Genomic DNA, 55,835 nt, shown 5'->3' with positions numbered 1-55,835 from the left:
CCATCGACCACTTTTATGGCCAGTACGGGGGCCAAATATTCGGCATACCAATCGCTCTCTTCGGCTGCTGCAGCCTGGGGCAACAGTGCCTGGGTTCGCTCGCAGCCACGCAGCTCTACATCATGTTCGGCATAAGCGCGGGCTAACTCAGGCAGTAGCAGATCCGCAATCGGGGCATCCACCAGCAGCGTTTCCATGGTATTGCAGGTGCCGTAGCGATGGGTTTTCGCATTGATAGCAATGGCTAACGCTTTGGCAGGGTCAGCGGTAGTATCGATGTACACATGGCATACGCCGTCGAGATGCTTAATGACCGGCACGCGGGCATCGCGACTGATACGCTCAATCAACGACTTGCCACCGCGAGGAATAATCACATCAACGTATTTCGGCATGCTGATCATCTCCCCCACCGCCGCGCGATCAGTGGTAGCAACGACCTGTACGCTACCGGCGGGCAGCCCCACATCAGCCAAACCCAACTGGATACAGGCGCTAATGGCAGCATTTGACTGACTGGCTTCCGAGCCGCCGCGCAAAATACAGGCGTTGCCTGATTTCAAACACAGACTTGCAGCTTCCAGGGTCACATTCGGGCGCGACTCGTAAATAATTCCAATAACGCCTAGGGGCACGCGCATTTTCCCCACTTGGATGCCGCTAGGCCGATAGCGCATATCGCCAATTTCGCCCACCGGGTCGGGTAAACCCGCTACCTGATGCAAGCCTTCAACCATGGCATCAATACGTGCGTCGTTCAGGGCTAAACGATCTAACAGCGCGCTCTCCAAACCACTCAGGCGGCCGCGCTGTAAATCCTCAGCGTTGGCATCCAGTATTTGGCCTCGCGCTTCAGTCAAGCGTTTCGCCATGGCCAACAGAGCACGGTTTTTTACCCCTGTATCCGCCCTGCGCAGTTCGCTAGCGGCACGCCGCGCCGCCTGCCCCAAGGCCTGCATATAGGCGGGCACATTTCCGGCAGATAAATGCTGAAGGGCCTCGTCTTGGAACGGTGTTGAAGCGCTCATAGTGTCTCCGTGCGGAAGGGTGCTGTAATTTTTTAATTAGCCGAATGCAGCTGTTTTATACGTTTTGCTTATGTTACGTCATTTCGCCGTTATACTGAGGACGATTAAGGCGCTAATGTGTGTCGGGCACCTTTATTATCCTACAATTACTTTACTTGATGAGATACATCTGGTTATTCAGGACGAATAGTAAGTCACCATGCAAAGCAAGTACAAAATCCGCCTGTTACGTGCCAATCTTCTAGCCGCGGCCGTAGCCCTGGCATTATGGACACCTGCAACGCCCCCCGCTGCGGCCCTAGTGCTGTGGCTATCCGTCGGATGGTTATTCATCACCGCGCTAATGCTTGATTTTAGCCACCGCCGCTCGCGGGGATTACCGTGGCAAATTGTGCCTGGCGCCCTGCTACTGGGTTTAATTGCTGCTGCCCCAGAGCGGCACGGCATTTTAATCTGGGCGTGGGCTGCAATGCTGATGCTGCCACAAAATAATTGGGTAGCTGCTTTCAATCTCAGCGCTGGGCTGATTAGTTCTGTAATGGTAGCACCGCTGCTGGATGGGCCTGCCTTTATTCTGCTGATTTGTTCTCTGCTGGTACTGGGCCTGCTTGCTCTTTCCAGGGCACAGCAGCTTATCGATATGAATGGCTCGATTCGTCAACGCCTGCGATTGATTCCCGGCCTTAACCTATGGGCTGGTGAGCAGTTGCTGCGCGATATTAGCCGGGAACAAATGCGCTGTGAGCGGGAAGGTGTCCATGCAGAACTGTTTATTTTACATGTAAAACGCCACCAGCTATGGCCAACGGCGCAAAAACTGTGCGAGCTAACCTACGATTTTGAAAACGTTTACCGCTTAAGCAGCACAACACTGGCAACATTGATTCTCGCCAGCTCACCTAAAGAAGCCTCGCAACGTCGCCGCCTACTACTCGCCGACTTACCCGACAATATCGCCAGCGAACACCTTGAGTTAATTGATATCGAACCGGCAACGCTTTCGGTGCATGAGATCAGTAAGCTACCGGCTGAACGGGTGCGAGAGACAATATGACCGAGCACTACATTCACATTCCCAAGCGATTAATGACGCTCGCCTACACCGCCAGTATCCCACTTATGGCCGGATACGCACTCTGGCTGTATGCCATGGGAGATTACCGCGACCTGTTGATCCCCACCTTTATGACCTTGCTGCTTATGTCGGCCCTGTTAATGCATATCGGGCATGGGGTAAAAAGCTACCTACCGCGCATTATCCTACTTTGCGCAATCAATTCGGTAGTGTTGGGTGCTTTCTATTATCAGCCTCAGGTATCGCCTATTTGGCTAGGCCTGCCGATTACTGCTGCTTTTTTACTGTTACCACTATGGGCCGCGTTACTGATCAATATCGGGGCTGGGCCATTGTGGTGGCTGTTCCCCTCGGTCTCCTCGGCGCCACCGGCCATTATCGTTGGCTATGCGGCCTTGACGCTGCTTCTCGCCCTCCCTCGCTGGGAGCATGCTCGTCGCCGGGCTCTCCTGCGGGCAACAGACCCCAATGACAGCGACTGCAGTGCCTACCATATTGACACGCTAAAAGAGCGCTTACACAGCGAGTTCCAACGCGCGGCAATGCTCAATCAGCAACTCGCGGTACTGGTGCTGCATTTACCGCAGTTGGATATGGCAGAAGAGCAGTTCGGCCACCGGGCAAAATCGGCACTGCTGGGGGCGCTGTGCGGCGAAGTGAATAGCCGTTGCCGCGACCATGACGTGCTTGGGCGCGCCGACAGTGCCACTTTTTGGCTCGTGCTACCTGACACGAGCGAAAGCGGTGCGCTGCTAGTCCGCGAACGCTTGCAAAGAGCACTTTCACAGTGCGTATTAGTAGAAACCGGCCAATTGGAAGCACGCATTGCGGCCTGTCTACCTAGCCGTACAGAATACTTCGAGCACTATGTAAAGCGCCTGGAAGCACGCGGCGCCGCCCTAGCCAACGTCTAGCCTGGTTTTTTCAATTCAATTTTCTGACGCTGGAGTGCTCTGTGCCGCTAGCTGATATGCTCCAATCATTAACGCCATCACCGCCGATTATCATCTGCCTGGTGTTGGTCATTTCATTAGTCGAGTCACTTGCCCTAGTGGGGCTGCTGGTGCCAGGAGTGGTGTTGATCACCACCGCAGCTTCCCTGGCGGGCCACCAGGATATCGGCCTTGCCTGGTTAATCGGTGCCGCCTTTATTGGCGCTGTTTTAGGCGATGGAATCAGTTTTTCGTTAGGTTTCAAGCATCGAGAACAGGTCACACAGAGATGGCCACTGTCTCAGCATCCCGAATGGTTAGGTCGCGGGGCGCGCTTCTTTGAGCGCTATGGCATATGGTCGGTGTTTATTGGCCGTTTTGTCGGCCCGGTGAGGCCAATTATTCCACTGGTGGCAGGCATGATGCAGATGTCACCAAGGACGTTTGTTTGGGCCAACCTAACCTCTGCGGCGCTGTGGGCGCCAGCCTATGTACTGCCCGGGTACTTGCTGGGGCGCACCTGGCAGCACCATCTAAATCTACCACCAGGCTTAGAGACGGCACTGCTCATATTCGCTGCGATAGTTGTCGCGCTTGCCGTGATTTTCTCATGGGGCCGACATCAAGCGACAAGACATGGGCGGCTTTACCGGGCGATTGCCGGAAGCATTCGCCGTTTACCGCTGCTGCGTCGACCATGGCTGGCGATGAGCCAAACCGGTGATGTGCCCTTGGCCTCGCTACTACTACTGGTAATAGCGTTGGGTAGCCTGTCTGGCTGGACATTACTGATCATTGCCCACCGTGGCCCGCTGGAAATGGATCTGATGGTTCAGCAATTGTTTACCATGTTGCAGAGTGATTTTTCTTACCTAGCAGGGAATATATTTGCCCGAATTGGCGACACCCTGGGCATTATCGCTTTGATGCTGCCTTGGATGGCGTGGATGCTGGTGAGTAAGAGATGGGAGGCTCTGCTGCACTGGTGTGGCGCTTTTGCCGGTGTCGCCCTGCTGAACACAGTGGGCAAAGGGCTATTTGGACGTGCTCGTCCAGAGACCCCGGACTACTTGATGGGCTCTTACTCCTATCCGAGTGCCCACACGTCAACTGCCGTGGTGCTCGTTGGCCTTGCAGCAGCCTTCGTGGCGGCCGAGATGCCTCGTCAAAAACGCTTTTGGGTATATTGGATAGCACTCGCCCTGGCGCTGCCCATGGCGCTATCAAGACTGGCAGTAGGCGTACACTGGTTCAGTGACCTGGTGGGCGGCGCCCTACTCGGTTTGGTCGTCTGCGCGCTCACACTGCTGCATTGGCAACAGCAGCCACGCCCGTCTATGCGGCCCTGCCCTTGGCTACTGCTCAGCGCGGCATCGCTGGTGCTTATCAGCGCTCGAGTAGGGCTGTTGCCACCCGTTTAAAGGCTATCTACCTACCCCAGTGCCAACCATAAACCAACGCCAATCATCAGCGTTCCGGCGATGCGGTTAAGCAAACGCACATTGCCGCTTTTACCCAACACATTGCGCAACGTTTTACCGCCAGTGGCATAGACCAGCATGCTGGCAAACTCAATGCTCAAAATGACCGCGATCAGCAGGCTAAGCTGGCCTGGCAGCGGGCGGCTGCTATCCAAAAAAGGCGGCAGCAGCACCATAAAAAACGCCCACCCTTTGGGGTTTGCGACCGCGGTGACAAACCCTTGCATGGCTAACTGCAGGGGGCTTGCGGGAGGCCCCGCATCCAGCTCACTGGGAATCGCCATGCGCCCACGTGAGCGCCACATCATGATGCCCAAATAACCCAGGTAGGCGCCGCCCACCCACTTGAACAGCACGAACAGCTCTGGCTGTCGCAGCATTAACGCAGCCACCCCTGCGCCAGCGGCGGCGGCCACTAAGCCTACGCCCAGTAACTCACCAATCATCATCCACAGCGTACGTTTAACGCCTTGGGTCATGCCCAGCACCATGGCGAGGGTCATGCACATGCCGGGGGTTAGCGAAACGAACAGAAACGTTGGCACAAAAACCGAAAGCGTGGCCCACGACATCATAGATCAGTCATCCTTATTTACGACCTCACCCCAGCGAGGAACCAGCGAGTGCTCGATGCCTAGCTGGTTGAGAACACGCGCGACAATAAAATCAATCAGATCATCAATACTTTGTGGGCGGTGATAAAATCCTGGGGCTGCCGGCAAGATGACCACACCCAAACGACTCAACGCCAGCATGTGCTCTAAATGGATCGGCGAAAACGGGCTTTCCCGCGGTACCAGCACCAACGTGCGACGCTCTTTAATCGCCACATCCGCTGCCCGCTCAATCAGGTTATTGCTGGCCCCCGTTGCCACGGCAGAAAGCGTACCGGTGGAACACGGACACACCACCATGGCAGAGGGCGCACCAGAGCCTGACGCCACCGGCGCCATCCAGTCCTCGCGGCCGAAGCAGCGAATCTGACCTGGCCGCGCCCCACTGCGCTTGCTCAGCGCCTCGACTAAACGCTGAGGCTGCGCGGGTAGCTCAATATCTGTTTCCGTGGCGATGACCATGTGCGCGGCTTTGGAAATCATTACCCACACTTCATGACCTGCGGCGACTAATACATCGATCAAGCGCAAACCGTATTGAGCCCCTGACGCGCCGGTGAGAGCCACGGTAATCGGCTTTTTTAATGCGGTGTCAGCTCTAGCTATCACGCTTCCCCTCCTTGGCTGCTTCCAATGCGGCGAGCAGGCGTTCATGCACCCCCTCAAAGCCGCCGTTGGACATCACCACAATGCGATCCAAAGGTGACGCTTGAGTGACCACAGCTGCCACCAGCGTATCAATATCGCTAAACAGCTGGCCACGCGCGCCTTGAGTGGCGACCAGCTCGTCCATCGACCAGTCAAGCCCCGCGGGCTGAAACCAAAACACGCCATCAGCGTCAGCCACGCTTTCAATTAACCGCTCGCGCAGCGCACCTAAACGCATCGTGTTAGAACGCGGCTCAACCACCGCCAGCAGGCGCCCTTTTGTAGTTGCCGCACGTAGCCCTTTGAGCGTGGCGACAATCGCCGTGGGATGATGGGCGAAATCATCGATAACCTGAATGCCATTGATTTCACCGCGCACCTCTTGGCGCCTTCTGGGTGTTTCAAAGCGCGCCAATGCTGCACAGCCGCGGGCTAAATCAACCCCACATAAATGCGCCGCTGCTAGTGCTGCCAATGCATTGCGGGCGTTATGCTCGCCGGTGAGCTGCCACTCAACAACCCCGTCTTGCTCTTGGCCACCTCCCGACTGGCTATGTTTGTCCCCGCTATAAATCACCTGGAAGCGGCTAGCATCGGCGCGCTCTAGAACCAGTTGCCATTCACTCGCAACCTGATCGCCAAAATGGGTAACCGGTGACCAAGCGCCCTGGTTCAGCACACGCTCAAGGGCAGGCTGCTCATCGGCAACCAATAGGTGGCCCTGGCTTGGCACAGTACGCACCAGGTGGTGGAACTGCCGCTCGATAGCGGCCAGATCGGGAAAGATGTCGGCGTGGTCAAACTCAAGATTGTTGAGGATGGCGATATGCGGACGGTAGTGAACGAACTTGGAGCGTTTATCGAAGAAGGCGGTGTCGTACTCATCAGCCTCCACTACAAACGGCGCTTTAGGATCACCCAAACGTGCCGAGACGCCAAAATTACGCGGCACCCCGCCAATTAAAAACCCCGGCGTTAAGCCAGCGCTCTCCAACAGCCAAGCCAATACACTCGCGGTGGTGGTTTTTCCGTGGGTACCTGCTACAGCGATGACTCGCCGACCGGGCAACACGTGCTCCGCCAACCACTGCGCACCCGAGGTATACGGCAAGCCGCTGTTAAGTAGCGCTTCAACCTCGTCATTGCCACGTGACAGAGCATTGCCCACCACGACAAGATCCGGCGATGGCGACAGGTGCTCTGCGTGATAGCCCTGCATTAAGGTGATGCCCGCATCAGCCAATTGGGTGCTCATCGGTGGGTATACGTTCTGATCGGAGCCACTCACCTGGTGCCCCATTTCACGCGCCAGCAGCGCCAGGCTCCCCATAAAGGTGCCACAGATACCCATAATATGCAGATGCATGGCTCTCGCCCCGTTAATCGCCAGTAAACTAATTCAATAAAAGCCAAAAAAATGGCGTAAAAATAGCTAGCTAGCCTAGCATGTTGACACTATTTGCTCATCTCCTCATCGCTAAAACGGCGGCAATGCACCTCTCAAGTGACAAATCCCTCTAGTTGTTGCAGGATGCGGCCACTGTTTACTAATGATGACCATCACTTTCTTACCACTCGTCACACTGATGTGAGCCAGCATCAGCAAAGGAGTCTTTCAATGCGCATTTTAATTCGCTATTTTTTCCGTGGCCTTCGCTTGGTGCTTGCCCCGGTCATGCTGATTTCCGAGAAACTATCTACACCTAAGTCAGTGGAGCGCACCCCTGAAGAGCAAGCTAAAGTGGATCAAGCGTGCCAGAACCTCGCACTGTACCAATTCCGCACCTGCCCTTTTTGCATCAAGGTGCGCAAAGAGATAGCACGCCTGGGTTTAAATATTGAAGTACGTGATGCGCAACTTGATCCGGCCCATAAGCAGGCGCTACTGGAAGGGGGCGGCAAGGTCAAAGTGCCCTGCTTGAGAATCAACCACGACGATGGGCGTGAAGAGTGGATGTACGAATCTGACACTATTAACGCTTGGTTACATCAGCGCTTTGGCTAAACCCCCTCTATTTGAAATGGGTGCCAACCGAGGCCTCTTCACTAGGTCGGCGTAAGTCGACCTGGCGGGTTAAAACTCTATTTTTTGTGCCTCCACCTCGAATGCCACGTCAATCTCAATGCCCTCTTCAAGGCTTGGTGGTTCACCCAACGCGACTTGCAGCGCCATTACCCCCTCTATTTTTCCAGCCACGTGAACCGCTTGGCTGGTACGTTCATAGTGAGTCAGTGTGACTGCCACATCGCCTCCTTCCGAGGTGAATAGTGGTGGGGAAATAGAGCTTCCAATGGAGTAGATAACCACTGCATTGGTCAGTTGCTCTTCAGCTACGGTCAGGCTAATCGAGATCGCCTCATCACTTTCCCATGCCTCACTGTCAACAGAGCCAGTGATATCAATGTTGATATCGTCGCCTAATTCCACGAAGGAGGCATTTGAGTCACTGCCATGGCTTAAAACGAACCACTCGTGTAATTCATCATCTAGCACTCCTGCTATTTCTGGTACTGCGCGCCCAGCTTCCCCTTGATCAGAGGTACGTTGCTCCACAGTCTCAGTGGCAAAACCATTCATAGGTAGCCATGAAGCGATCAACACTATCCCGATTTTTTTCCACATATGGTTTTTCCGTCCTGTAATGTGTCGCTTTTCACTTACTACTTTCGTCTTAAATCAAGCCATCAGCACACCGCTATTAGCCCCATCATTCAGTAGACGAATGATGCCTGTCATTATTTCGATTGTATGACGCAATAGGCACTCTCTATGTTGTAAGCCTAGGCTGTACGCCTGTGTTGTAAACAGGTATACGAACTGACCGTGTCTGTTTTGCCGGTGCTTTCTGGCTGAAGGAGTGCTTCCAGCCTCGGAAATGGCGGCAAGACGAACAATAAACAATGACCTAAGGGAACGATAATGACGCTCAAGAAAACCTTACTGGCTTCCGTAATTGGTGCAGTGGTAGCGGGTACGACATTGCTGCCGATGACTGCAAGCGCTGAAACCCTGCGCATTGGCTACTCTGCTGACCCCGAAACACTTGATCTTCACGAGCAGCTTTCTGGCGGCGTACTGCGTTTTTCTCATATGGCATTTGACCCGCTGGTACGCTGGACAAAGGACTTTGAGTTTGAGCCGCGCTTAGCCACCGAGTGGGAGCAGGTTGACGAAACCACCATGCGCATGACCTTGCGCGAAGGCGTTACCTTCCACTCAGGTAACGAATTTACCGCCAAAGACGTGGTATGGACCATTGAGCGTCTAAAAGAGAGCCCTGACTACCGCGCTATTTTTGAGCCGGTTGCCAGCGCTGAAGCCGTTGACGACTACACCGTTGAGATTGTCACCACCGAACCTTACCCGCTGCTACTTAACCTGGCTACCTACATCTTCCCGATGGATAGCGAGTTCTATAGTGGTGAAACCGACGGCGGCAACGACAAAGCTGAGATCGTTAAAGCAGGCAACTCCTTTGCTTCGCGTAATGTTTCTGGCACTGGCCCCTTCATGGTCACTGACCGCCGCCAGGGTGTACGGGTAGATTTTGAACGCTTTGAAGATTACTGGGATACCGAAAGCAAAGGCAATGTGACCAGCATTGTTATGACCCCGATCGCTGAGAACGCCTCACGGGTTGCCGCCCTGCTCTCCGGCGGTGTCGACTTTATTGATGCCGTACCACCCAATGATCTGGATCGCGTACGCGAGGCCGATGGCGTTAATCTGGTAGAAGTAGACGGTACACGCATTATTGGCTTCCAAATGAACGAAGAGCGCGTTGAAGCCTTCCAGGATGCCCGTGTTCGCCAGGCGGTTGATTTGGCTATTAACCAGGAAGGCATCGCCGATCGCTTGATGCGTGGTTTCGCCATACCGGCGGGGCAGTTCTCACCCAAGGGCTACTCCGGTCACAACCCGGATTTAACACCGCGCTACGATATCGAGCGCGCCAAGGAGCTGATGGCCGAAGCGGGCTACGAAGAGGGCTTCAGCGTTGAAATGATCGCCCCCAATAACCGTTACGTGAACGATGCCCAGATTGCCCAAGCGGTCGCCAACATGCTGGCACAAATCAACATTGACGTTGACCTGCGCACCATGCCACTAGCGCAGTACTGGCCTGAGTACGATACCCGCCAATCCGATATGGCGATGATCGGCTGGCACGCGGATACCGAAGACACCGCTAACTTCTTCCAGTACCTCTCCTTCTGCATCGATGAAGAGACCGGCGCTGGCCAGTACAACTACGGCAGCTATTGCAACGAAGAGATCGACGCGCTGGTCACCGAAGCCGATAGCGAAACCGATTTGGAAAAACGCAACGAAATGCTGCGTGAAGCCGAAGCCATGCTTTACGAAGACGTCGGCTACATCACGCTGCACTGGCAGAATCTTGCCTACGCTGCCGCCGACGGCGTTGAGATTGAGCCAGTGGTGAATGCCCTGGATTTCCCCTACCTGGGTGACCTGGTGATCAACCGTAGTGACGACTAAGCATTAAACCAAACGAGTCACTGCAGCCTTAACTGCCTAATAGTTAACGGCAAGTGAGTTAACCGCAAGGATACTTCGCTCCCTGAATGTTAGGGGGCGAAGCCTTTTTTGTGACGGTTAGCGGTAGTGAACACTCCGTATAGCATGCCCCTACTCTTTTTGATGAACCCTTCACATAGGTGGCGTACGCCATGATTGCCTTTTTAATCAAGCGGCTGATGCACGCGATTTTGGTGATGTTTGTCATCAGCGTGCTGGCCTTCGCCATTCAGGACAACCTGGGTGACCCCGTACAGCAGATGGTCGGCCAGTCAGTGCCGGAAAGTGAGCGCGCAGAAATTCGCGAGCGTTTAGGCCTCAATGACCCCTTCCTGGTGCAGTACGCCCGTTTTGCTAAAAACGCCGTTCAAGGTGATTTTGGCTACTCGTACTTCTACCGCGAACCAGCGTTAGAAGTGATTGCTCGCCACTTACCCGCCACTCTGGAGCTGGTATTTGCGGCAACGCTGATTATTGTGCTGTTTTCAGTCCCCATAGGGGTGTATAGCGCCATTAAACCGCGCTCGCCAATTTCACGCTTGTTTATGGGCGTGTCGATCATCGGCATTTCGATCCCGGTGTTTTTGACCGCCATTGTGCTTATTCAGATTTTCGCCATTGGCGTTACCGTCACACTGTTCCCCGAGAGCACTGGCTGGGGCGCTTGGCTAAATGACTTCTTCTCGACGGAAGGCAATATGCCCTCCTTCGGCCGGGGCTACGACCTCGTCAACGTGGTGGGCAACTGGGACACCAACCTGGCCACCTGGAACGGTTTACAGCACTTGGTGCTACCGGCGGTCTCTCTGGCGTCCATTATGCTACCGCTGTTTATCCGCCTGATTCGTGCCGAAATGATGGAAGTCCTGCAGTCGGAGTACGTGAAGTACGCCCGCGCCAAAGGGATCTCCATGCGCCGGGTCTATTTCGTCCATGCCCTTAAGAACACCATGCTGCCGGTGATTACCGTAGGGGGCGTACAGATCGGCACCATGGTGGCTTACACCATCTTGACCGAAACCGTTTTCCAATGGCCCGGCATGGGGCTGATGTTCCTGGACGCGATCAACCGCGCCGATATTCCACTGATTGTGACCTACCTGATGATTGTCGGCGTGATTTTTGTTGTCACCAACACCATCGTGGATCTCATCTACGGCATGGTTAACCCCACCGTTAAACTGACTGGGAAGCCCGCATGAGTATGACACCTAATTCCTCCCCAGCGAGCGCTCCACCCAGCCGCTGGGCACGCCTACGCGACTCTTATATGTGGTATAGCTTTAAACGTGACCGCACAGCCCAGCTCTGCTTGGCCGTGTTTATTTGCATGGTCATCGCCGCTTTTGCCTCACCGTTTTTGGCTCCTACGAACCCTTACGACCTCGCGCAGATCGACATTATGTCATCTGAGCTGCCGCCCTTCTGGATCGACGGCGCCGATGAGCGTTACACCCTGGGCACCGACGCCCAAGGGCGTGATCTGTGGTCAATCGTGCTGTATGGCACCCGTGTTTCGCTGCTAATCGGTTTCGGCGCAGTCATTTTGCAGGCGTTGTTAGGGGTTACCTTCGGCCTCATGGCAGGCTACCTGGGCGGACGCGTTGACTCTATCTTGATGCGCCTGGCGGATATTCAGCTGTCATTTTCGACGCTAATGGTCGCCATCGTAGTGGGCGCCCTGGTCAAAGCGACCATGGGTAGCGCCTTCTACAGCCAGTACGCGGTGATGATGCTGATCCTGATTATCGGCCTTGCGGAATGGCCACAGTATGCGCGTACCGTTCGCGCCTCGGTGCTGGCAGAGAAAAACAAAGAGTACGTAGATGCCGCCCGGGTGATGGGGCTACGCAGCAAACGGATCATGTTCCGCCACGTGCTGCCTAACACCATGTCGCCGATCTTTGTTATCTCCACCGTGCAGATTGCCAACGCGATTATCTCAGAAGCGGCGCTATCGTTTTTGGGACTGGGTATGCCAGAGACGCACCCGTCGCTGGGCTCACTGATCAAATCAGGCTTTGACTATATTCAGTCGGGCTCCTGGTGGATCACCTTGATCCCAGGTGCCGTGTTGGTGGTGCTGGTGCTGTCGATCAATCTACTCGGCGATTGGCTACGTGATGTCATGAACCCACGACTCTACAAAGGCTGAGGACACCATGGCACTACTTGAAGTCAACAACCTCGATGTCCGTTTTGCGCTGCGCCAGGGCGAAGTTCACGCCCTACGTGATATTTGCTTTAGCCTTGAGCGTGGTGAGCGCCTGGGGATTGTCGGTGAGTCCGGCGCGGGCAAATCCGTCGCTGCGTTCTCGCTACTCAACCTGATTGCCAAACCGGGCTTTATCGCCGGCGGCACGGTGACCTTTGACGGTCAGGTGCTTAACCGCATGTCTGAACGCGGTCTGCGAAAAGTGCGCGGCAATCGCGTTTCAATGATTTTCCAAGACCCGATGATGACGCTCAACCCAGTGCTCTCCATTGGCGAACAGATGGTCGAGTGCTTAAAAGCGCACCGACGCATCTCTTCCAAAGAGGCTCGCGCCATTGCCCTGGACAAACTCCAGCAGGTGCAAATCCCCTCGCCGGAAACACGCTTGGATCAGTACCCCCACGAGCTTTCCGGTGGTATGCGCCAACGGATCATTATCGCCATTGCGCTGCTGCTCGACCCGGACATAATTATCGCCGACGAGCCTACCACGGCACTCGACGTAACGATCCAGGCCGAAATCATGGCGCTGCTACTAGATCTTTGCGAGCAGCATAACGTGGGACTGATTTTGATCACCCACGATCTAGGCGTGGTCAGCCAGGTCACCCAACGGATGCTGGTCATGTACGCTGGTCGGGTGATCGAGCAAGGGCCAACCCGGGAGATTATTAACGACCCGCAGCACCCTTACACCCAGGGGTTAATCAACGCCCTGCCACAGATGGCAACGCCCGGCGAGAAGCTCAATCAGATTCGTGGCAGCATGCCGTCTCTCTCTAACCTGCCGAGCGGCTGCGCGTTTCATCCTCGCTGCGATTTTATCAATCGTGCCGATGGTCAGCCCCGCCCCGCCTGCACCCAGCAGGTGCCAGAATTTGTCGAATCCGGCAATTGCCGTGTGGCGTGTCATATGGTGGCTGAAATGCTCGAAGACCGCCGTTTGAAGGAGGAAACCTCATGAGTGCGCACGCTGAGGCCATAACGGACAGCCCTAATCCTACTCCCCGTCAAAACGAAGAGAGCGCTGATTCGCTGCTGCAGATTCGCGACTTGAAAAAGCGCTTCTCGCTCTCCGGGGATTTCCTTGATCAGCTGCGCTTCAAGGGCGGCAAGCTGGTGCGTCACCAGGAGCACGTTCACGCTATTAACGGCGTCAACCTGGATATCAAACGCGGCGAAGCGCTATGTGTCGTTGGCGAATCGGGGTGCGGCAAGTCCACCGTGGCGCGCACCGTCATGGGGCTGCTTACCCCATCAGAAGGAGAGATCCGCTACGACGGCAAGCGCATCGACAATTTAAGCTCGCGCCAATTGCTGCCCTATCGCAAGCGCATGCAGATGATTTTCCAGAATCCTTATGCGTCGCTCAACCCACGCATGACCATTCAACAAACCCTGGAAGAGCCACTGCGCCTGCACCACCCTGATTGGAAACGCGCGCAGGTTCTTGACAAGGTTGAAGAGGTGATGCGCTCAGTGGGTATCGACCCGGACTGGGGTAAGCGCTTTGGCCACGAATTTTCCGGCGGTCAGCGTCAGCGTATCGCCATTGCCCGCGCTTTGGCCGTCGACCCGGAATTTATCGTTGCCGATGAGCCTATTTCAGCGCTGGACGTCTCGATTCAAGCCCAGGTGCTCAACCTGCTGATGGAAGCCCAGCAAGAGCGTAACCTGACCTATCTGTTCATTACCCACGACTTGGCAGTGGTGGAACATTTTGGCACCCGGGTGGCGGTGATGTACTTAGGCACGGTGTGCGAAATTGCCACCACGGCCACGCTGTTTGAAAAACCGCGCCACCCCTATACCCAGGCGCTGCTCTCGGCGATTCCGCGTTTGAAGGATGACCGCCCTCAGCATATTCGTCTTACAGGCGAAGTGCCGACCCCGGTTAATCTACCCAGCGGATGCGTTTTCCATGGACGCTGCCCCCATGCCAATGCGCGCTGTAAGCAAGAGATCCCCATGCTGCAAACCCAGGATGACGGAACCCGAGTGGCGTGCCACGCTGTTGAGGAGGGGCGCCTATGAAACGGGCGTCATATTTGATACAGCGAAACCAGGCGCTGAGAGGAAGAGCATGGAAATTCGCTGGCTAGAAGATTTTATCGCCCTGGCCAGAACGCGGCACTTCTCACGCGCCGCAGATGATCAAAACGTTACGCAACCCACCTTCTCCCGGCGGATTAAACTGCTCGAGGAGGAGATGGGCGTGACGCTAATTAATCGTCAAACGCTGCCGCTTTCGCTCACCCCGGCCGGGGAGGAGTTTTTGACCCTGTGTGAGCAGGTCACCGAGCGCGTGCGTCTGACCCGCGACCGTGTACGCGAAATTAATGCTGGCCAGCAGCGCCGTATCATGGTGGCAGCACCCCAGAGCCTGTTGCCACACTTTTTACCAGAATGGTTGACGGCAACAGGTTGGCAAGATCGCGTGCAGCCCTATTTGCGGGCGACCGGCTGGGTGGCCAATGACTACTTTCAAGCCTTAGCCCGGGCCGAGTGTGACCTGGCTATCTGTTACTGGCCGATTGGGCGCTGCGACCTGGATATCGACACCAGTGCCTGCAACTATCGAGTGATTGGTCATGAGCGACTCATTCCAGTGACGGGGTTAACCCCAGAGGGGGAACCCCGTGCGTTGCTGCCTGGGTCGCGCCACCAGCCACTGCCCTGGCTGGCCTATCCAAAACGCGGTTTGTTGGGGTCTGCGGTTAAAGCACATTTAGCCAGGCTTCCTCAAACAACGTATTTAACCGCACAAAGTGAAAACCTCTACGCGGCGGGCATTAAGGAACTGGTAGTGCTTGGCTACGGGATGAGTTGGCTGCCTGAACGTAATGTCGCTGCTGAGCTTACTCAAGGCTCACTGGTAAGAGCAGGCGATAGTCGCTGGGATGTGCCTATGGAGCTACGGCTATACCGTCATCAAAATCATCGCCACGCGGAGCTGGATAGCCTGTGGAGCGAACTTGCGCCGCCACGTATATGAATGCGTATTTGCGAAAGCTTACTTAAGAGAGGCCACAGCTTTGTATGTCAACCACCCTATTTAACCTACAGCATGATCATATAGCGCACCTACAGCGTGCTTATTCAGACATTTTGACTGACCACGGGTTCGATAGCCTGGCAATTTACAGCGGTCATGCCAGTGAGCACTTTGCGGATGACCACACGCCCCCTTTTCAGGCTTACGGGCACTTTATGCACTGGGTGGGTTTAGCCGATGTGCAGCATAGCTGGTTGATTATTCAGCCGGGAGAGCGCCCACAGCTCTATCTGTATGCGCCCGCCGACTTTTGGCACTTGCCCACTCAGCTACCCGATGAGCCCTGGGTAGAGGCGTTCGATGTTCACCTTTCTAGTAACACAATCGATAGTAACGAAACCGGCAGTGACAAAATCTCCCTGCCGCTTTCGGGGAATGCCGCCGTTATTGGCGATATCGAGCGTCTTCCCACCTGCACACTTCAGCCACTAAAAGCCGAGCGACACCCTGAGCGGCTAGTACATGCCCTTGACGAATTACGGCTGTTTAAGACGCCCTATGAGGTTGCCTGTCTCCGTGAAGCCAACCGCTTAGCAATAGCGGGTCATCAGGCCTCCCAGGCAGCCTTTATTGGCGCCGCCGGTGAGCTGGATATTCAGCTGGCCTACTTAGCTGCCAGTCGTCAGCGCGAGTCAAACGTGCCCTATCAGAATATCATCGGTCTAAATGAGCATGCAGGCGTTCTGCATTATCAACACTACGACCTTCAGCCGCCTAAACAGCGCTACAGCCTGCTAGTCGATGCGGGCCGCCGCTTTCGCGGCTACTGCGCTGATATTACCCGCACTTATGCAGGCCCCGATGCCCCTGTAGCGTTTGGCGAGCTGGTCACCGCTATGCAGGCTTTAAAGAAAGAACTGGTTAGCAGCGTTGCGCCTGGGGTTAGCTTTGTAACACTGCACGAGCAGATGCATCAGCAGCTAGGCGAAATATTGGTGGCTAACGATCTATTTAAAGGTACCGCCGAACAAGCGGTTGCGGAAGGCGTTACGCGGGCGTTCTGCCCTCATGGGCTGGGTCACTCGCTGGGCCTTCAAGTGCATGATGTGGCCGGGTTACGCCATCCGGATGGCACTCCCGCCCCGGCGCCAGAACAGCACCCAGCGCTGCGGCTTACGCGCACGCTGCGCCCAGGTATGGTAGTGACCATTGAACCCGGGCTGTACTTTATCAACATGCTGCTCGCCCCGCTGCGCAATACTGACCTACCCATTAACTGGCAGCTCGTCGATCAGCTTGCGCCATGTGGCGGTATTCGTATTGAAGATAATGTGGCAGTGACAGAAAGTGGTTTTACGAACCTAACGCCCTAGGGTCTCTATCTAAAAGCCCTCTTTCCAAGCGCTAGAATAAACAACGCCCAGCACATGGCTGGGCGTTGATTTAAAACTAGCTGACAAACAAAATTTAGAAGCGGTAAGTGATACCACCGCCCACAGTGACCGGCTCGATATCAACCTTGCCACCCACGTTGATATCAGCGTTCACGTCAGCGTAGCTTGCGTAGCCGTTGAGCATAACATTGTCAGTCACGGCTAGATCTACACCCACTTGGCCGATGGCACCATAGCTCTCATCAACGTTTACACCGCTAGGCTCGCCAGAGAAGCGTGTGTAATTAAGGCCAGCACCCACGTAAGGCTGAACTTTGGAATCCAAACCACCCATTGGGTAGTAGTTAACTAATAGGTTAACAGGCAGACGATCTACGCTACCCACATCGCCTAAAGCAGATGTATTCAGATCGTGCTCGAACTTCTCAGAGCTGTTGAGCTCAACGCCGACCTTATCGGTAAACAGGTAACCAGCACCGAAGGTAAAGCCGCGAGCGCTCTGCACGTTCAGTGAATCACCATTCAGATTACCATTACCTGAACCCGTATCCGTTTGGGCAACGCCGCCACGAACAAATACGTCACCAGCGTTATAAGCCAATGCTGCCTGGCTTGCCAGAGCAAAGCTAGCGGTGATAACAGCGGCAGAAATCAGTTTCATATTACTCATCAGGGTCATCCTCTATGCAGTGCGCAGTTCCATGCGCTTGGGATTGCGGTACTTGCTATCCTACTTTCCTGTACAGAGTGTAGTATACGAACACTGTTTCCAAATGTCTTGTGAAATATTGTTATAAGAAAGTGCGCCCTGATAGTTTTTCTATTTTATAAAATGCGTACATGAAATTCGGGCATAAAAAAAGTCCCCCGAAGGGGACCCAGGTGGAGCACGCCAGCTCACTCGGTTTACCGCTACCAGGTGGTAGCGATGTAGGTGAAGAAGGGAGAGAAGCAAGCTATCTAAGCCGTTGTTTCTCTATTCACTCACCCTTTGCCATATATATTGCGATCCGCGTGCCACTTTTATAAAAATATATATAAAACAAATATTTAATAAAATACAGTTTGATTTTTATTGACCTCTCCCGCACTGCAGCAAATAAACTGCACCAGCATCGCGCAATTTGCCGCCTTTTTGCATCACAAAGCATCATGTGGGTTCCTAGCGCCTAGAAATCATCAAAGTCACTAGGGTGTCACGATGATCTTCACTTGGGCCTTATCGTTTAACAGCGCCTCAAAGCCCTCCTCCACAATGTCTGCCAATGGAATGCGCTGGGTGACCATGTCTTCGGCGCGGAAATAGCCCCGTTGCATTAGCGCCATTACCGCTGGATACACATGGCGATAGGCGATAATGCCCTTCATGGTGCGCTCTTTGATGACCAGGTCGTTAGGCTGAAAGCTGGCCTCCCCTTCCCAAATACTGACCACCACCACTTCACCACCTTCGTGGGTGCTATGCAGCGCCTGATTCAGCACCACGGGAATGCCGGTCACTTCAAACGCCACGTCTACGCCGCCACCGCTCAATGATTGAATTTTTGCCACCGCATCCTCCTGCTGCGGGTCAACCGCAATGGCGCCTAACGCTTCGGCTTTAGCTTTTCGTGACGGCGCCACCTCAATGGCATAAATTTGCGCTGCCCCGGCCGCTTTAAGGGCTTCAATGGTCATCAAGCCGATGGGCCCTGCGCCGAATACCGCCGCACTATCCCCGGCTTTCAGGCAGCTTTGGCGCACCGCATGCAGCGCTACCGCCGCGGGCTCTACCAGAGCCCCTTGCTCGTAGCTAAGCTCATCAGGCAGCTTATGCACCATATGTTCACCCATCACGGTGAACTCCGAGAAGCCGCCGCCACCGCCCGACAGGCCGTGAAAGCCAAGCATGGGCGTCAGGTTATAGCACTCCATTTGGTAGGCGCCGTCTTTATTGGGCGAGAGAATCGGTTCAATGGCGACGCGGTCACCCACTTTTACTCGCGTTACCTTATCGCCGACCTCGACCACTTCCCCGGCAAATTCGTGGCCCATAATGATCGGCGCCTGCTCGCCGCTGATCGGGTGGGGCTTACCGACCGGAATAAAAATTGGCCCGGCGGCGTACTCGTGCAGATCACTACCGCAGATGCCACAGGCGGCGACTTTTACCTTCACCTCATGGGGGTCGTTGATAATGGGCACCGGCATTTGCTCGACGCGAAGATCTTTTGCCGAGTACCACACCGCGGCCTGCATCGTTTGCTGACTGGTGGACTGACTCATGGGTTACCCTTCCTGTTAAGACGTGTGGTGAACCGGCTGCAGACCATAGACAGGTGTTTCCAGCCCCTCCATCCGTGCTTTCAACTGCAGCGCCAAATAGTGCGAGTAGTGCCGCGACTGGTGCAGGTTACCGCCGTGGAACCACAGCGCCTCCTGCTGGGTGGGTTTCCACATATTGCGCAGCTCGCCCTCCCATGGGCCGGGGTCTTTGGTGGTGTCGGAGCCTAAGCCCCAGCATTTGCCCACTTTATCCGCCACCTCTTGGGAGATAAGCCGCGCCGCCCAGCCGTTCATGGAGCCATAGCCGGTGGCATAAACGATTAAGTCTGCTTCTAGCTCGCTGCCATCGGTGAGTGTGATGGAGTGGGGATTGATCCGCTCAATGCCTACGCCGCTGCGCAGTTTGATATCGCCATTGGCGACCAGATCGCAGGCGCCCACATCGATGTAGTAACCCGAGCCCCGGCGCAGATACTTCAAAAACAGTCCAGAATCATCGTCACCAAAATCGAGCAGAAAGCCCGCGTCTTCGAGTTTTTGATAGAACTCGGCGTCGCGCTGCTTGATCGCCTCAAAGGCCGGGCGTTGAAAGTCTGGCAACACCTTGTAAGGTATCGAGGCAAAAATCAGGTCAGCTTTTTCGGTGGTCACCCCACCGGCAACGGCTTCTTCCGAATATAGCGGCCCGAGCACTTCCTCCATCAACGAATCCGACTTAACGATATGGGTGGATGAACGCTGCAGCATGGTCACATCGGCATCGTGCTCCCATAGCGCGGCGGCAATATCGTGGGCGGAATTATTGGAGCCCACAATGACGCATTTTTTGCCTTTATAGGCATCTGGCCCTGGGTGCTGGCTGGAGTGCTGCTGCTCCCCTGCAAAGCTTTCTGCACCGGCAAATGTCGGTACATTGGGCATCCCCGACATTCCAGTCGCCATGACTAGCTGCTTGGGTCGCAAGGTGATCTCTTCGCCGTTGCGCTTCACGTTCACCACCCACTCGCCTGCGGCTTCGTCGAAGTGTGCATTCTGACACTCAGTGGAACTCCAATAATTGAGCTCCATCACCTTTGTGTACATTTCCAGCCAATCACCCAGCTTGTCTTTGGGCGCAAACACCGGCCAGTGTTCGGGGAAAGGAATATAGGGTAGGTGGTCGTACCAGACCGGATCGTGCAGACAGAGCGACTTATAACGCTTGCGCCAGGAATCCCCCGCACGCTCGTTGCGCTCGATAATAATGGTCGGCACGCCCATCTGCTTTAGCCGCGCGCCCAAACCAATACCGCCCTGGCCGCCACCAATCACTACGCAGTAGGGCTGCTGCGTGTAACCAAGCTCTGCCTCTTCACGCTCTCGCGCTTCAAGCCAGGTTTCACGCAGCTTATTGGCACCGTGCTCAGCGCCTTTGGGGCGGTGGTGATTACGCGGTTCAGGGAAGTCGTGTAGGGACTGCATCGTGGTTAGCAGCGTCCAGCATTTGCCGTCTTTTAGACGCAGATAGCCTTTGCCACTGGCGACCGCTGTCTCAAAGGTAAACCACGACTCAATAACATCGCCATTTTGGGTCGCTTCGCCTTCTAGCTGCCAGTTTGAAGGGCGCGCGTTCTCCAAAGTGGCATTAAGCATGGCTTGAATAGCATCCTTGCCCTCGCAGGTCTTTAAATTCCAAGTGAAGGTAAGGAAGTCGCGCCAGTAGCACTCTTCATTAAACAGCGCGAGCACACCCTGAATGTCCTGGGCTTGCAGCGCCTGATCAAAATTACTCAACCAGCCTTGAACAGTGGCCGTGGCGGTTTGCTGGGTTTGTGCTTGAGTATGTGTCTCTGACATAGCGGGTACTCCATGAGCGGTTGTTATTGTTGAACTGCTTGTTAGACACACAACCCTAAGCACCCGCTATGCCAATCACTTCAAATAAATCACAACATTTTGAAAAATATAAATAAAATCCAAAAAAGCCGTTAGCAATTGGGCGTTGCACAGAGCGTACACCTGTCACACCGTTTACACTCAGCCGTTACAGGTGTAACCCACGACTAACGGCGTAATGGCGCGTCGTTGACAGCCACGCCAGAGCGCATAGGCTGGAAGGACAATAACAAGCCCCAGGGTGAACAACGCCATGCCCACTCAGCCGCCTTTACCTGCACGGCTGCAATCTGTGCAGCGCCAGCATATCGAGCATGTTTTCCAGCTCGGCGAAGGCTTGGACGTACCGCAGCTACCGGCTCAAGCGACCATCCGGCGCTCCTGGCTGCGCTGCCTAAACGAATATCAGCTAGACCCCACCCGACCTCGCCCTACCCGCGTCGTCCCCCAGCAGACCCTGATTGAGCACCGGGAATCTGTCGATGAACTTTTGCACGTGGCACGCGCTGGGGTTGACCAGCTCTATCAACAAATCGCTCAGCTAGGCTATGTGCTGCTACTCACCGACCATCGCGGTATAACCGTTGAGTTTCGCGGCGACCCCAACCAAGACCAGCAGCTACGCAAAGCGGGCCTCTATCTGGGTGCCGATTGGGACGAACGCTTTGCGGGCACCTGTGCGGTGGGCACCTGCCTGCATGATCGCCAAGCGATTATCTGCCACCGTCAGGAGCACTTCGACGCCTCGCATATTTCGCTCACCTGCACCGCCGCACCCATCGCCGATCCCCAGGGCAATGTGATGGCCGTGCTGGATATCTCTGCACTGCAATCACCTACTCAACATGAGAGCCAAAACTTCAGCCTCTCGCTGGTAACGCTCTACGCCCGCATGATTGAGGATGCCTACTTTCTGCAGCGCTACCGCGACTGCCTGATGGTGCGCCTGGACACTTCACGTGAGTTTGTACATGTGAACGGGCGTGGTTTAATCGCCATTGAAGAAAACGGGCAGGTGATTGCCGCCAACGCCGTCGGCCGTGACTTGATTGCCGAGCACCAGCGCCGCTGGCCACCCTGGTCACCCCATCACACCCCTATGTTAGGGGAGCTATTCGAGTGCGAGATCGCCGATGTCCTTAGCATCAACAGCGCCACTGACGAACAACTGCGCGCTTTTCGTGCCAGAGTCGACAACACCATTTACTTTATAAGCCTGCTGGAACCGCGCCGCCCCCGGCCTGCTCAGCAAGCACAATCGCTGCCCTCCAGCCTGCCGGGGGCACTGGCACGATTGGGCGCTGACGACCCCGCCATGCGCAAAGTCCAGAAGCTGGCCGAACGGCTGCGCAACGAAGCCAGCGTTAATGTACTGATCAGCGGTGAAACCGGCACCGGCAAAGAGGTTGTCGCCCGAGCTCTGCATGACAGCGGTAACCGCTCCAAGGGCCCCTTTATCGCGGTGAACTGCGCCGCCATCCCCGAAGCGCTGATTGAGAGCGAGCTTTTTGGTTACGAACCAGGTGCTTTTACCGGTGGTCGTTCCAAAGGTATGCGGGGGCTCATCCCTCAGGCCCATGGCGGTACACTGTTCTTAGATGAAATCGGCGATATGCCCTTGGCCCTACAAACCCGCTTGCTGCGCGTGCTGGCAGAGCGGGAAGTCATGCCGCTGGGTGCCAATACGCCCGTGAAAGTCGATATACGGGTGATTACCGCCACCCACCGCAATATCGATGCGATGATCGAGCAGGGCGAGTTTCGCGAAGATCTCTACTACCGCCTTAACGGAGCCCAACTCCGCCTGCCCGCGCTGCGCGAACGCGCCGATAAGCTCTACGTGATTCGTCAGGTGTTTAACGACGTGGTCAACGAACGCGGCGGTAGTCATTCCCCTCGCCTGCGCGCTGATGCCATTAGCGCCCTGCTCGCCTACGCCTGGCCCGGCAATATCCGGCAGCTAAAAAATGCGTTGGCCTTTGCCCTGGCCACCTCGGAAAGCGACGAAATCACCGTTCATGATCTACCCGAACAGTGCCTAAGCCAACGCATTACCCGGCAGGCGCCTTCCCTGCCTGCAGGCACTGGTAGCGACACCGATCACACACTGCTGGAAATGCTTAAGGAGCACTACTGGAACATAAGCGCCGTGGCTCGTGCGTTGGGGGTTTCGCGGCCCACGGTCTACCGGCAAATGCAGCGCCAAGGCATCGTGCCGCCAAATTGGCAGGGATGACCATAGAGAAGGCTGTTGGCCTTGGCGGCGCCCCTCACGTACACTTGTTTGAATCCGTTTATCCTTTTATAACCCCGCTTTCGACAAGCCGAGGCTCTCTCATGGCGTTTGATTCCACTTCTTCCTATATCGCAACTGACGCGCTTAAGCAGGCGGTGAACGCCGCCGTGGTGCTTGAGCGGCCGCTATTGATCAAAGGCGAGCCGGGCACCGGCAAGACCCTATTGGCCGAAGAGTTGGCTGAATCTCTCGATACTCAGTTAATTACTTGGCATATCAAATCCAGCACCAAGGCGGCCCAGGGTTTATACGAGTACGATGCGGTCAGCCGCCTGCGTGACTCGCAGCTGGGTGTGGAAGGCGTGGAGAACGTCGCCAACTACATCAAGCCTGGCAAGCTGTGGGAAGCTTTCACCGCTAATGAGCGGGTGGTACTGCTGATTGATGAGATCGACAAAGCCGATATCGAATTTCCCAACGACCTGCTCCAGGAGCTGGATCGGATGGAGTTTCACGTTTACGAGACCGGTGAAACCATCCGCGCCGAGCAGCGCCCGATTATCATCATCACCTCGAACAACGAAAAAGAGCTGCCGGATGCATTTTTGCGCCGCTGCTTTTTCCACTACATCGAATTCCCCGACCGGGAGACCATGCAGGCGATTGTCGATGTGCACTTTCCAGATATCGCTCCCCGGCTTGTCAGCGAAGCCTTAGAGGTATTTTTCGAGCTGCGTAAAGCGCCGGGCCTTAAGAAAAAACCATCAACGTCTGAACTGGTCGATTGGCTCAAGCTACTGATGGCTGACGATATTGCTCAAGAAGCCCTCTACAACCGCGACCCGGCCAAAGCATTGCCACCGATGGCGGGTGCACTGGTTAAAAACGAGCAGGATACCCAACTGCTGGAACGCCTGGCGTTTATGATCCGCCGCCAGAAAGGCACAGGCCGCTAAGTCATGTTTATCGGCCTGTTTGAGACATTAAAACGCGCGGGCGTGCCGGTCTCGCTGCGGGAGCTGCTGGATCTTCATGCGGTGGTGGAGCGCGGCGTGGTGTTCGCCGATATGGAAGCTTTCTATCAAGTGGCCCGCACGGTGATGGTCAAAGATGAGCGCCACTTCGACCGCTTTGACCGTGCCTTCGCCGCCTGGTTTAAAGGCCTTGAGGACATGGACGCCGCCATTGAGGCGCTCATCCCTGACGACTGGCTACGCCGTGAGTTCGAGAAGCAGCTAACGGAGGAAGAGAAAGCCAAAATCGAATCCCTTGGCGGCCTTGAAGAACTGATCGAGACGTTCAAAAAACGCCTGGAAGAGCAGAAAGAGCGCCACGCGGGCGGCAATAAATGGATTGGTACCGGCGGCACCAGCCCCTTCGGTGCCTACGGCTACAACCCGGAAGGTATTCGCATCGATCAGGACGGTTCGCGCCACCGTCGCGCCACCAAGGTGTGGGACGAGCGGCGTTTTCGGGACTACGACGACTCGCTGGAGCTGGGCACGCGTAATATCAAAATGGCGCTGCGCCGCCTGCGCAAGTTTGCCCGCCAGGGGGCACTCGATGAGTTCGACGTGGATAGCACCATTCGCGAAACCGCCAAGGACGCCGGGCTTCTCAACGTTCAGATGCGCCCAGAGCGTCATAACGCGGTGAAGGTGCTGCTATTTTTGGATGTGGGCGGCTCAATGGATGACCATATTCGCATCTGTGAAGAACTGTTTTCGGCGGCCCGCTCCGAGTTCAAGCACCTGGAGCACTACTACTTTCACAACTGCCTGTACGAAGGCGTTTGGCGTAACAATATGCGCCGCGGCAGTGAGCGTATCCCGACCATGGATGTTTTGCATACCTACGGCGCGGATTACCAAGTAGTGATTGTTGGCGACGCAGCGATGTCCCCTTACGAAGTCACCCACCCCGGCGGCAGCGTAGAGCACTTTAACGACGAACCCGGAGGCCTTTGGCTTAAGCGTTTATGCGAAACGTTTCCGCGCTTGGCATGGCTAAACCCCATGCCGCCACGAGCATGGGAGTACACCTACTCGACAACGCTAATCCGCGAGATCATTGAAGACCGCATGTACCCCATGACCATGGAAGGACTGGAAACCGCCATGCGCGAGCTAGCGAAGAAGTAGGCATGATAAAAGCAGCCGTTTAAAGCGTCTGCGGAAAATCGTTTAAGCCTTGCAAAAAGGCCTGTTTAGCCTCTTCAAATGCTTTCGGGTCGTGTTTGAAACGACGCAGGATCAACGCTTCGTCTAAGCCCAAAGTAGGCGCCAGTTCACTGACGCTTTTGGCAGGGTGGCGTGCGCCTAAGCCGATGCGCTTTCCATCTGCTCCGCCAAACCAACGCTTGATACCGCTTTGCTGATAGAACGCCTCTTGTTCGGCAGTATCAACGTCAACGCGCAGCGGCGCCTTCAAGGTAAGCTCGCTGATCAAACGCTGCTGGGCATTTGCTTGGTCAAGCGCGCAGGCGTGAGTCACCGTCATGCCCTCGCCCTCTTCGTCCAGCACTAGCAGCGCCAGTGCTTGAGGTTTACCCTGGCCGTCAACGGCAGCAAACAGACGCGCTGCTTCTTGAGGGAATAACACGCTACAGGTGCCGGTAAACACGACCAGCGGCGTTAGGCCCGCCTGTTGTCCGTAAACCTCCGCGCATAATCGCGCCAGACAGGCGTTGCGCTGGGCCTCTGCGTTAACGTGTACGACCTTCATTTGCATCATCCTTACCAACTAAAAAGCCGCAAGCCTAGAGCAATCATCGCCGTTTTGACAGCGGATTATACCCAGCACCACGTCCATTCATTTTTGCTGATACTGAACACTACGGCTAGTAACCTGTCTTAACTATTAGCCTGTCTTAAGTAGCTGTAAACGTGAACCGTGATTTAGAAGGAGCTAACATGCCCACTTTTATGAATGACCCTACCATGCCCACACCGAGCTTCCCCGGCAGTCACATGGTATTGGACGACCATTATGTGTTTATTTCGGGGCTGACCGTTTCTGACCTTTCTAACGGCCACGCCGCACGGGGTGACGTTAAAGAAGAGACGCGCCTCATAATGCGCGTGCTATCGCGCATGCTTGAAATGGAGGGTGGCAGCCTCGCAGATATCGTGCGAGTGGACATCCACCTCACTGATCTAAACGCTATTCAAGACATGGATAGTGTTTACGCCGAGTACTTTGAGCCTGGCCACTACCCTGCCCGCACCTGCACCGAATCTCCCCATATCTGCGGCGGCAGCAGTATTGAAATCACTGTGATGGCTAAGCGTCCAAATCATTAATTTCTTTAAACACAAAAAGCCAATTTAATGGCTTTTTGTGTTTGTTTAGAAGCAATCAATCTTATAACCCAGCCAACATTCCTGTGGGATAGGTAAGCGTTAACAGATTCGCCATCCCCATTAAGAAGAGTGTCACTCCAGCCGCTAAACCCACGGCAACCACGGGCTTCATACGCGCCACCACTAGTAAAAATCCAAGGCAAAATACCGCGGCGGCAAATAGGAAACCGAGCACCATAACGCTTGCGATCAAGGCGAAGAAACCGACTACCCAGAGCAACTGCTGGTTTAATGTCTGAATTTGCCACTTCATCGGCTTGATGACCGTTCTGATAATTTCCAGTACGCACGCCGCCACGATAATGACAATCGCAAGCCTCGGCATGATGCCCCCTAGCATGGAAAGGTCAGCAAACGCCCACCACATATATCCAGCCACAGCTAACAGGCTGCCCAGCAATGCCACATCGATCATACCTAGCGACAGCGGAGCCACTTCTTCCTGAAGCGCATGATTAGCGAGCCCCTCAGTTTGTCGACGTTTTTGCAGGTAGCTGCGTAGAGGGGGAAGCACCAGTGATGCCGCAATCAGTGCACCAATGATCAGTACCCCAGGCCGCATAAAGGCTTCTGCACCTTGAAACTGAGCTGCTTGATAGAAGTATGCTTCTGCACCGGGCGCTAACACAAAGCCAATCAAAAAGGCGGGGCGAGACCAGTTTGCCTGCTTAAACAGCACGCCAATCGCGCCAATAATGCCGAGTGCAAATAGATCACCCAGCGAACGTGTAGCTTGATAGGCGGCGAAGAGGATCAAGATGGTGATCAGCGGCGCTAAAATGACGAATGGCACCCGAGTTAAGCTGGCCACGGGCCTAGCTAATCCCAAACAAAGAGCAGCGCCTAAAATATTAGCCAGCGCTAATGACCAAATAATGGTGTACGTCAGATCGAGGTTCGTCTCTAACATACTGACACCGGGCTGAAGGCCAAGCAGAAGCAAACCACCTAAGAACACCGCCGCCGTGCCCGAACCGGGAATACCAAACAGTAAAGTGGGCACCATCGCCCCACAGGCACAGGCGTTGTTAGCAGACTCTGGCGCAATAACGCCGCGAATATCGCCTTTACCAAACTGCGATTTATCTTTGGCGCTCTGCACCGCGTGGCCGTAGGTGAGCCAATCCACCACCGAGCCCGCCAAGCCAGGAATCGTGCCCATTAAGCTGCCAATCCCCGCGCAGCGGGCCACTAACCCAGGCCGCTTGGCAACATCCTTTACACCCTCTTTCCAACCTTTACCTAGTTGGCAGGGCTGCTCTGCAATCGCACCCCGCTTTACCAATAAATCAATAATTTCAGGCAGTGCGAAAATACCTAAACCGACCACTACTAACGGCAACCCGTCATAGAGGTAGTCAATGTCAAACGGCAGCCGGAACTCTCCAGTGGCCGGAGCCATGCCGATGGTGCCTACTAGGAGCCCAACACCGCAAGCAGCAATTCCTTTAAAAACATCCTTTCCAGAAAGCACCGCCACCATGGACAGCCCTAGCAGCGTTAACATAAACAGCTCTGACGAAGAAAATGACAGAACAACTGGCCGGGCGATGAGAATAAAGGCCGTGAGCACCACCGCACCGATCAGGCCGCCAATCATTGACGACAGAAATGCACTAGAAAGCGCTCGCGCAGCCTGCCCTTTCTTAGCCAGCGCAAAGCCATCCACCACAGTGGCCTGGGAAGCACTAGAGCCAGGGATCCCAAGCAGTACAGAGGCAAACGTATCGCCAGTGGGGATCACCGCCACTAACCCCATCAGCATACCCAGGGCGACAGAAGGCTCCATGCCATAGAGGAAAGGCAACAGAAGCGACATACCGGCGATACCGCCAAGCCCAGGAATGATGCCCACAATCAGCCCAATAAGGACACCGATAACCATGTACAGCATATGGGGAACAGTAAACAACTGCCCCAAACTGGAGAATAAGACATCTAACATTATCATGGCTCTTATGTTGTTTAATGTAAGGGAGCCCAAAAGCACTGTTTCAACAGTGCTTTTTTAGTGTTCACTGGCGTGTTAAATACGGGCACCGTGCTGTTCTAGCAGCCACTCGACCAGCCACTGACGCGTGTCATCATCAAGCGACATGGCATCCTGCAGATGCTGTTCAACGACTTCTCCCACCACTGGCGTGTAGGGGCCAAGCTGCGCCATGGCCGCGGTTTTGAAGTCTTCCTTATCCACAAAACGACGCGCCGCATCGCGATACTCCTGAATCAGCGCTTCTGGGGCATCGCTAGGCAATAAGATCAATTTTTGCAACGTGAACCCTGAGGCAAAGAATTTGCGATACGCCTCGGCGGCGGGGCCGCTGGGCGCTTCGCCATGCAGGGTTTCGTAAACTTCACTGAACGTTGGCAAGTCAGGGAAGGCGGGATCACGAACGACTTCGCCGCTGTCATTGAGCACACCAAGAGAAAACAGCGGCACCGCTCGGCCGCTCTCTACCAGGGGTTCCACGCTGCTGAAATAGGCAGAGGTGGTTTGGAAATCGATATCGGCCTCGCCGCGCTCAAAGGCTAACCGCCCTTCTCCACGGCTTCGCATGCCTGAAACGGCCTGCACATCAGCACCCAACAAATCAAGCGCAATCAACACCGGCAGTTCCAGACCTGTATGGCTTTGCACGGCAAATTTAACGCGCTGGTTGGTCACCGCGTTCAGCGCCTCCTCTGCGCTATCGCCTAGGCTAGGCTGGGCATACACCACGCCGCCGGTGGGGGTCGCTAAAATCGGTGTCCAATCGTCGTAGCTATAACGTACACGCCGGTCTTGCAGCATGGCGGGGTACTGGGTGGAAGCAGAGGTGCCTATCCATTGGCTGCCATCCGAGGCAGCCCGCATAGCGAACAGGTTACTGCCATTAATGGAGCCACCGCCGGGCACGTTATCGATCACTAGCGTTGGGTTACTTTGAATATGGTCACTCATCCAGGTAGAGAAGAAGCGTGCCCACACATCGGTTCCACCGCCTACACCAAATGGAATAGTCCAGTGGATAGTGTCGGGCACGTTCACATCGTTAGCTTGGGAATTCACGCTGATAGCGCCCAGCGTGGAACAAGCAACGACAAGTAGCGCTTTCTTGAATGTGTTAAGCGGTGTGTGCTTCGAGGTAGTCATGGCGATACTCCTGTTATTGATTATTGTCAGTTGTAATAGTCGTAGCGTGATTCAATCAACGGTTTCGATGGCGTGATGCCCCACTTCCTTTGAAGGGCTCGCGTAGAAAATTTGTCCGCTCATAATTTTGCGAGCCGTTCGGATAAGTGATACGCGCGCCAGGTCAAACGCATTTTGTTGGCGATACTCGGCCGTTAGCTCAATAGAACCAGAAGGATGCTCTAACACAATCTGTGATAGCAGCTGCCCAGCAGAAAGCTTCTGAGTGCTCATGGCCATTTGATTGGCCACCGAGCCGGGCACGTTAATCGCCGCCGCCACCGCCATCGCCCCTGTTACGGCGATCGCTTTATGGCAGCGATGAGGCACAAAATAGCGAACATTCAGCGTGTGCGATGCCGCTTCAGCCGCTGAAATCAGCACGACCTTGGGCAGAACGCTCTCACTAACATCGCCCATTCCCATCCGCAGCCCCGCTTCACGTCGCAGGGTTTCTAAGCGGGTTAACAAGGCCGCGTTATTATCCAGCTCAGCAGGCGATTCATAGCCGGTTAATCCGACCGACTCAGCGTGCAGCAGCATAATCGGGGTAGCCGCATCAATACAGCTCACCTCAAATCCTGCTATCTCATCACATGCGTTTCCCGTGGGTAACAGCTGGCCCGTTTTACTGCCCATGATGTCTAAAAAGCTAAGCTGGATACCCGCAGCACTTCCCGGAACGCCGCTAATGGTGACACTACCTTCGTACTGCACCTGCTTCCCCGGTGTAGGAACATGGCATTCGATAAGCCGCTGGGTGTTTAAGTTATGGACTTTCACCACGGTAGTACCGTCTCGCGGTTCTACCAGCCCCGTCTCTATGGCATATGGCCCTACGGCAGAGAGCATATTGCCGCAGTTAGGGTTAAAGTCGACACGCTTATTCACTACATCCACTTGAGCAAACAGATAGTCAACATCGGCGTCAGGGTGCGATGAGCGCTCTACAATAGCCACTTTACTGGTGAGCGGGTCGCCGCCCCCGATACCATCGATCTGTAGTGCATGCCCTGAGCCCATCAAGCTAAGCAGGATGTCGGCCTGCTGCGCTTGGTCACTGGGCAGATCTTTCATTCGAATAAAGGGGCCTCGAGAGGTGCCGCCTCGCATAATGACACAAGGAATGCTGTTCATATCGTTCCGCCATAGTTCGCGATGACTGTATGCACGGAGAATGTCAGCCAATCTTTAATGTCTCAAATGCAAATATAGATTGCTATAAATCCATTTTTTGCATTAATGTGTTTTGGTTATTAATCCACTTTTTTTGCGCAACAATCCCATGCTGCATAGACTCGAATTTCTTGACCTTCATGCGTTCATTTTAGTTGCTGAGTTAGGCACCTTTCATGAGGCGGCTCAGCGCTTGCATTTGTCGCAACCGGCCCTCACTCGCCGTATCCAAAAGCTGGAAGAACTCCTTGAAGTTGAACTACTTGAGAGAACTACAAGGCGCACCCGATTGACGCCTATTGGGGCCGATTTTCTGCCCCGTGCTAGACGCATGTTAGAGGAGTATGAGTCCTCGATTTTGGGAATTCGGGAGTTAGTCACGCATCAAAAAGGCACCGTGACGATTGCCTGCTTGCCAACAGCGGCATTCTACTTTTTGCCTAGTGTCATTCGCGTGTTTAGCGAGGCTTGGCCGGGTATTCGTATCCGAATTCTGGATGTCAGTGCTAACGAGGGGCTGGAAAAAGTTATTAATGGCGAGGCAGACTTCGGTATCAACATGATCAGCGCGCAAAGTTCTGAGGTGCGCTTTACCCCGCTGCTGCGAGACCCCTTTGTATTGGCACTACGCTCGGATCATCCGCTCGCCAGCAAAAAGCAGATTGAGTGGAGCGATCTAGAAGATGTACGACTCATCACCGTGAGCCGCGATAGTGGAAATCGCACTTTGTTAGATAATGCGCTTTCTGCTGAGGGTATTCACTTAAACAGTTTTTACGAGGTTCAGCACTTGTCGACCTCTTTGGGTTTAGTGGAGTCAGGCTTAGGGGTGGCTATTTTGCCGCGTATGACCATGCCTGGGCCAGATCACGACACACTGTGCTCTAGAGATCTGCCTGAGCCACGCATTCAGCGTTCCATTGGTCTTGTGCGCAGCAATACACACAGCCTCTCCAGTACCGCACAGTTATTTATTGATTTATTGCTTGAGCACTGGGTCAAAGAATCTATTTAACGGCTTTCATCACGGCAGCTTCAATCAGAGCAATAACCGCTTCAATATCAACATTCGCTTCCAGCATATCGGCTAGACGATCAAGCTCACGCTCCCGGTGAGCTTGATAATCGAGATGCACTGCATTCTGAAGCCCGAGACGGCTAAGCAGGGCTCGGCACGCTTGCGTATGATCAAATAAACCATGCAGATAAGTCCCCATTATTTGCCCGTCGTCGCTAACGGCACCTTCATTGCGCCCGTCGACTTCAAACAGCGGGGATTCAAGGGCCTGCCCTTCGCTTACGCCGTTATGAATTTCATACCCGGTAACGGCTGCCCCTTCGGCTATTGTCACGCCGCGAACGTTGCGCAAATGCTTGCCAGCGACCATGCGCGTGGTGAGATTCAATAAACCCAATCCGGCTACTTTGCCAGGTTTACCCTCCAAACCTTCAGGATCATCCACCCACTCGCCCAACATTTGAAATCCACCGCAAATACCCAACACCTTGCCGCCATAACGGAGGTGGCGCTGAATGGCGTTATCCCAGCCCTGTCGCTTTAACCACTCCAGGTCACTGGCGGTACTTTTACTACCCGGCAGAATGATCACATCGGCAGCGGGTATCGGTTGGTCAGGCCCCACAAAGGTCAGCGATACCTGCGGGTGCAGACGCAGCGGGTCAAAATCGGTGTGATTACTGATACGCGGCAACGCTGGCACAATCACGTTGAGCGTCTGACCAGCCTTTTCCGCCTGCGTGAGGCCAATGCTGTCTTCGGCATCAAGCACCAGCCCTTGGAGATAAGGCAGCGTGCCCAGCACCGGTTTTCCAGTGCGTTCCTCCAGCCACTCAAGCCCAGGCTTGAGCAGCGCCATATCGCCCCGAAAGCGGTTGATAATAAAGCCCTTGGTGCGCGCCTGCTCACTCTCGCTCAATAGCGCCAGCGTCCCCACGAGCTGAGCGAATACCCCACCGCGATCAATATCACCGACGAGTAATACCGGGCAGTCCGTCGCTTCGGCAAAGCCCATATTGGCAATATCGCCTTTGCGTAGATTGATTTCAGCGGGGCTGCCCGCGCCTTCGGCAATAATCACCTCAAAACGGCTTTCCAACGCTTGCCAAGCCGCCATCACGCTCTCTTTCGCGGTGCGTTTATAGGCGTGGTAATCCAGCGCATCCATATGTCCATGCACCTTACCGCGCAAAATCACCTGGGCGCCGCGATCCGTTTCCGGCTTTAGCAGTACCGGATTCATATCGCTGTGGGGGGCTAAATAGCAGGCCTGCGCCTGCAAGGCCGTAGAGCGGCCAATTTCACCGCCATCCTCGGTCACGGCACTATTCAAGGCCATATTCTGGGGTTTAAATGGCGCCACTGATATGCCACGCCTTGCCAACGCACGGCAGAGCGCGGCCACCACGGTACTTTTACCCGCATCCGAGGTGGTGCCCTGAATCATCAGTGTGGCCATAAGGAGGTCTCGTCCAGGTGAACAAAAGCGAGACTTTAGCGGCCACTAGAAATCAGCGCAATGTGGACAAGTAAAACAGGCCCCTTTTCATAGCACTCGTTTTCATGATGGTTAACCGCCTTGTCATCATAATCACTTTAAAAATACATATTCCCGCCACTTAGCCGTCACATCCCCACTCTAGGCTGATACCTAATAAATGAGATCGATCTCATTGCATTGAAAATAGGTATTCGCATGGCAGATTTACTCAGTGTGGCCAAACTCGCTGGCGTCTCTCGGGCAACCGCAGCGCGGGCTTTTTCAAGCCCCGATTTGGTACGCCCAGCCACCCGAGAACGCGTTTTTACCGCAGCCCGGCAACTGGCGTTCAGGCCCAATAAAGTCGCTCAGCAGCTACGCTCGCAGGCCACGCAGATGATTGGCGTGATGGTGCCCAGCCTCGACAACCCTGTATTTGCCGAGCAGCTACAAGCCATGGAAGTGGCTGCCCGCGCAGCGGGTTACTCCCTGATCGTTACCACCAGCGAATACTCGCCCAGCCGCGAGGCTGACATTGTCGAGGAGATGCTGCGCCAGCGCGTCGACGGCTTGGTGCTTACCGTAGCCGAGGCGAATAACAGCGCTGTGTTGGACAAGCTGCGCTTGGAAACCACCCCCTGCTTGTTGGTCTACAACCCGCCTGGCAGCAGCGGTTTCCCCTCGGTCGGTGTCGATAACCGTGCCGCCAGCGTTGATGCCACCCGCCACTTGATCGCCCTGGGCCATAAGCGAATTGGCATGGTCGCTGGCCCACTGCTGCAATCAGACCGTGCCCAGCAGCGTTTTGACGGTTACTGCCACGCGATGGGCGAGGCGGGTCTGACTCCACACCCACTGGTTGAAATGGCCCGTCATACCCAAGCTGACCTAGCCAGCCTGACGCCTGAGTTGCATGGGCCAGACGCTCTCAGCGCGGTGATTTGTACCAATGACCTGCTCGCCATCAGCCTGATGGGTGAACTTCAGCGCGCCGGATTTAGCGTGCCTGATGACCTTTCCGTCATGGGCTTTGATGGTATTGCCCTGGGCAAGCACCTCTACCCGTCGCTATGCACCATTGAACAGCCTCGCGCCGAGATCGGGCGCAGCGCGGTTCACAACCTGTTAGCCATGATTCGGGGAGAAAAGCGCACTCCCGCTCCCCTGCCCCACGCGCTGCGTAAGGGCGAAAGTGTCGGAACCCCGACATCCCGTAAGTCCACGTTAAGCACTTTATAGAGGAACTTGGTATGAGTCTTAAACGCATGAATCTTAAGCGTCTTTATCAAGCGTTATTGACCACGGCGGTTATCGGTGCATCATGGGGCGTTGCTGCCCAATCAAGCGACAACACGATCTGCTACAACTGCCCGCCAGAATGGGCAGACTGGGGCACGCAGCTGCGTTTGATTGAGCAGGAGACCGGCATTCGCGTGCCCCAAGACAACAAAAACTCCGGTCAGTCATTAGCCCAGCTGGTGGCTGAAGCAGCGAGCCCGGTGGCGGATGTCGTCTACTACGGGGTGACCTTTGGCATTCAGGCCATGGAAGAGGATGTGGTAACGCCCTACCAGCCTGCCCACTGGGAGGAGATCCCCGAAGGACTGAAAGATCCCGAAGGCAACTGGTTTGCCATTCATTCCGGCACGCTCGGTTTTATGGTTAACGTCGATGCCCTGGATGGCGCGCCAGTACCGACCTCATGGGAAGACCTGCTCAAGCCCGAGTATCGCGGCATGGTGGGCTACCTTGACCCGGCCAGCGCCTTTGTCGGCTACGTCGGTGCCGTGGCAGTCAACCAAGCCATGGGGGGCGATCTTAACGACTTTACCCCAGCAATCGACTACTTCAATCAGCTTGCCGACAACGATCCGATTGTGCCCAAGCAGACCAGTTATGCACGGGTGCTTTCCGGCGAGATCCCGATTTTGCTTGATTACGACTTCAACGCTTACCGGGCTCGCCACAGCGATGGTGCCAACGTGGAGTTCGTGATTCCCGAGGAGGGTACCGTGGTAGTGCCTTATGTTATGAGCCTGGTAAAAGATGGCCCTAACCCCGAGAACGGCCAGCAGGTACTTGATTTTGTGCTGTCTGACCAAGGCCAAGCGGTATGGGCAGACGCTTACCTGCGCCCCGTGCGCGCAAGCGCTATCTCCGCAGAGGCACGCGAAGTATTCCTCCCCGATAGCGATTACGCCCGCGCCGAAGCACTCGACTACACCGCGATGGCGGCTGCCCAGCGAAGCTTCTCCGAGCGGTATCTGTCGGAGGTGCGCTAATCATGACAGCAGCATCCAAGCAGCCCTCCGGGGCTGCTTCTTACGTCAATAGTCCTCTAATCATGGTGGGCCCCGCGCGACAGAAAAGCTTTATCGCTATGGTCGCCTTACTGCCTGCACTGGTGATCTTCTGCGCCTTTTGGTTACTGCCTTTTTCACGTCTGATCATGATGGGTGCCGAGCCAGACCCAAGTAGCGGCATCAGTGCTTATCTGACTATTCTCACCCATCGGCAGTACTTGATTAGTCTAGCGACCACCGTTGGTCTCTCGCTGGTAGTGTCTCTGGTAGCGGTAGCCATTGCCGGGGTTGCCGGTTTTTTTCTCGCCCGGCAGCGTTTTTTTGGCAAGTCCATACTAGTGGCTATCCTCACCTTTCCGCTGGCCTTTCCTGGCGTAGTGGTGGGCTTTCTGGTCATTATGCTGGGTGGCCGCCAGGGTGCCCTGGCGCAAACCAGTCTGTGGCTATTTGGCGAGCGCTGGATATTCGCCTATTCACTAGCCGGGCTATTTATTGGCTACCTATATTTTTCTATTCCTCGCGTTATCACCACGGTAATGGCCGCCTGCGACAACCTGGATCAAAGCCTTGAAGAGGCGGCCCGCTCGTTAGGGGCAAATACCTGGCAAGTCACTAAAGACGTTATCGTGCCCGGCATTGCGCCCGCACTGCTGTCAACTGGCGCCATCTGCTTTGCTACCAGTATGGGCGCCTTTGGAACGGCGTTTACCCTGGGCACGCGGCTAAGCATCCTGCCACTCAATATCTACGGCGAATTCACCAACTACGCCAACTTCGCCATGGCGGCTGCGCTTTCGGTGGTGCTGGGCGTGATCACCTGGATGGCGTTAAGCCTTGCCCGCCGGTTGGCAGGCGGTAATCTGGGAGCCTCCGTATGAAATCGCGACTACGCTTCACGCTTCAACTACGCTTCATGATGCAATTAGGTTTCACCCTGCTGGTGTGCTTATTTATGATCGTGCCCGTGGCCATGTCGGTGATGGCGGGGCTGACCGAGAACTACTTTGTCGGCCTTGAGAGTGGGCTAACCCTGCGCTGGGTCAATGAGGTTTGGCAGCTCTACGCCGATACCATCTGGCTCTCCATTAAACTGGCGCTCGCCTGTTTACTGATCACTATCCTGATCGGCGTCCCCGCCGCCTACGGTCTACTGCGCAGCCGACGCCGCTGGGCCAATGCCATTGAAGAGCTGCTGTTGCTACCAGTAGCCGTCCCCGGTCTCGCCACCGCTCTAGCTCTACTGCTCGCCTACGGTAGCTATCGGGAATTTCGCGGCAGTTGGCTGTTTATTCTTGTCGGCCATGTGCTGTTTACGCTGCCCTTTATGGTGCGCGCGGTGCTCTCCGTGATGCAAACCGCCAAGCTTCCGCAACTAGAAGAAGCCGCCGCCAGCCTGGGTGCCAGCTTCCGGCAACGCTTTTTCGGGGTGATCATCCCCAACTGTATGAGCGGCATTCTGGCGGGTGCGCTGATGGTAATCACCTTATCCATCGGTGAATTCAACATCACCTGGATGCTGCATACCCCCTTGACCAAAACGCTACCGGTTGGGCTAGCCGACAGCTACGCCTCGATGCGACTGGAAATCGGCTCGGCTTACACGCTGATATTTCTAGTGATGGTGGTGCCCTTGCTGGTGGCGATTCAGTGGGCAGGTCGTCTCACCGAGCAGCGTCGCTAAATGCCTATTGAAAGACACCTAACTGTTTTAGTTGAGAATCCATTATGAGTTCATCTGTCAGCATCACGCTAAACCAATGCAGCCGCACCTTTGCTGGCGGCAACACGGCGCTACAGCCGCTGGATCTGCAGGTTCACCCAGGCGAGACCTTGGTGCTCCTAGGCCCTTCAGGCTGCGGAAAAACCACGACTCTGCGTATTATCAGCGGCCTGGAAAGCCCCGACAAAGGTGGGCAAGTGCTGTTTGGCAAGCGCGATGTCACTGCCCTGCCGATTGAGAAGCGCGACGTGGGAATGGTGTTCCAAAACTATGCGCTATTTCCCAACATGAGCGTTGCCGACAACATTGCCTACGGTCTTAAAATACAGCGTTTACCGCGGGCCGAGATTGCCCAAAGACTTGACGAAGTCATGCGCATGGTCGACTTACAAGGCTTTGGTGACCGGCGTATTGACGCTCTCTCCGGCGGGCAAAAGCAGCGCGTCGCCCTCGCCCGCGCAATTGCCGTGCGCCCCAAGGTACTGCTGTTCGACGAACCGTTGGCAGCCCTCGACGCTAAACTGCGCGACCGTTTACGCATTGAAATTGGCCAACTACTGCGTGAATTGGGCACCACCGCCGTGTACGTCACCCACGATCAAGACGAGGCGATGGCCCTGGGTGACCGCATCGCGGTAATGCAAGCCGGACGCATTGCCCAGTTAGGCACGCCCCAAGAGATTTACCATCAGCCAGCCAATGCCTTTGTGGCCGATTTTATTGGCGCGGTTAACTGCCTGGACGTGATCGGCAGCCGAGCAGATGGCGGGTTAATCGTGCATGGCGGTGAACTCTCTGCCTCTCACTTGCAGGACGTACCCACGGTCTACTGCCGGCCAGAAGATGTTCAGGTAGTGCCGCTTGACCAAGCCGACGTAAGAGGCACGGTAGTGCAAAGCATTTTCCTGGGTCAGAGCCAACGCCTGATGGTCGATACTGGCGATGCCTCACTCCTCCAGATTGAGGCGCCTTCCCGCCAGCGCTGGCCTAACGGTACCGCGATTGGCCTGGCACTCCCCTCCCAGGTGCTTTTTCACCCAGCCAAGCCCACACCCTCTGTTAATACCAAGGAGATGGCCAATGGCTGATCACTGTCTTAAAACCTCAACGCCTGATCCAACCCGGCAATGCCTTATCGCCCAGATTAGCGACCCGCATATCAAGGCGGGCGGAAAACTTTCTTACCGTCAGGTGGATACCGCCAATGCGCTGCGCCAAGCGATCAGCAAGCTCAATCAGCTAGCGCCGCGGCCCGACCTGGTGCTGATTAGCGGTGACTTGGTTGATTTTGGTCATCCCGACGAGTACGCCACTTTTAAGCAAATCCTGGCTGACCTGGCGCTGCCGGTGTACTTGATCCCTGGCAATCACGACGACCGCCAACATCTGCGAAATGCATTCCCGGAACACCGCTACCTGTTTCAGCATAACGACTACTTGCAGTGGGTGGTGGATGATTACCCGGTGCGCTTAGTGGGGCTCGACTCATCGGTGCCGGACAAACCCCACGGGGAGCTAAGCGATGAGAGCCTGCAGTGGCTGGATAAAACGCTGGCAGCGCAGCCCGATAAACCGACGCTGGTCATGGTGCACCACCACCCGTTCGTGAGTGGCATCGACCATATGGATCGCCAACCGCTCAAACGACCAGAGGCGCTAGCCGACGTCATTGGCCAGCATGCCCAGGTCGAGCGCGTGCTCTGCGGGCATCTGCACCGTTCGATCCAAGCCCACTTTGCCAACACCCTGGCGATGAGCTGCCCCGGCGTTTCCCATCAGGTTAGCCTGGATCTCACCCCAGACGGCCCCGCCCACTTTCAACTAGAGCCTCCCGGTTACCTGTTGCACCACTGGTCGGCGGCTAGCGGCATGGTGACTCACCAAGGGTTTATCGACCCTTACCCCGGCCCTTTCCCGTTTTATGATGCGAATGGGCTAATTGATTAAGATGCGGCCATGGGAGAAAGCGATTCGTTGTCAACCTTTGCCAACTCCCAGGCTTGCACCATCTGCTTTTTGTCTAACCCCCAGCGATAGCCACCCAGTGCGCCACTTTGTTGAATCACTCGGTGGCAGGGTATCCATACCGCGATGGGGTTAGCGCCCACCGCATTGCCCACTGCGCGGGACGATTTAGGCGTGCCCAATGCCTGGGCGATATGCGAATAGCTGGCCAACTGACCTTCGGGAATCGTCAGCAGCGCCCGCCAAACCGCTATTTGAAAGTTAGTGCCGGTCACGTGCAGCGACAAAGCAGCAGTTCCCTCTTCGGGTTGATTAAAAAGCTTTTCCACCGCAAAACGGGTAGCATCGGGGCTATGGCACAGCGTGCTGCGCGGCCACTCTTTGGCAAGCCGAGCCAGTAACTCCTCCGAATTAGTCGCATCGACAAAACCCATACGGCAGATACCCCGGGGGGTTACCGCTACAAACATGCTACCTAAGGGCGTTTCATGAACCCCGTAGGCGATCTCCACGCCTTCACCCTGGCGCTTATACTCTCCCGGGGTGACCGCTTCTAACTGCACAAAGTGATCGTAGAGCCGGGAGCCGCCGCTTAGCCCCAGCGTATGGGCAATATCCAGCAGGGATGTCGATGCTTGAATCAGTTGCTTACTGCGCTCTAACGTCAGCGCCTGCAAAAAGCGTTTGGGGCTGATACCCGCATAACGACAAAATAGCCGCTGGAAATGAAAGGCGCTTAAATGCACCTGCGCGGCCACTGTTTCCAGGTTGGGTTGCTCCGCTGCGTGGGCCACCATATAAGCCATGGCTTTTTCGATACGCGCATAGTCGTTCATTGTGTTATCTCTGTGCATTGGGACTGCCTATCTTCATCAGCCTAAGCGTTCACAAGCGAGTTGCCGACCCGAATCTTGCTAATGGCGTTAGCAGACAGCTCCCAACTTTTCCGCTAGGGTAATGCCCCCGCCTCCACTGACGGTACACGATACGCCCATGCAAGACTTGATCAATGACATTGCGGCCACCATGGCGAATGCCGAACAGCGTGGCAAGGTCGCCGACTATATCCCCGAGCTTGGCCACGTTGACCCACAGCAGTTTGCCATTTCGCTGGCGACCGTAGATGGCAACGTGTACTCGGCGGGATGTGCCACAACCCCCTTCTCCATTCAGAGTATCTCCAAGGTATTTACGCTGACTATAGCGCTGGGGCAAGTGGGTGATTCGCTGTGGTCGAAAGTCGGCCGGGAGCCCTCAGGCGATCCATTTAACTCCATCGTTCAACTAGAGCATGAAAGCGGCAAGCCGCGTAATCCGTTTATCAATGCCGGGGCCATTGCGGTGGTCGATGCGATCATGATGGGCCATGAACCCAAAGAGACACTGGGCGAGATTCTCAGCTTTGTGCGCTATATCGCCGATGACGACAGCATTTATTTCGACCACGCCGTGGCCGCCTCAGAGATGGCCCACCGTGACCGCAACGCGTCACTGGCGCACTTTATGAAAGCCTTTGGGCATCTACGCCACGATGTCGATAAAGTGCTGGGTACTTACTTCCACCAGTGCGCCATCGCTATGAGCTGCGAGCAGCTTGCCCATGCAGGATTGTTTTTGGCCTCGGATGGTATCAACAAACCCAGTGGCAAACGCGTGGTAGCGCCCCAGCGGGCCCGCCGGATCAACTCATTGATGATGATGTGCGGGCACTACGACGCCTCGGGAGAATTCGCCTTCCGCGTCGGCCTACCCGGCAAAAGTGGCGTCGGCGGCGGCATTCTGGCGATTGCACCGGGACACGGTTCTATTGCCGTCTGGTCGCCGGGGTTAGACGCCTATGGTAATAGTTTACTGGGCACCCAGGCTCTTGAAATGTTTGTGCAGCGTACCGGCTGGTCGGTGTTTGGGCATTATTAAAAGCTAAGCGTGAAAGGCAGTCGCTTAAGTAGCCACCTCAATTTTGTTCAATACCCCCAGTGGGCACCCCTGCAAACTCCTTGCACTACCAAGGAGGATAACAATGAGCGCTACCCTACTGCTGCCAACGCTACTACCCATGTCTGCATTTGCTCTCGCCGCGTCTATTTCGCCGGGGCCGGTCAACATTGTTTGCTTGAGTAGCGGCACGCACTACCCCATTGTCAAAGGGCTTATTTTTGTAACCGGCGCCACGCTGGGGTTTGTTGCGCTGTTTTTAGCCATCGGCGCGGGGCTTTACTCACTGCTGAGTGTGGCGCCGCTGTTGGAAGCGCTTTTACGTTGGGCAGGTATTGGTTTTTTACTCTACCTTAGCTATCAACTGTTTCAGCACGATGGACGAGTACAGGAACGAGGCGCCAACAACGCACCAGGGTTTTGGGCTGGCGCTATGATGCAATGGCTTAACCCTAAAGCATGGCTGGCGTCTGCCGCTGGCATCAGCGCTTATACCAGTGGAAACGAGCCCTACCTGCTATGGCTATTCGCTGCGCTTTATTTGCCTATTTGCTGGCTATCGCTGGCCAGTTGGGTCGTTGCAGGGGCTTTTCTCAAACGCTATGTGCACCGCCCTATCATTCTGCTGACGATTAACCGCGTATTGGCTATCTGCCTGGCCGCCAGTGCACTATTTCTGTTGTTTTGAGTGCGCTTGTTGTTTTGAGTACGTTTGTTATTTGAGGAGCGGATAGCGGTACTGGTTGGGTGTGGCGGCCACCAGCCGCTTAAACGTTCTTTGAAAGTGGGGCTGATCATTAAAGCCAGCGTTCAAAGCGGCCTCAACAATCGGCTGCCCTTGCTTGAGCGCTTTTTGCCCCAGTTGGATGCGCTGGTTAATCAGGTAGGCATGAGGCGTCAGCCCGAAGTGCTGTTTAAAGGCACGAATCAGGTGCCCAGCACTATAGCCCGACTGCTGACATAAGCGTTCAAGCGAGACATCAGCGGCACAATTGGCACGCAAATAGGCCGCAACCTGTTCTAACGCACTGGGCGCTTGGGGCAATGCCGCGGGGGACTCTTGGACAAGCACTTGCATTACATTGGATAAATACTCGATTAGCGCCGCTTGCTTATCATCAATTTCCCGTTGTTCATCCAGCAAACAAGCGGCCATATCGCAGTACCCAGCATAAAGCGCTGGCTGGGTAATAACGGCGGTGGCAATGTCCTGCCAGTTAGGTGCATCCAGCAGGCCCAATTGATAGCGCAACTCACTCAGCCACGCGGTATCGACATAGAGCATCAAGTAAGCCCAGGGCTGATTCTCGATGGGGTTACAGGCATGCACCCAGTGGGGGTTCATCATCACGATATCGCCCGCGCTAATCTGATACTTCGCGTCACGATAGCAAAAGGTGCTTTTACCTGCAGTCACAGCCCCCAGCGACCAATGCGTGTGGCTGTGCGGCGCATAGCAGACCTGTCGAGCATCGCTGATTTTACGCAGCTCCACATAGGGCATACGCGCATCGCGCCAGAAGATAGGTGCTGAGATAGTTGCTGAGATAGGTGACGAAACTCTACTCATGCTCTGCTCACAATATTAAAAAATAGTGAAAACAGCGATTAGCTCTGTTACTTGACCTAAGCTGGACAATAGCACAGCACAAGCACAGTATGGGCCGCTGATAAGCACTATATGAACTAGATTGCATAGGATATGCAACGCCAAACACGTCAGGAGGACACCATGGCCGACAGTATAAAGAACCCCGACCATCGTGATGCGATTACCCTTTTCGCCCGCATGGGCTACGCCTCTCGCGGTATTGTGTATGTATTAGTAGGCGGCCTTGCAGCGCTGGCACCCCTTGGCCAAGGCGGTCAAACCGAGGGCAGTCGGGGCGCCTTAGAGCGGGTGCTCACCGCCCCCTTTGGTAACGTGTTGCTAGGCCTCATTGCCGTTGGCTTGGTTGGCTACGCTATGTGGCGGACTATCCAAGCGGTTAAAGACACCGACCACCACGGCGATGGCGCCAAAGGGTTAGCGATTCGTGCGGGTTTATTAGCCAGCGCCATTACCCATACGCTGTTAGCGTTTTTTGCCGCAACGCTCATCTTCCAATATGCGGGTTCTTCGGGTGATTCAGGTGGCGGCTCGCAGGGGGTGGCCGGCTGGCTGATGGAGCAACCTTTCGGGCGTTGGCTGGTAGGCGGGGTTGGCCTCATCATGATCGGCGTAGGCATGTCCCACGCGTTTAAAGGCTACAAGGCCAAATTCGATAAACACTTCGCCATGCCACCACAAACTCAACAATGGGCCTATCCCATCTGCCGCTTTGGCTTAGTGATTCGTGGACTTGTGTTTGTAATTGTGGGTAGCTTTTTTATCATCGCCGCTTATCAAATCGACCCCAATGAAGCAGGCGGGATGGGCGAAGTGTTTAGTACGCTGCGAAGCCAACCCTATGGCCAGTGGTTGCTTGCGTTTGTCGCTTTAGGGCTATTCGCATTCGGTCTTTATAGTGTGCTAGCGGCTATTTACCGCCGCATTAATCCCGAGATGTAGTCACCACCATGGCCATAACCTCAAAGCGAACTAAACAGTGGTTCGAGCGCATTAATGGCTCAAAGAACATGCTGTGGTTACTGGGAACTCTCTCCTTTCTGGAGACGATTATTCTGCCCATTCCCATCGAGCTGGTATTGATACCGCTGATGGCGGCGAACCGACAGCGTATCTGGGCAATTGCCACGGCCACCACGCTGGGCTGCTTAGTGGCGTCGCTCATCGGCTATGGCGTGGGCATGGTGCTATTCCAATCCGTTGGTACCTGGTTTATCGAATTCATGGAGATGGAGCAGAGCTATCAGGCGTTCCAAAGCTTCTTCGACCAGTACGGTTTTGCTGCGATTCTAGCCATTGGCATTTTGCCAATTCCTTTTCAGATCGCGATGATTACCGCCGGGCTGTCTGGCTATCCCATTCTGCTTTTTGCCCTGGCGGCGCTCATCGCCCGCGGCTTACGCTATTTCGGCCTGGCTTGGCTGGTTCACCGCTTTGGTCATGACGTTCTGGTGTTATGGAAACGCCATGCCTTGGTAACCAGTTTGGTAGCAGGGGTCATTGTACTGGTGATAGCGCTAGGGATGCAGGCGCTGGCAGGGATGGTTGTGTAGGCAACTGAACCTGTGGCTCATCTCTTAAATGCCGTAATCCCGCTCTACCTTGGCGATACGGGTTTTAAAGTGCTGATACCACTGTTGATGCCCCAACCGCTGGGCTTCTTGATGCTCAGCATGGGCTTTCCACGCTTTAATAGATGCTATATCAGCCCAGTAGGAAACGGTCACACCCACTTCATTTCTGGCGGATTCCACCCCCAGAAATCCCGGCTGCTGGGCTGCAAGCTCAACCATTTTTGCCGCCATCTCATCATAGCCATCTTCGACCTCTGTGCGGAGTGAGGTAAAAATAACCGCGTAGTAAGGGGGTTCGGGGGTATCAGCAATCAGCGGCATTGGATGTCCACGTTGGTTAAAAGCTTACGCTGGTGTCACTGTTCAGGTTTATCGTCGTTTTGTACCGGCGAGACATGCTTAGCCTTCATATCTCTAAAGGCCTCCATGATATCCATCGGTAATGGGAAAACAATTGTTGAAGCGTTCTTGTTACTCATATCACTCATGGTTTGCAGATAGCGGAGCTGTAGTGCAGCCGAGTTTTCCTGCATTACGTTAGCGGCCTCAACCAGCTTTTTGGAAGCCTGAAGCTCCCCTTCTGCGTGAATCACCTTGGCGCGGCGTTCACGTTCAGCCTCGGCTTGGCGCGCAATGGCACGGATCATGCTCTCATCCAAATCCACATGTTTGATTTCAACATTGGCAACCTTAATGCCCCATGCTTCGGTTTGGGTATCGATGATTTCCTGAATATCGTCGTTGAGCTTATCGCGCTCGGAAAGCATCTCATCCAGGTCATGCTTACCCAGCACGGAACGTAAAGTGGTCTGTGCCAACTGGCTGGTCGCCTGAGTGAAATTCTCCACTTGAATAATCGCCTTTTCGGGATCGACAACGCGGAAATAAAGCACCGCATTCACTTTGACGGTGACGTTATCCTGGGAGATCACGTCCTGCTCCGGCACATCCATGGTGATCACGCGCAGATCCACCACCTCCATCTTCTGAATAGCGGGGATCACAATGACAAGCCCAGGCCCTTTGACTGTTTGGTAACGGCCCAGAAAGAACACTACGCCACGCTTGTACTCCGGCAGTATGCGGATGGAGGCAGCGATTAACATCACCACCAGCACGACAGGCACTAAGTACGAAATTATCATTGGACACCTCGTTTGGCAGTTGGTCGGTTATGTCAGATAGCAAGTCTAGCGGTGAGCATTACTGGCGCTTCACACATACCGTCAAGCCTTCAAGACGCATTACCACAAGCTTGTCCCCCTGTTTAACTGGCGCATCGCTCGACGCGTTCCAGCGTTCGCCATGCAGCCGTACATGGCCGTGGCTGGTAAAATCCTCCAGGGCAATCGCGGTTGCCCCAATTAACTCCTCCGCCCCGCTATGAACCGGGCTCTTCCGCAGCGTTGCAAAGCGGGTTAACGTCCATAGCATCAAGCCCCCGGACACCAATGCCACCCCGCCGATTAGCGGTAACGAAATGGCAAGATGCTCCGCATCCATCAACATCACTGACCCCAGCACAAAAGCTACGATGCCGCCCGCGCCTAACACGCCGAAACTGGGCATAAAGGCCTCACCGATCATCAGCGCCATACCAACGACCATCAGGGCCAGGCCCGCGTAGTTAATGGGTAGTACCTGAAAGGCGAATAGTGCCAACAAAAGGCAAATGACACCGATGGTGCCGGGAAAAAGACTGCCAGGGCTGGAAAGCTCAAAAATCAGACCATAAAAACCAATGATCATCAGGAAATAGGCAATATTGGGGTTGGTGATCAGTGTCAGTAGCTGGGTACGCCAATCCGGGTCGTAGCGTTCAATGGCAAGATCGGCCGTCGCCAGCGTATGCTCTCCTCGCTCCATCACCACGGTCATGCCGTCAATCTGTGCCAGAAGGTCATCGATATCCCGCGCGATCACGTTGATGACATTTTGCTCTAATGCCTGATTTGCAGTGAGATTAACCGCCTCGCGCACTGCCTCTTCTGCCCAATCCGCGTTGCGGCCATGGCGTTCAGCCAGGCTGCGGATAAAACTCACCGCGTCTTCCAGCACCTTGCGCTCCATGGCACTACCCTCACCTCCCGAGTCCCCCTCGGTGCCTTCACCATCATCAGTACCGCCCATCAGCCCACCGCCACCCAGCTGTACCGGCGTTGCGGAGCCCAAATGGGTGGAAGGCGCCATGGCAGCCACATGGCTACCATAAAGCAAATAGGTGCCTGCGCTTGCTGCGCGTGCACCGCTGGGAGAGACATACATCACTACAGGGAGGTCGGAATTGAGCGTTTCGCGGATGATATCGCGGGTCGTATCGACCAGACCGCCCGGTGTATCCAGTTCGACAACCACCACCTCACTGCCTTGCTCACGGGCATGACGTAACCCACGTTGGAAATAATCCTTGGTCGCGGGGCCGATAGCGCCTTCAATGTTAAGCACCAAAGCGTTGGGCGAAGAGGTTTGTGCCCTGGCTTGCCATGTGAAGGAAAGCACAGCCATCAGCAAACCAACCACCAATAGCCAAAGCCAGTAAGATCTGTGAGAAAGGGAATGCATATCCGCTCCTCGTATTCAGCGCCTTTGACGTCCCCGCCTGAATCTTAAGCAGCGACATACACAAGGTTATCTACTCAACGTAGCACTCACATTGAGCTTCGTCATGAGCGGAGTGATGACAGGATTTGAGCGCAACCCGAAGAGTGGCATAAAAGCCAGGGCTCGTTTCGACGCTTTTTTGAAGGGTGAGTTAGTTCACGTAATAACCGCTGACTTTCCAGATACCCTCTTCCAAGTGAGGAGTGATGGTCTCAGTGATCTGAGGTTTGTTCTCGAAGCGAGTCTGGAAGGTCAATACCGCATAGTCGCCTCTTGGAGCCCCTGGCATGGAAGTTTCACGGACAACGCCCACTCGCCGACGCGATTGAACGGCCCCAAAGTCGCGACGCGCCGCACCAATTGTGCGCTCCAACATATGCGGCGAAAGCGGCTTTTTCAGGAGTGGAGATGAAGCTTCCCATGCCTGCTCATACTGGCCACTATCGATGGCCTCTAGCCACGCCAACGCCGCCGCCTCTGCATCACTGGTGTTTGCATAGGCAGAGGAGGATAGCGTGAGAAACAAGGTGGCAAAGATAAGGATCAGCGTTTTAGGCATAGCAGGGTCTCTTGGCATTTAGCAACGACCAGAGAAGTCTTCATGGCCTTAGTTATATATCGGTAAACGTCAGGATTTCTTTAGGGCCCTAGGGCCACAGAAGGTATTTGATTAACACCACGTTTGCCAGCTATGCCCGCTTCTAAAACCCTACCCGCTCGTTTACTATGCGCCACCCACCATTTTTCAGTTGCCACTATTAGGTCACTATGTCCGCCAACGCCCTCTATACCGGCCTTTCTGGCTACTACGATTTGATGTGCGTGGATATCGACTACCGAGCACAAAGCAATGCCATTCGCAGACTGCATCAGATGTTCGGTAACGGCGGAACCACGCACCTTGACTTAGCTTGTGGCACCGGCCCACACGTGCGCCATTTCATCGACGCTGGATACCAAAGCAACGGGCTGGATATTAATCAACCCATGCTGGATATCGCCGCCGCGCGTTGCCCAGAAGCTCAGTTCACGCGCCAAGACATGAGTCATTTTGAGGTTGGTGAGCCCAGCGACTTAATCACCTGCTTTTTGTACTCCATCCACTACAACGATGGGATTGAAAAGCTCGCGGCATGCATATCCAGTGTGCATCGTGCGCTAGCATCTGGCGGTATTTTCTGTTTTAACGCGGTCGATAAAGACAAAATCAACAACGACTTATTTGTTAAGCACACCGCTAAACAAGCAAGCGATTTATTCACCTTCCGCTCTGGATGGCACTACAGCGGTCAAGGCGAAAAACAGTCACTTAGACTGAGCATTGAGAAAGCCAATGCCGATGCGTCGCAAGTATGGAACGACGAACACCCCATGGTGGCGGTCAATTTTGCGGAGTTAATTGCCCTGCTAGCGCCTTACTTTGAAGTGCACGTGTTTGAGCACAACTACGAGACCATCAAGCCCTGGGATACGACCTCTGGAAACGCTATTTTTGTCTGTGTGAAGAAATAAACCTGACTTGTTCCTGAGAGAAACCCTTTGCCGTGGTGCTAGCTAGAAGACAAAGCTTAAGTATGGCCGAATCTGTCCCCTTTGTGACCGGACAACGCATCGTTGGCAGAATGTATAACAGCTAATCTGTAATCTCACTTCCACACGATGAGATTAGCCATGATCCAGTCTAAAACGGCGCTGCTATTAATTGACGTTCAAGCCTCCTTTCCCGCCCGCGACTACTGGGTAGAATCGCTGGCTCAAGCATGGCGTCCCAAGCAGCGCACAGTGCTGAACGCCGCACAGGCAAACAGTATTCCCGTTATCCGCATTCTGCATGAAGAGCCTGGCAGTCAAGGAGCCTTTGACCCTGAAAATGGCCTGATTCGTCCGCTTGATGGCTTTAATGATGAAGTAGCGGTGACCTATCATAAACGTGTCCATAACGCCTTTACCGACACCTCGCTTGAAGGCTGGTTACGGGAGCGCGGCATTGAACGGCTGGCGATAAGCGGTATTCGTACCGAGCAATGCTGCGAAACCACCGCCCGAGTAGCGTCGGATTTAGGCTTTAGCGTCGACTTTATCAGCGATGCCACCCTAACCTTCCCCATGACGCGCCAGGGTGTCACCTGGTCAGCGGATGATATTAAGGCGCGCACCGAGCTGGTACTTGAAGGCCGTTTTGCACGTATTATCAGTACACATGACATGATCAACGAATGGCAAAATACGCGTGAGTGAAGAGCAACAAACTAGCCAGCTGCAATCTGCAAGGGCTAAAACCTTGCGGATTGCGGTGCTGATGATGCCTGGCCAGGTGCCGCTCGATTTGATTGGCCCACTTCAAGTATTGCAGTGTGCTGACCGGCTTTCGATAGACGTCCAGGTACGCTATATCGGCCCCAAAACGGCCATGCAGTGGCTAGGGCCGCTAACCCTTAGCGGCATTGACCCCTTACCCGAACAGCTTCCTCCTCAAGATTTACTGCTGATTCCAGGCCAATACCGCAATAGCCTTGAGCCATTGGCGCAACAAGAGTGTGTCGGTTGGCTCAAGGCAAACGCCCTCTATGCGGATACGCTAATGACCGTTTGCTCCGGCACGCTATTACTTGCGGATGCGGGTCTATTAGAGGGGCGACGCTGCACCACCCACCACGCTCTCATCGAACAGTTACGCCTTAAAGCCCCCAGGGCAAAAGTACAGAGCGACTGTATCTTTATCGAGGATGGGCGCTACTTAACCAGCGCGGGGATCTCAACCGGTATTGATACCATGCTCTACTGGCTTACCCGCGCGTGTGGACACTCGCTGGCCCTGGCGGTTGCAAGGGAGATGGTGCTGTATCTGCGTCGCAGTGGTCAGGAACCTCAACTGGGCGCCTGGCTTGAGGGTCGCAATCATGTGGATGAGCGGCTGCATCGCGTTCAAGATGCCATATGCGCCGCGCCCTCGCAGACCTGGCGTATCGAAACATTGGCGGCTCAGGCAGCCATGAGCGAGCGGCATTTTCGGCGCCAATTCAAAAGTCTCACCGGCATGCTGGTGGGCGACTACATCATGGGATTACGCTTGCAGCGTGCCAAAGCGTTAATGACCGAAACGACTTGGGCGCTAGCGCGCATCGCCGAAGCTTCCGGATTCGGTGATGAGCGCCAGCTAAGGCGCGTATGGGCACGCCAGGAAAAAGCACCGCCTAGCGTATGGCGGCAGGCCAGCTCCCAAAAACGGCCTGATTGAGTCAATAAGAGGCTATCATTAATAAAACTTCTCGCTGATTGACACCATGACCAACCTTATTCTGCCAGGCAACGCTAACTATCTAAACTTTCGGTATCGCCTGCCTGATAAGCGATTAACCCCCTGGGTTCAATGCTTTTGGTCAATGGGAGGCCCTGGTCACCTCACCGAGCCCAGAACCGAAAAATTCTACCCCGATGCCGGGGCTAGTCTTAGCATCAAGCTCTCCAATTCCCACCCTGTCATCACGCTCTGTTTCAACAGGCGCACGTTGATAGAGACGCTCGATACGACCACCCCCTGTTTGGGCATTCGTTTTAGAGCTGCAGGTGCCCACAGCTTGCTGGGCTTACTACCCGAAGCATTCACAGATACATACCATCGCTTGGATAACGAGCTTGAAGCACTGAGTTTGCAAAAATTAAGGTTGCAAGGATTAATGCCCGTGGTAGAGCGCCTCTACCAGTTGGACTCACAGCAAGGCTTACGACTGCTGGAAACATGGCTGTTAGATCGTCTACAGAGCCAGCCACCTGCCAATAGCCGTATCACTTCGCTTGCTCAAGCCATTGGAGAGCTACAGCTTCCACCCCAACAGTTAGGCGCCACGCTAGGGTTTACGCGACGCACCCTGGAACGCAAATTAAAACGCGAGGTGGGCGTTTCCCCAGGCCAATTAGTCGCCTATGCCCGACTCAACCGCGCCCGCCACGGGCTGCTTGCAACCACACTGCCCCTAGCGGAAATAGCGCTGCAATGCGGCTACTATGACCAGGCTCACTTCACCCACGCCTTCCAATCACTTGCCTATGAAACGCCCGCCGCCTATCGCAAACGCAAACTGTCGCAAATTTACAAGGCGTAAAAAAACCTCGACGTTAAGCTGAGCTCTCAACTTACTCATCGAGGTCACCCACATGTCTACTCGTATTTCTCAACAGTCAGTGTATCGCCTTGCCCCGCGCCTAGCTAAGCACCTGACCGCATTAGGCGATGTTGCTTCAGACTCAACGGTTAATCGCTCGATCATTCACTTAGTCAACTTGCGTGTTTCGCAAATTAATCACTGCTGCTTTTGTCAGCACATGCATTCGCAAGAGGCCAGAGAGGATGGCGAGCACCAGGTTCGCCTGGACGTATTGCCTGCGTGGCGTGAAGCCCCTTGCTTCAGCACACAAGAGCGCGCCGCACTCGCCTGGGCAGAAGCGCTCACACTTGTCAGCCAGCAAACTGTGAGTGACAGCGACTATCAAAACGCACTAGATGCGTTTGGCGAGCAAGGGCTGATTGACCTCACCGCCATCATTGTTCAAATCAACAGCTGGAATCGGATATCGGTGGGCTTTCAGTTTGCCCCCGACATCAGTATTTAAACCCAGTGAAGCACTTGAAAGTAAAATTGCAGATAAGGAAATAAAATGAACAGTGAGACAACCCAGCGTCAACAGCTACCCAACCTGCTCGGTCTCTTATCAAGCTTATTTTTCTTCTTTGGCAGCCTTTTATTTCTTCCCGCTTTTGCGATTTATGCAACCGTAGGCGTCTGGTGTTTTGTAATGGGGTCGCTGATCATGTTTATTATTTACGTAATCAGCATGAAAAGTACTGGTGGTAAGTGTGCATAATTAATTCAACATTGCACGTTGATATAGCCGCTGGGGTTTAGCTACCTAGCGGCTTACTGGCTGTAATGCCTTTCAACATTGGCCGAGACCTTCCCCCACGCGGAAGCTTTCACTCTAATCTGATGAAACGCAAAAGATTCTCGGTTTACAAATTCCTCATACACATCGAATCGATAGGGATTTGTAGTGCATTGAACAACCTCAAAAACGAGGCAGCCTGGCTCAGCCAGGGTTAACCGCTTATGGTTGATGAGCTCTGCTTTAACGGCATCCAGATCCTGTTCGGGGACGATAATAAATCCTTTCAGTATGACCTTTGGCATTGAATTTTCCTCGACGCATAATCCGCTACCAGGGCCGATAATGTGGCTCCAACACCAGTCTATAGACGGGCTTAATGGCCTTGTCATCAGGTTTAATTTACTGCATGATTTTGAAATTGCCGTTTCACAAGGCTGAGTGAAAAATGAATACAGCGCAACTGGAACTATCACGAGCGAAGCAATGACCCTATCGGAGAAGGAACGGGCTAAACTCGCTCATGATTTGGTTGCAAGCTTGGACGGTATGGCTGAAATCAGTGTATTGGAAGCCTGGGACGAGGAGATATGTCGCAGAATCAATAATCTGCAATCTGGCAAAACCGAATCGTTAGAAGTAAGCGAAGCCCTTGAACGTGCCCGAGCTCTGATAAGGAACTAATTTTGAGGGGATAGGCCAAGCAAGAAAACTTGGCGCAAAGGGTTTGATCCTTCAACAATTTCCTTTTTCCCTTGTGACTGTGGTCAATAACCAAACAATTACCATTGTTGCTTTCGCCCATCATTCGAGAAAGCCAGGGTACTGGCATAATCGAGTCAGCTGACGGTCTCCAACTCTTGGGGCTACTCATCGCGCAATTGTCGCGTCCATGCCATTAGTTTGAAGTGCGTCCCACTGATGCTGAGTTAACCGATACAACCTCACTGGGCGGTCATGGAAATCATGGATGTCGAACGTAGAAAATCCTGCTTTTGCTGCAACCTTAAGTGACGCAATATTCTCAGGCTCAATAATCGCCACCACCGACGATAGTTGCTTTTGACTAAATGCATCATTGAGCACCGCTTGCACTGCTTCAGACGCCAGACCTTTACTCCAGTACTGTTTGGCTAGCCGATACCCTAAACCGACCTCCTCAACGCCATTTACCTCTTCGGTACCGACACCGCAAAAGCCGATAAGCTTACCGGAAACCTTTTCTACTAATGCCAACGGCCCGATATTGTGAGTGGCATAGCTCTTCAAACACCATTCAATAAACCGCTGGGTCGCTGCTTCATCGCAAACGCCACGGATCGAGTATTTCATCACCTCAGGATCGCTGAGGATGGTGGTCAGCTCGGGAACATCATCTAGGGATAACGTCCGTATCAATAGTCTTTCCGTTTCGCAAGTTTGCACCATTTCCTCCTTGTTGATGATGCTCTTGGCAAGCGCTAGCCCCGAACACAATTGATTGTCGTGGGAATTACCGTATTTACGACCAATTTTGGCCAGGTTTGCAGCCACCGTTTGCTATATATACGTGCCTCAAAATCTGCTCGCTTTGGCCTTTTGGGATTTAATGTGATGGTATAGTCAAACAGTGGCTTAACACCAAAGGGAGCCACAATAATGACTTCTCCATCATCAGCCAAAGAAGCACCTACGGCAGTCTCTACTTCAACCCAGAAACTCATGGCATCTTCAGTTGAGGTATACGGACAGTCCATATTCCGCTCGTGCATTCTTGCCTGGTTCTTTACCGACCACGGGAGCTTCGAAGCGCCCCTTAACTCGCCTTCAATTTCCCAATCACGAGACTCGCTCATATCTTGCTGATCGAAGTAAATTAAATCAATGTCGTTTAGCGGCGTACTCGATGAGAAGTCATGTAGCTTGTCCCACACCAAATTTCTAACGAATCCAGCGGCGAGGCACCAATCCGGCAGTTTCAGAGCAGCCGCTATAGTAAGCGCCTCCATCCGCGCCGGATCATTCGTCACCCAATGTTTTATCACCGCTTCATGATCCATCTAAATACCTAACTCATGCGCTTATTTATAGCTACGAAGCCACGAAAAACCGATCAAACAAAATGCTAAGCCTTCCTTATCCCCTGTTATTGATCAGATTCATGGTTGATACCATCACTAACCGGCAAATCATCCATGTCGAAGGGATTAATACCTTCCAAACACCCGACATTAAACCCATACACATCAGGGTTCGAGCGCGTTTGGTGGTGAGTGTAGATGCCGCAGTTTGAACAGAAGTAGTGCTTAGCGACGCCTGAATTGAACTGGTATAGCTTTAAATGCTCAGCGCCGCGGAGAATACGAAGACCGTTCAATGGCACATAGGCCATGACAGCGCCTTTGCGCCTGCAAATAGAGCAGTTACACCGTTTCGGGTCGACAAGCCCTTCAGGTAAATCAAGTTCGAGCTCTACTATGCCGCAGTGACACGTCGCCCTGTGCTTAGGTTGAATTTTCACCCTGCCTACTTGCCTGATCACAAACCTTTTCTCCTTTGCCGATCCTCGCTGGATCCTGATCGGCCTCAACGCTTTATAAAAGCAGCTACCAAACGTGAGTGCAATTCAATGAAGAGGTTAAGCATGGCGATCGTGTGGCAAAGAAAACTCAACGATGGCCTCAATTTCCACAGCAAACCCCTTCGGCAGTGATCCAACGCCAATGGCAGAGCGTGCATGCTCACCGCGCTCACCAAGCACCGTAACAAACAGATCGGAACAACCGTTGATGACTTCAGTGTGGGAAGTAAAGTTGGGATCAGCATTGACCATACCAAATATCTTCACAACACGTTGAACCCGATTAAAGTCTCCCAGAGCTTCTTTGATGAGCGCGAGTAGATACAGACCAACCTCTTGAGCGTAGGCCCGAGCCTGCTCAACAGTCACTTCCTGCCCCACTTTTGGGACAGCCACTCCCTCTTCTCGCAACGGAGCGCCTTTACCTGACAGATAGAGCATATTGTTCGAAATGACATAGGAACGAAAGTTGCCCCTTGGCACGGTAACGACGGGCAGTTCCAAGCCCAATGAGCGGATACGCTCTTCTACGGTTGATTTCATTACAGGCTCCACATCTATGCTATTGAGGGTTAAAGATCTAGACGATACACATCCCATTTTTTGATCTCACTGAAGCCAAAGCTTTTTATAAGACCATACCCAAAATTAATCTCTTTAAGAACGCGCATCTCGACTCTACAGCAATTTTCAGATTGTGATATGCTCACAGCATGTTGCAGAAGTAATTTTTTATTTTCTTCAGTAGCAAAGCCATCGATCAAGTACAGATCTTCAATATAAAGAACACGTGAAGCGATATAACTCGCAAACTTAAAATTATATATATAGAAACCAATGGGTTGATTGTCTTGATAAACCAAGAATCCAAAACAAGCAGGCGTAGTGGCCAAAAAAACGTCAGCGTAACTTTGTCTATCAGCAGTAAACAGATACCTTTGATTTTCGGATTCGGCAAGCTTGGCATTTAAGTCAAAAAGATCATCGATATTTTCATTATCTACGCTCGCAAGTTCCATAGATTCATATCCTATCTTTTTTTCAATTGTAAAAACCTGAATTCAAACATTAAGCGCAGCACCTGCGGTTTTCAGCGCCCCTGAATACTCTCCCAGGAACACTTGTGCCGGTGTCCGATACCCCAAGCGTTTTCTGGGGCGGTTGTTCAACTTGGCAACGAC

Annotated in this window: 58 protein-coding genes (1 of these 58 running past the window's edge); 33 read left to right on the top strand and 25 right to left on the bottom strand. The window is 54.3% G+C overall.

Annotation, left to right across the window (positions count from 1 at the left end):
• Positions 1–1,028 carry the 5' portion of a glutamate-5-semialdehyde dehydrogenase gene (locus tag QT231_RS12910; RefSeq protein WP_308337265.1) on the bottom strand. The gene continues 280 nt to the left of window position 1, outside the view, so only the first 1,028 of its 1,308 coding nucleotides appear in the window; its start codon is at positions 1,026–1,028; its stop codon lies off the left edge, out of view.
• A gap of 199 nt (positions 1,029–1,227) precedes the next feature.
• Between QT231_RS12910 and QT231_RS12905 the strand changes: the two genes are divergently transcribed.
• Genes QT231_RS12905 through QT231_RS12895 form a run of 3 tightly spaced genes read left to right on the top strand, consistent with a single transcriptional unit; the run spans position 1,228 to position 4,456 of the window.
• Entirely contained in the window at positions 1,228–2,082 is an 855-nt protein-coding gene (locus QT231_RS12905; RefSeq protein WP_308337264.1) for a hypothetical protein, read from the top strand.
• A complete protein-coding gene (locus QT231_RS12900; protein ID WP_308337263.1) occupies positions 2,079–3,017 on the top strand; it encodes a diguanylate cyclase domain-containing protein in 939 nt (312 codons plus the stop codon). Before QT231_RS12905 ends, QT231_RS12900 begins: the two co-directional genes overlap by 4 nt.
• Positions 3,018–3,058: 41 nt before the next feature.
• A complete protein-coding gene (locus QT231_RS12895) occupies positions 3,059–4,456 on the top strand; it encodes a bifunctional DedA family/phosphatase PAP2 family protein (protein ID WP_308337261.1) in 1,398 nt (465 codons plus the stop codon).
• Between the two features lie 11 nt (positions 4,457–4,467).
• Here QT231_RS12895 and QT231_RS12890 read toward each other — a convergent pair whose 3' ends face one another.
• Genes QT231_RS12890 through mpl form a run of 3 tightly spaced genes read right to left on the bottom strand, consistent with a single transcriptional unit; the run spans position 4,468 to position 7,144 of the window.
• A complete protein-coding gene (locus tag QT231_RS12890) occupies positions 4,468–5,091 on the bottom strand; it encodes a LysE family translocator (RefSeq protein WP_308337260.1) in 624 nt (207 codons plus the stop codon).
• A gap of 3 nt (positions 5,092–5,094) precedes the next feature.
• Positions 5,095–5,739, bottom strand: a complete 645-nt coding sequence (locus QT231_RS12885) for a flavin prenyltransferase UbiX (protein WP_308337259.1) — start codon at positions 5,737–5,739, stop codon at positions 5,095–5,097.
• On the bottom strand, positions 5,729–7,144 hold the full coding sequence (gene mpl, locus QT231_RS12880; protein ID WP_308337258.1) for a UDP-N-acetylmuramate:L-alanyl-gamma-D-glutamyl-meso-diaminopimelate ligase: 1,416 nt from the start codon (positions 7,142–7,144) through the stop codon (positions 5,729–5,731). The genes QT231_RS12885 and mpl overlap by 11 nt, the downstream gene beginning before the upstream one ends.
• A 252-nt stretch (positions 7,145–7,396) precedes the next feature.
• On the opposite strand from mpl, the gene QT231_RS12875 reads away from it, so the two are divergent.
• The gene (locus tag QT231_RS12875) at positions 7,397–7,783 is read left to right on the top strand and encodes a glutaredoxin (RefSeq protein ID WP_308337257.1); all 387 of its coding nucleotides are present in this window, start codon (positions 7,397–7,399) and stop codon (positions 7,781–7,783) included.
• Between the two features lie 69 nt (positions 7,784–7,852).
• Here QT231_RS12875 and QT231_RS12870 read toward each other — a convergent pair whose 3' ends face one another.
• A complete protein-coding gene (locus QT231_RS12870; protein ID WP_308337256.1) occupies positions 7,853–8,401 on the bottom strand; it encodes a hypothetical protein in 549 nt (182 codons plus the stop codon).
• A gap of 297 nt (positions 8,402–8,698) precedes the next feature.
• On the opposite strand from QT231_RS12870, the gene QT231_RS12865 reads away from it, so the two are divergent.
• The 7 genes from QT231_RS12865 to pepQ all read left to right on the top strand — a co-directional run bounded on the left by QT231_RS12865 (position 8,699) and on the right by pepQ (position 16,901).
• Positions 8,699–10,279 carry an ABC transporter substrate-binding protein gene (locus tag QT231_RS12865; protein ID WP_308337255.1) on the top strand — a complete coding sequence of 527 codons (1,581 nt, stop codon included), beginning with the start codon at positions 8,699–8,701 and terminating at the stop codon, positions 10,277–10,279.
• Positions 10,280–10,470: 191 nt separating this feature from the next.
• Positions 10,471–11,520, top strand: a complete 1,050-nt coding sequence (locus QT231_RS12860) for an ABC transporter permease (RefSeq protein ID WP_308337254.1) — start codon at positions 10,471–10,473, stop codon at positions 11,518–11,520.
• Complete coding sequence (locus QT231_RS12855; protein ID WP_308337253.1) at positions 11,517–12,473, top strand: ABC transporter permease; 957 nt, start codon at positions 11,517–11,519, stop codon at positions 12,471–12,473. Before QT231_RS12860 ends, QT231_RS12855 begins: the two co-directional genes overlap by 4 nt.
• A 7-nt stretch (positions 12,474–12,480) precedes the next feature.
• Positions 12,481–13,497: an ABC transporter ATP-binding protein gene (locus tag QT231_RS12850; protein WP_009287009.1), complete on the top strand. Its 1,017-nt coding sequence runs from the start codon at positions 12,481–12,483 to the stop codon at positions 13,495–13,497.
• A complete protein-coding gene (locus QT231_RS12845) occupies positions 13,494–14,567 on the top strand; it encodes an oligopeptide/dipeptide ABC transporter ATP-binding protein (protein WP_308337252.1) in 1,074 nt (357 codons plus the stop codon). The genes QT231_RS12850 and QT231_RS12845 overlap by 4 nt, the downstream gene beginning before the upstream one ends.
• A 49-nt stretch (positions 14,568–14,616) precedes the next feature.
• Positions 14,617–15,528, top strand: a complete 912-nt coding sequence (locus QT231_RS12840; RefSeq protein WP_308337251.1) for a LysR family transcriptional regulator — start codon at positions 14,617–14,619, stop codon at positions 15,526–15,528.
• Between the two features lie 44 nt (positions 15,529–15,572).
• Positions 15,573–16,901, top strand: coding sequence for a Xaa-Pro dipeptidase (gene pepQ / locus QT231_RS12835; protein WP_308337250.1), 1,329 nt, complete (start codon positions 15,573–15,575; stop codon positions 16,899–16,901).
• A gap of 94 nt (positions 16,902–16,995) precedes the next feature.
• On the opposite strand, the gene QT231_RS12830 is transcribed toward pepQ, so the two are convergent.
• The 3 genes from QT231_RS12830 to QT231_RS12820 all read right to left on the bottom strand — a co-directional run bounded on the left by QT231_RS12830 (position 16,996) and on the right by QT231_RS12820 (position 21,023).
• The gene (locus QT231_RS12830; RefSeq protein WP_308337249.1) at positions 16,996–17,592 is read right to left on the bottom strand and encodes an OmpW family outer membrane protein; all 597 of its coding nucleotides are present in this window, start codon (positions 17,590–17,592) and stop codon (positions 16,996–16,998) included.
• 518 nt (positions 17,593–18,110) lie between these two features.
• Positions 18,111–19,187 (bottom strand): 2,3-butanediol dehydrogenase, encoded by a 1,077-nt coding sequence (locus tag QT231_RS12825; protein ID WP_308337248.1) that lies wholly within the window; start codon positions 19,185–19,187, stop codon positions 18,111–18,113.
• A gap of 15 nt (positions 19,188–19,202) precedes the next feature.
• Positions 19,203–21,023 (bottom strand): NAD(P)/FAD-dependent oxidoreductase, encoded by a 1,821-nt coding sequence (locus tag QT231_RS12820; RefSeq protein ID WP_308337247.1) that lies wholly within the window; start codon positions 21,021–21,023, stop codon positions 19,203–19,205.
• 292 nt (positions 21,024–21,315) lie between these two features.
• Here QT231_RS12820 and QT231_RS12815 point away from each other — a divergent pair, with 292 nt between their 5' ends.
• The 3 genes from QT231_RS12815 to QT231_RS12805 all read left to right on the top strand — a co-directional run bounded on the left by QT231_RS12815 (position 21,316) and on the right by QT231_RS12805 (position 25,439).
• Complete coding sequence (locus QT231_RS12815) at positions 21,316–23,298, top strand: sigma-54-dependent Fis family transcriptional regulator (RefSeq protein WP_308337246.1); 1,983 nt, start codon at positions 21,316–21,318, stop codon at positions 23,296–23,298.
• A 101-nt stretch (positions 23,299–23,399) separates the two neighbouring features.
• The gene (locus QT231_RS12810; protein WP_308337245.1) at positions 23,400–24,254 is read left to right on the top strand and encodes a MoxR family ATPase; all 855 of its coding nucleotides are present in this window, start codon (positions 23,400–23,402) and stop codon (positions 24,252–24,254) included.
• Positions 24,255–24,257: 3 nt separating this feature from the next.
• A complete protein-coding gene (locus tag QT231_RS12805; protein WP_308337244.1) occupies positions 24,258–25,439 on the top strand; it encodes a VWA domain-containing protein in 1,182 nt (393 codons plus the stop codon).
• A gap of 19 nt (positions 25,440–25,458) precedes the next feature.
• Here QT231_RS12805 and QT231_RS12800 read toward each other — a convergent pair whose 3' ends face one another.
• Entirely contained in the window at positions 25,459–26,022 is a 564-nt protein-coding gene (locus tag QT231_RS12800) for a hypothetical protein (RefSeq protein ID WP_308337243.1), read from the bottom strand.
• A 188-nt stretch (positions 26,023–26,210) separates the two neighbouring features.
• On the opposite strand from QT231_RS12800, the gene QT231_RS12795 reads away from it, so the two are divergent.
• On the top strand, positions 26,211–26,600 hold the full coding sequence (locus QT231_RS12795) for a RidA family protein (RefSeq protein WP_308337242.1): 390 nt from the start codon (positions 26,211–26,213) through the stop codon (positions 26,598–26,600).
• A 61-nt stretch (positions 26,601–26,661) separates the two neighbouring features.
• Here QT231_RS12795 and QT231_RS12790 read toward each other — a convergent pair whose 3' ends face one another.
• The 3 genes from QT231_RS12790 to QT231_RS12780 all read right to left on the bottom strand — a co-directional run bounded on the left by QT231_RS12790 (position 26,662) and on the right by QT231_RS12780 (position 30,969).
• Entirely contained in the window at positions 26,662–28,605 is a 1,944-nt protein-coding gene (locus QT231_RS12790) for a tripartite tricarboxylate transporter permease (RefSeq protein WP_308337241.1), read from the bottom strand.
• A gap of 81 nt (positions 28,606–28,686) precedes the next feature.
• Entirely contained in the window at positions 28,687–29,793 is a 1,107-nt protein-coding gene (locus QT231_RS12785; RefSeq protein WP_308337240.1) for a tricarboxylate transporter, read from the bottom strand.
• A 51-nt stretch (positions 29,794–29,844) separates the two neighbouring features.
• Positions 29,845–30,969 carry a 4-oxalomesaconate tautomerase gene (locus tag QT231_RS12780; protein WP_308337239.1) on the bottom strand — a complete coding sequence of 375 codons (1,125 nt, stop codon included), beginning with the start codon at positions 30,967–30,969 and terminating at the stop codon, positions 29,845–29,847.
• A 148-nt stretch (positions 30,970–31,117) separates the two neighbouring features.
• Here QT231_RS12780 and QT231_RS12775 point away from each other — a divergent pair, with 148 nt between their 5' ends.
• Positions 31,118–32,023, top strand: a complete 906-nt coding sequence (locus QT231_RS12775; protein WP_170938520.1) for a LysR family transcriptional regulator — start codon at positions 31,118–31,120, stop codon at positions 32,021–32,023.
• On the opposite strand, the gene QT231_RS12770 is transcribed toward QT231_RS12775, so the two are convergent.
• Entirely contained in the window at positions 32,016–33,485 is a 1,470-nt protein-coding gene (locus QT231_RS12770; protein ID WP_308337238.1) for a cobyric acid synthase, read from the bottom strand. The genes QT231_RS12775 and QT231_RS12770 overlap by 8 nt on opposite strands.
• 237 nt (positions 33,486–33,722) lie before the next feature.
• Between QT231_RS12770 and QT231_RS12765 the strand changes: the two genes are divergently transcribed.
• The 6 genes from QT231_RS12765 to QT231_RS12740 are packed head-to-tail and all read left to right on the top strand — an operon-like array spanning position 33,723 to position 39,476.
• The gene (locus QT231_RS12765; RefSeq protein ID WP_308337237.1) at positions 33,723–34,745 is read left to right on the top strand and encodes a LacI family DNA-binding transcriptional regulator; all 1,023 of its coding nucleotides are present in this window, start codon (positions 33,723–33,725) and stop codon (positions 34,743–34,745) included.
• Between the two features lie 11 nt (positions 34,746–34,756).
• Positions 34,757–35,788, top strand: a complete 1,032-nt coding sequence (locus tag QT231_RS12760) for an ABC transporter substrate-binding protein (RefSeq protein ID WP_308337236.1) — start codon at positions 34,757–34,759, stop codon at positions 35,786–35,788.
• Positions 35,789–35,790: 2 nt separating this feature from the next.
• Complete coding sequence (locus QT231_RS12755; RefSeq protein ID WP_308337235.1) at positions 35,791–36,687, top strand: ABC transporter permease; 897 nt, start codon at positions 35,791–35,793, stop codon at positions 36,685–36,687.
• Positions 36,684–37,490: an ABC transporter permease subunit gene (locus tag QT231_RS12750; RefSeq protein WP_308337234.1), complete on the top strand. Its 807-nt coding sequence runs from the start codon at positions 36,684–36,686 to the stop codon at positions 37,488–37,490. Before QT231_RS12755 ends, QT231_RS12750 begins: the two co-directional genes overlap by 4 nt.
• A gap of 44 nt (positions 37,491–37,534) precedes the next feature.
• Positions 37,535–38,617 (top strand): ABC transporter ATP-binding protein, encoded by a 1,083-nt coding sequence (locus QT231_RS12745; RefSeq protein ID WP_308337233.1) that lies wholly within the window; start codon positions 37,535–37,537, stop codon positions 38,615–38,617.
• A complete protein-coding gene (locus QT231_RS12740; RefSeq protein WP_308337232.1) occupies positions 38,610–39,476 on the top strand; it encodes a phosphodiesterase in 867 nt (288 codons plus the stop codon). The genes QT231_RS12745 and QT231_RS12740 overlap by 8 nt, the downstream gene beginning before the upstream one ends.
• On the opposite strand, the gene QT231_RS12735 is transcribed toward QT231_RS12740, so the two are convergent.
• On the bottom strand, positions 39,473–40,330 hold the full coding sequence (locus tag QT231_RS12735; RefSeq protein ID WP_308337231.1) for a methylated-DNA--[protein]-cysteine S-methyltransferase: 858 nt from the start codon (positions 40,328–40,330) through the stop codon (positions 39,473–39,475). The genes QT231_RS12740 and QT231_RS12735 overlap by 4 nt on opposite strands.
• 157 nt (positions 40,331–40,487) lie before the next feature.
• Between QT231_RS12735 and QT231_RS12730 the strand changes: the two genes are divergently transcribed.
• Positions 40,488–41,411, top strand: coding sequence for a glutaminase (locus QT231_RS12730; protein WP_215093741.1), 924 nt, complete (start codon positions 40,488–40,490; stop codon positions 41,409–41,411).
• Positions 41,412–41,514: 103 nt separating this feature from the next.
• Positions 41,515–42,117 (top strand): LysE family translocator, encoded by a 603-nt coding sequence (locus tag QT231_RS12725; RefSeq protein WP_308337230.1) that lies wholly within the window; start codon positions 41,515–41,517, stop codon positions 42,115–42,117.
• Positions 42,118–42,144: 27 nt separating this feature from the next.
• On the opposite strand, the gene QT231_RS12720 is transcribed toward QT231_RS12725, so the two are convergent.
• Complete coding sequence (locus tag QT231_RS12720; protein WP_308337229.1) at positions 42,145–42,999, bottom strand: AraC family transcriptional regulator; 855 nt, start codon at positions 42,997–42,999, stop codon at positions 42,145–42,147.
• 162 nt (positions 43,000–43,161) lie between these two features.
• On the opposite strand from QT231_RS12720, the gene QT231_RS12715 reads away from it, so the two are divergent.
• Both QT231_RS12715 and QT231_RS12710 read left to right on the top strand, forming a co-directional pair.
• Positions 43,162–43,980 carry a DUF1206 domain-containing protein gene (locus QT231_RS12715; RefSeq protein ID WP_308337228.1) on the top strand — a complete coding sequence of 273 codons (819 nt, stop codon included), beginning with the start codon at positions 43,162–43,164 and terminating at the stop codon, positions 43,978–43,980.
• A gap of 8 nt (positions 43,981–43,988) precedes the next feature.
• Positions 43,989–44,591, top strand: a complete 603-nt coding sequence (locus QT231_RS12710) for a VTT domain-containing protein (RefSeq protein WP_308337227.1) — start codon at positions 43,989–43,991, stop codon at positions 44,589–44,591.
• Positions 44,592–44,615: 24 nt separating this feature from the next.
• Here the strand turns inward: QT231_RS12710 and QT231_RS12705 are convergent, their stop codons facing one another.
• The 4 genes from QT231_RS12705 to QT231_RS12690 all read right to left on the bottom strand — a co-directional run bounded on the left by QT231_RS12705 (position 44,616) and on the right by QT231_RS12690 (position 47,772).
• On the bottom strand, positions 44,616–44,933 hold the full coding sequence (locus QT231_RS12705; RefSeq protein WP_308337226.1) for an antibiotic biosynthesis monooxygenase: 318 nt from the start codon (positions 44,931–44,933) through the stop codon (positions 44,616–44,618).
• Positions 44,934–44,968: 35 nt separating this feature from the next.
• Complete coding sequence (locus QT231_RS12700; protein WP_308337225.1) at positions 44,969–45,757, bottom strand: slipin family protein; 789 nt, start codon at positions 45,755–45,757, stop codon at positions 44,969–44,971.
• A gap of 58 nt (positions 45,758–45,815) precedes the next feature.
• On the bottom strand, positions 45,816–47,174 hold the full coding sequence (locus QT231_RS12695) for a nodulation protein NfeD (protein ID WP_308337224.1): 1,359 nt from the start codon (positions 47,172–47,174) through the stop codon (positions 45,816–45,818).
• 190 nt (positions 47,175–47,364) lie between these two features.
• Positions 47,365–47,772: a DUF4019 domain-containing protein gene (locus tag QT231_RS12690; RefSeq protein ID WP_308337223.1), complete on the bottom strand. Its 408-nt coding sequence runs from the start codon at positions 47,770–47,772 to the stop codon at positions 47,365–47,367.
• A gap of 209 nt (positions 47,773–47,981) precedes the next feature.
• Here QT231_RS12690 and QT231_RS12685 point away from each other — a divergent pair, with 209 nt between their 5' ends.
• The 6 genes from QT231_RS12685 to QT231_RS12660 all read left to right on the top strand — a co-directional run bounded on the left by QT231_RS12685 (position 47,982) and on the right by QT231_RS12660 (position 52,076).
• Entirely contained in the window at positions 47,982–48,725 is a 744-nt protein-coding gene (locus QT231_RS12685; RefSeq protein ID WP_308337222.1) for a class I SAM-dependent methyltransferase, read from the top strand.
• Between the two features lie 159 nt (positions 48,726–48,884).
• Positions 48,885–49,451, top strand: coding sequence for an isochorismatase family protein (locus QT231_RS12680; RefSeq protein WP_308337221.1), 567 nt, complete (start codon positions 48,885–48,887; stop codon positions 49,449–49,451).
• Positions 49,444–50,451, top strand: a complete 1,008-nt coding sequence (locus QT231_RS12675; RefSeq protein ID WP_308337220.1) for a helix-turn-helix domain-containing protein — start codon at positions 49,444–49,446, stop codon at positions 50,449–50,451. Before QT231_RS12680 ends, QT231_RS12675 begins: the two co-directional genes overlap by 8 nt.
• 46 nt (positions 50,452–50,497) lie before the next feature.
• Positions 50,498–51,316 carry a helix-turn-helix transcriptional regulator gene (locus tag QT231_RS12670; protein ID WP_308337219.1) on the top strand — a complete coding sequence of 273 codons (819 nt, stop codon included), beginning with the start codon at positions 50,498–50,500 and terminating at the stop codon, positions 51,314–51,316.
• Positions 51,317–51,368: 52 nt separating this feature from the next.
• Positions 51,369–51,824, top strand: a complete 456-nt coding sequence (locus tag QT231_RS12665; protein WP_308337218.1) for a carboxymuconolactone decarboxylase family protein — start codon at positions 51,369–51,371, stop codon at positions 51,822–51,824.
• Positions 51,825–51,869: 45 nt separating this feature from the next.
• Positions 51,870–52,076, top strand: a complete 207-nt coding sequence (locus QT231_RS12660) for a YrhK family protein (protein WP_308337217.1) — start codon at positions 51,870–51,872, stop codon at positions 52,074–52,076.
• A gap of 53 nt (positions 52,077–52,129) precedes the next feature.
• Here the strand turns inward: QT231_RS12660 and QT231_RS12655 are convergent, their stop codons facing one another.
• A complete protein-coding gene (locus tag QT231_RS12655) occupies positions 52,130–52,399 on the bottom strand; it encodes an antibiotic biosynthesis monooxygenase (RefSeq protein ID WP_308337216.1) in 270 nt (89 codons plus the stop codon).
• A 181-nt stretch (positions 52,400–52,580) separates the two neighbouring features.
• Here QT231_RS12655 and QT231_RS12650 point away from each other — a divergent pair, with 181 nt between their 5' ends.
• Positions 52,581–52,778 carry an addiction module protein gene (locus QT231_RS12650; protein ID WP_308337215.1) on the top strand — a complete coding sequence of 66 codons (198 nt, stop codon included), beginning with the start codon at positions 52,581–52,583 and terminating at the stop codon, positions 52,776–52,778.
• A gap of 186 nt (positions 52,779–52,964) precedes the next feature.
• Here the strand turns inward: QT231_RS12650 and QT231_RS12645 are convergent, their stop codons facing one another.
• The 5 genes from QT231_RS12645 to QT231_RS12625 all read right to left on the bottom strand — a co-directional run bounded on the left by QT231_RS12645 (position 52,965) and on the right by QT231_RS12625 (position 55,673).
• Complete coding sequence (locus QT231_RS12645) at positions 52,965–53,627, bottom strand: GNAT family N-acetyltransferase (protein ID WP_308337214.1); 663 nt, start codon at positions 53,625–53,627, stop codon at positions 52,965–52,967.
• Entirely contained in the window at positions 53,555–54,133 is a 579-nt protein-coding gene (locus QT231_RS12640; protein ID WP_308337213.1) for a nucleotidyltransferase family protein, read from the bottom strand. Before QT231_RS12640 ends, QT231_RS12645 begins: the two co-directional genes overlap by 73 nt.
• Before the next feature lie 86 nt (positions 54,134–54,219).
• Entirely contained in the window at positions 54,220–54,594 is a 375-nt protein-coding gene (locus tag QT231_RS12635) for a GFA family protein (protein WP_308337314.1), read from the bottom strand.
• 117 nt (positions 54,595–54,711) lie between these two features.
• Positions 54,712–55,197 (bottom strand): RidA family protein, encoded by a 486-nt coding sequence (locus QT231_RS12630; RefSeq protein ID WP_308337212.1) that lies wholly within the window; start codon positions 55,195–55,197, stop codon positions 54,712–54,714.
• A gap of 29 nt (positions 55,198–55,226) precedes the next feature.
• Positions 55,227–55,673: a hypothetical protein gene (locus QT231_RS12625; protein ID WP_308337211.1), complete on the bottom strand. Its 447-nt coding sequence runs from the start codon at positions 55,671–55,673 to the stop codon at positions 55,227–55,229.
• Between the last annotated feature and the right edge of the window lie 162 nt (positions 55,674–55,835).

This window comes from Halomonas sp. SpR1 (assembly GCF_031010175.1).
In the GTDB taxonomy this organism is placed as follows: domain Bacteria; phylum Pseudomonadota; class Gammaproteobacteria; order Pseudomonadales; family Halomonadaceae; genus Vreelandella.
This window is presented reverse-complemented; position numbering and strand designations above follow the sequence as displayed.

What these genes read in the sequence shown, in the direction of transcription:
- QT231_RS12730 (WP_215093741.1), top strand. Translation starts at nt 40,488, where the DNA reads ATGCAAGACTTGATCAATGACATTGCGGCCACCATGGCGAATGCCGAA.
- QT231_RS12685 (WP_308337222.1), top strand. Translation starts at nt 47,982, where the DNA reads ATGTCCGCCAACGCCCTCTATACCGGCCTTTCTGGCTACTACGATTTG.
- QT231_RS12860 (WP_308337254.1), top strand. Translation starts at nt 10,471, where the DNA reads ATGATTGCCTTTTTAATCAAGCGGCTGATGCACGCGATTTTGGTGATG.
- QT231_RS12670 (WP_308337219.1), top strand. Translation starts at nt 50,498, where the DNA reads ATGACCAACCTTATTCTGCCAGGCAACGCTAACTATCTAAACTTTCGG.
- QT231_RS12785 (WP_308337240.1), bottom strand. Translation starts at nt 29,793, where the DNA reads ATGACTACCTCGAAGCACACACCGCTTAACACATTCAAGAAAGCGCTA.
- QT231_RS12905 (WP_308337264.1), top strand. Translation starts at nt 1,228, where the DNA reads ATGCAAAGCAAGTACAAAATCCGCCTGTTACGTGCCAATCTTCTAGCC.
- QT231_RS12720 (WP_308337229.1), bottom strand. Translation starts at nt 42,999, where the DNA reads ATGAGTAGAGTTTCGTCACCTATCTCAGCAACTATCTCAGCACCTATC.
- QT231_RS12765 (WP_308337237.1), top strand. Translation starts at nt 33,723, where the DNA reads ATGGCAGATTTACTCAGTGTGGCCAAACTCGCTGGCGTCTCTCGGGCA.
- QT231_RS12690 (WP_308337223.1), bottom strand. Translation starts at nt 47,772, where the DNA reads ATGCCTAAAACGCTGATCCTTATCTTTGCCACCTTGTTTCTCACGCTA.
- QT231_RS12740 (WP_308337232.1), top strand. Translation starts at nt 38,610, where the DNA reads ATGGCTGATCACTGTCTTAAAACCTCAACGCCTGATCCAACCCGGCAA.
- QT231_RS12760 (WP_308337236.1), top strand. Translation starts at nt 34,757, where the DNA reads ATGAGTCTTAAACGCATGAATCTTAAGCGTCTTTATCAAGCGTTATTG.
- QT231_RS12900 (WP_308337263.1), top strand. Translation starts at nt 2,079, where the DNA reads ATGACCGAGCACTACATTCACATTCCCAAGCGATTAATGACGCTCGCC.
- QT231_RS12715 (WP_308337228.1), top strand. Translation starts at nt 43,162, where the DNA reads ATGGCCGACAGTATAAAGAACCCCGACCATCGTGATGCGATTACCCTT.
- QT231_RS12750 (WP_308337234.1), top strand. Translation starts at nt 36,684, where the DNA reads ATGAAATCGCGACTACGCTTCACGCTTCAACTACGCTTCATGATGCAA.
- QT231_RS12700 (WP_308337225.1), bottom strand. Translation starts at nt 45,757, where the DNA reads ATGATAATTTCGTACTTAGTGCCTGTCGTGCTGGTGGTGATGTTAATC.
- QT231_RS12695 (WP_308337224.1), bottom strand. Translation starts at nt 47,174, where the DNA reads ATGCATTCCCTTTCTCACAGATCTTACTGGCTTTGGCTATTGGTGGTT.
- QT231_RS12810 (WP_308337245.1), top strand. Translation starts at nt 23,400, where the DNA reads ATGGCGTTTGATTCCACTTCTTCCTATATCGCAACTGACGCGCTTAAG.
- QT231_RS12790 (WP_308337241.1), bottom strand. Translation starts at nt 28,605, where the DNA reads ATGTTAGATGTCTTATTCTCCAGTTTGGGGCAGTTGTTTACTGTTCCC.
- QT231_RS12775 (WP_170938520.1), top strand. Translation starts at nt 31,118, where the DNA reads ATGCTGCATAGACTCGAATTTCTTGACCTTCATGCGTTCATTTTAGTT.
- QT231_RS12655 (WP_308337216.1), bottom strand. Translation starts at nt 52,399, where the DNA reads ATGCCAAAGGTCATACTGAAAGGATTTATTATCGTCCCCGAACAGGAT.
- QT231_RS12805 (WP_308337244.1), top strand. Translation starts at nt 24,258, where the DNA reads ATGTTTATCGGCCTGTTTGAGACATTAAAACGCGCGGGCGTGCCGGTC.
- QT231_RS12710 (WP_308337227.1), top strand. Translation starts at nt 43,989, where the DNA reads ATGGCCATAACCTCAAAGCGAACTAAACAGTGGTTCGAGCGCATTAAT.
- QT231_RS12890 (WP_308337260.1), bottom strand. Translation starts at nt 5,091, where the DNA reads ATGATGTCGTGGGCCACGCTTTCGGTTTTTGTGCCAACGTTTCTGTTC.
- QT231_RS12660 (WP_308337217.1), top strand. Translation starts at nt 51,870, where the DNA reads ATGAACAGTGAGACAACCCAGCGTCAACAGCTACCCAACCTGCTCGGT.
- QT231_RS12680 (WP_308337221.1), top strand. Translation starts at nt 48,885, where the DNA reads ATGATCCAGTCTAAAACGGCGCTGCTATTAATTGACGTTCAAGCCTCC.
- QT231_RS12705 (WP_308337226.1), bottom strand. Translation starts at nt 44,933, where the DNA reads ATGCCGCTGATTGCTGATACCCCCGAACCCCCTTACTACGCGGTTATT.
- QT231_RS12875 (WP_308337257.1), top strand. Translation starts at nt 7,397, where the DNA reads ATGCGCATTTTAATTCGCTATTTTTTCCGTGGCCTTCGCTTGGTGCTT.
- QT231_RS12640 (WP_308337213.1), bottom strand. Translation starts at nt 54,133, where the DNA reads ATGGATCATGAAGCGGTGATAAAACATTGGGTGACGAATGATCCGGCG.
- QT231_RS12840 (WP_308337251.1), top strand. Translation starts at nt 14,617, where the DNA reads ATGGAAATTCGCTGGCTAGAAGATTTTATCGCCCTGGCCAGAACGCGG.
- QT231_RS12745 (WP_308337233.1), top strand. Translation starts at nt 37,535, where the DNA reads ATGAGTTCATCTGTCAGCATCACGCTAAACCAATGCAGCCGCACCTTT.
- QT231_RS12815 (WP_308337246.1), top strand. Translation starts at nt 21,316, where the DNA reads ATGCCCACTCAGCCGCCTTTACCTGCACGGCTGCAATCTGTGCAGCGC.
- QT231_RS12770 (WP_308337238.1), bottom strand. Translation starts at nt 33,485, where the DNA reads ATGGCCACACTGATGATTCAGGGCACCACCTCGGATGCGGGTAAAAGT.
- QT231_RS12725 (WP_308337230.1), top strand. Translation starts at nt 41,515, where the DNA reads ATGAGCGCTACCCTACTGCTGCCAACGCTACTACCCATGTCTGCATTT.
- QT231_RS12650 (WP_308337215.1), top strand. Translation starts at nt 52,581, where the DNA reads ATGACCCTATCGGAGAAGGAACGGGCTAAACTCGCTCATGATTTGGTT.
- QT231_RS12625 (WP_308337211.1), bottom strand. Translation starts at nt 55,673, where the DNA reads ATGGAACTTGCGAGCGTAGATAATGAAAATATCGATGATCTTTTTGAC.
- QT231_RS12755 (WP_308337235.1), top strand. Translation starts at nt 35,791, where the DNA reads ATGACAGCAGCATCCAAGCAGCCCTCCGGGGCTGCTTCTTACGTCAAT.
- QT231_RS12855 (WP_308337253.1), top strand. Translation starts at nt 11,517, where the DNA reads ATGAGTATGACACCTAATTCCTCCCCAGCGAGCGCTCCACCCAGCCGC.
- pepQ (WP_308337250.1), top strand. Translation starts at nt 15,573, where the DNA reads ATGTCAACCACCCTATTTAACCTACAGCATGATCATATAGCGCACCTA.
- QT231_RS12800 (WP_308337243.1), bottom strand. Translation starts at nt 26,022, where the DNA reads ATGAAGGTCGTACACGTTAACGCAGAGGCCCAGCGCAACGCCTGTCTG.
- QT231_RS12870 (WP_308337256.1), bottom strand. Translation starts at nt 8,401, where the DNA reads ATGTGGAAAAAAATCGGGATAGTGTTGATCGCTTCATGGCTACCTATG.
- QT231_RS12850 (WP_009287009.1), top strand. Translation starts at nt 12,481, where the DNA reads ATGGCACTACTTGAAGTCAACAACCTCGATGTCCGTTTTGCGCTGCGC.
- QT231_RS12630 (WP_308337212.1), bottom strand. Translation starts at nt 55,197, where the DNA reads ATGAAATCAACCGTAGAAGAGCGTATCCGCTCATTGGGCTTGGAACTG.
- QT231_RS12825 (WP_308337248.1), bottom strand. Translation starts at nt 19,187, where the DNA reads ATGAGTCAGTCCACCAGTCAGCAAACGATGCAGGCCGCGGTGTGGTAC.
- QT231_RS12735 (WP_308337231.1), bottom strand. Translation starts at nt 40,330, where the DNA reads ATGAACGACTATGCGCGTATCGAAAAAGCCATGGCTTATATGGTGGCC.
- QT231_RS12665 (WP_308337218.1), top strand. Translation starts at nt 51,369, where the DNA reads ATGTCTACTCGTATTTCTCAACAGTCAGTGTATCGCCTTGCCCCGCGC.
- QT231_RS12845 (WP_308337252.1), top strand. Translation starts at nt 13,494, where the DNA reads ATGAGTGCGCACGCTGAGGCCATAACGGACAGCCCTAATCCTACTCCC.
- QT231_RS12820 (WP_308337247.1), bottom strand. Translation starts at nt 21,023, where the DNA reads ATGTCAGAGACACATACTCAAGCACAAACCCAGCAAACCGCCACGGCC.
- QT231_RS12830 (WP_308337249.1), bottom strand. Translation starts at nt 17,592, where the DNA reads ATGAGTAATATGAAACTGATTTCTGCCGCTGTTATCACCGCTAGCTTT.
- QT231_RS12865 (WP_308337255.1), top strand. Translation starts at nt 8,699, where the DNA reads ATGACGCTCAAGAAAACCTTACTGGCTTCCGTAATTGGTGCAGTGGTA.
- mpl (WP_308337258.1), bottom strand. Translation starts at nt 7,144, where the DNA reads ATGCATCTGCATATTATGGGTATCTGTGGCACCTTTATGGGGAGCCTG.
- QT231_RS12795 (WP_308337242.1), top strand. Translation starts at nt 26,211, where the DNA reads ATGCCCACTTTTATGAATGACCCTACCATGCCCACACCGAGCTTCCCC.
- QT231_RS12780 (WP_308337239.1), bottom strand. Translation starts at nt 30,969, where the DNA reads ATGAACAGCATTCCTTGTGTCATTATGCGAGGCGGCACCTCTCGAGGC.